Origin of the sequence: Sphingomonas sp. 10B4, assembly GCF_035019905.1 — a bacterium.
Lineage (GTDB): Bacteria > Pseudomonadota > Alphaproteobacteria > Sphingomonadales > Sphingomonadaceae > Sphingomonas > Sphingomonas glacialis.
Genome location: NZ_JASJVC010000020.1, coordinates 1 through 55,158, shown reverse-complemented (window position 1 = coordinate 55,158; position 55,158 = coordinate 1). Strand labels below are relative to the sequence as shown.

Annotated in this window: 58 protein-coding genes and 1 tRNA gene; 35 read left to right on the top strand and 24 right to left on the bottom strand. The window is 67.7% G+C overall.

Annotated features, from left to right (window positions below; translation table 11 throughout):
- Positions 1-23: 23 nt before the first annotated feature.
- Positions 24-683 carry a murein L,D-transpeptidase catalytic domain family protein gene (locus QN347_RS08440; RefSeq protein WP_322161367.1) on the top strand — a complete coding sequence of 220 codons (660 nt, stop codon included), beginning with the start codon at positions 24-26 and terminating at the stop codon, positions 681-683.
- A 14-nt stretch (positions 684-697) separates the two neighbouring features.
- On the opposite strand, the gene QN347_RS08435 is transcribed toward QN347_RS08440, so the two are convergent.
- Both QN347_RS08435 and QN347_RS08430 read right to left on the bottom strand, forming a co-directional pair.
- Positions 698-1,567, bottom strand: coding sequence for a D-alanyl-D-alanine carboxypeptidase family protein (locus QN347_RS08435; protein WP_322161369.1), 870 nt, complete (start codon positions 1,565-1,567; stop codon positions 698-700).
- Positions 1,568-1,768: 201 nt separating this feature from the next.
- Positions 1,769-2,614: a flagellin gene (locus QN347_RS08430; RefSeq protein ID WP_322161371.1), complete on the bottom strand. Its 846-nt coding sequence runs from the start codon at positions 2,612-2,614 to the stop codon at positions 1,769-1,771.
- A 247-nt stretch (positions 2,615-2,861) separates the two neighbouring features.
- Between QN347_RS08430 and QN347_RS08425 the strand changes: the two genes are divergently transcribed.
- The 18 genes from QN347_RS08425 to QN347_RS08340 all read left to right on the top strand — a co-directional run bounded on the left by QN347_RS08425 (position 2,862) and on the right by QN347_RS08340 (position 18,610).
- On the top strand, positions 2,862-4,166 hold the full coding sequence (locus QN347_RS08425) for a sigma-54 interaction domain-containing protein (protein WP_322161373.1): 1,305 nt from the start codon (positions 2,862-2,864) through the stop codon (positions 4,164-4,166).
- The gene (gene fliE, locus QN347_RS08420) at positions 4,163-4,522 is read left to right on the top strand and encodes a flagellar hook-basal body complex protein FliE (RefSeq protein WP_189676607.1); all 360 of its coding nucleotides are present in this window, start codon (positions 4,163-4,165) and stop codon (positions 4,520-4,522) included. Before QN347_RS08425 ends, fliE begins: the two co-directional genes overlap by 4 nt.
- A 3-nt stretch (positions 4,523-4,525) precedes the next feature.
- The gene (gene fliF, locus QN347_RS08415; RefSeq protein ID WP_322161376.1) at positions 4,526-6,277 is read left to right on the top strand and encodes a flagellar basal-body MS-ring/collar protein FliF; all 1,752 of its coding nucleotides are present in this window, start codon (positions 4,526-4,528) and stop codon (positions 6,275-6,277) included.
- Positions 6,274-7,281: a flagellar motor switch protein FliG gene (gene fliG, locus QN347_RS08410; protein WP_189676605.1), complete on the top strand. Its 1,008-nt coding sequence runs from the start codon at positions 6,274-6,276 to the stop codon at positions 7,279-7,281. The genes fliF and fliG overlap by 4 nt, the downstream gene beginning before the upstream one ends.
- A complete protein-coding gene (locus QN347_RS08405) occupies positions 7,274-8,011 on the top strand; it encodes a FliH/SctL family protein (RefSeq protein WP_322161378.1) in 738 nt (245 codons plus the stop codon). Before fliG ends, QN347_RS08405 begins: the two co-directional genes overlap by 8 nt.
- A 136-nt stretch (positions 8,012-8,147) precedes the next feature.
- On the top strand, positions 8,148-9,476 hold the full coding sequence (locus QN347_RS08400; RefSeq protein WP_133190994.1) for a FliI/YscN family ATPase: 1,329 nt from the start codon (positions 8,148-8,150) through the stop codon (positions 9,474-9,476).
- A 1-nt stretch (position 9,477) separates the two neighbouring features.
- Positions 9,478-9,897 (top strand): hypothetical protein, encoded by a 420-nt coding sequence (locus tag QN347_RS08395; RefSeq protein WP_322161380.1) that lies wholly within the window; start codon positions 9,478-9,480, stop codon positions 9,895-9,897.
- Positions 9,898-9,937: 40 nt separating this feature from the next.
- Positions 9,938-11,263, top strand: coding sequence for a flagellar hook-length control protein FliK (locus QN347_RS08390; RefSeq protein WP_322161382.1), 1,326 nt, complete (start codon positions 9,938-9,940; stop codon positions 11,261-11,263).
- 19 nt (positions 11,264-11,282) lie between these two features.
- A complete protein-coding gene (locus QN347_RS08385) occupies positions 11,283-11,876 on the top strand; it encodes a flagellar basal body-associated FliL family protein (protein ID WP_322161383.1) in 594 nt (197 codons plus the stop codon).
- A 3-nt stretch (positions 11,877-11,879) separates the two neighbouring features.
- The gene (locus tag QN347_RS08380) at positions 11,880-12,848 is read left to right on the top strand and encodes a flagellar motor switch protein FliM (RefSeq protein ID WP_322161384.1); all 969 of its coding nucleotides are present in this window, start codon (positions 11,880-11,882) and stop codon (positions 12,846-12,848) included.
- On the top strand, positions 12,845-13,135 hold the full coding sequence (gene fliN, locus QN347_RS08375; protein ID WP_133191004.1) for a flagellar motor switch protein FliN: 291 nt from the start codon (positions 12,845-12,847) through the stop codon (positions 13,133-13,135). Before QN347_RS08380 ends, fliN begins: the two co-directional genes overlap by 4 nt.
- A gap of 4 nt (positions 13,136-13,139) precedes the next feature.
- Positions 13,140-13,397, top strand: coding sequence for a flagellar biosynthetic protein FliO (locus QN347_RS08370; RefSeq protein WP_133191006.1), 258 nt, complete (start codon positions 13,140-13,142; stop codon positions 13,395-13,397).
- Positions 13,394-14,251 (top strand): flagellar type III secretion system pore protein FliP, encoded by an 858-nt coding sequence (gene fliP, locus QN347_RS08365; protein WP_133191008.1) that lies wholly within the window; start codon positions 13,394-13,396, stop codon positions 14,249-14,251. The genes QN347_RS08370 and fliP overlap by 4 nt, the downstream gene beginning before the upstream one ends.
- A 4-nt stretch (positions 14,252-14,255) precedes the next feature.
- Positions 14,256-14,525: a flagellar biosynthesis protein FliQ gene (gene fliQ / locus QN347_RS08360; protein WP_133191010.1), complete on the top strand. Its 270-nt coding sequence runs from the start codon at positions 14,256-14,258 to the stop codon at positions 14,523-14,525.
- 190 nt (positions 14,526-14,715) lie between these two features.
- Complete coding sequence (fliR, locus tag QN347_RS08355) at positions 14,716-15,495, top strand: flagellar biosynthetic protein FliR (protein WP_189676601.1); 780 nt, start codon at positions 14,716-14,718, stop codon at positions 15,493-15,495.
- Positions 15,495-16,628 (top strand): flagellar type III secretion system protein FlhB, encoded by a 1,134-nt coding sequence (locus tag QN347_RS08350; protein ID WP_322161388.1) that lies wholly within the window; start codon positions 15,495-15,497, stop codon positions 16,626-16,628. Before fliR ends, QN347_RS08350 begins: the two co-directional genes overlap by 1 nt.
- Before the next feature lie 54 nt (positions 16,629-16,682).
- On the top strand, positions 16,683-18,209 hold the full coding sequence (gene fliD, locus QN347_RS08345) for a flagellar filament capping protein FliD (protein WP_322161389.1): 1,527 nt from the start codon (positions 16,683-16,685) through the stop codon (positions 18,207-18,209).
- Positions 18,206-18,610 (top strand): flagellar protein FliS, encoded by a 405-nt coding sequence (locus QN347_RS08340; RefSeq protein WP_133191018.1) that lies wholly within the window; start codon positions 18,206-18,208, stop codon positions 18,608-18,610. Before fliD ends, QN347_RS08340 begins: the two co-directional genes overlap by 4 nt.
- A 4-nt stretch (positions 18,611-18,614) precedes the next feature.
- On the opposite strand, the gene QN347_RS08335 is transcribed toward QN347_RS08340, so the two are convergent.
- Genes QN347_RS08335 through argH form a run of 5 tightly spaced genes read right to left on the bottom strand, consistent with a single transcriptional unit; the run spans position 18,615 to position 23,214 of the window.
- Positions 18,615-19,565: a zinc transporter ZntB gene (locus QN347_RS08335; protein ID WP_322161391.1), complete on the bottom strand. Its 951-nt coding sequence runs from the start codon at positions 19,563-19,565 to the stop codon at positions 18,615-18,617.
- Positions 19,562-20,329 (bottom strand): precorrin-2 dehydrogenase/sirohydrochlorin ferrochelatase family protein, encoded by a 768-nt coding sequence (locus QN347_RS08330; protein WP_322161393.1) that lies wholly within the window; start codon positions 20,327-20,329, stop codon positions 19,562-19,564. Before QN347_RS08330 ends, QN347_RS08335 begins: the two co-directional genes overlap by 4 nt.
- Positions 20,326-21,588, bottom strand: coding sequence for a diaminopimelate decarboxylase (gene lysA / locus QN347_RS08325; RefSeq protein WP_189676597.1), 1,263 nt, complete (start codon positions 21,586-21,588; stop codon positions 20,326-20,328). The genes QN347_RS08330 and lysA overlap by 4 nt, the downstream gene beginning before the upstream one ends.
- Positions 21,589-21,601: 13 nt before the next feature.
- Entirely contained in the window at positions 21,602-21,847 is a 246-nt protein-coding gene (locus tag QN347_RS08320; protein ID WP_133191024.1) for a hypothetical protein, read from the bottom strand.
- Positions 21,844-23,214 carry an argininosuccinate lyase gene (gene argH, locus QN347_RS08315; RefSeq protein ID WP_322164146.1) on the bottom strand — a complete coding sequence of 457 codons (1,371 nt, stop codon included), beginning with the start codon at positions 23,212-23,214 and terminating at the stop codon, positions 21,844-21,846. The genes QN347_RS08320 and argH overlap by 4 nt, the downstream gene beginning before the upstream one ends.
- A gap of 16 nt (positions 23,215-23,230) precedes the next feature.
- Here argH and QN347_RS08310 point away from each other — a divergent pair, with 16 nt between their 5' ends.
- Entirely contained in the window at positions 23,231-23,791 is a 561-nt protein-coding gene (locus QN347_RS08310) for a TlpA disulfide reductase family protein (protein ID WP_322161395.1), read from the top strand.
- Between the two features lie 170 nt (positions 23,792-23,961).
- Here the strand turns inward: QN347_RS08310 and QN347_RS08305 are convergent, their stop codons facing one another.
- From QN347_RS08305 to QN347_RS08290, 4 genes are all read right to left on the bottom strand, one after another.
- The gene (locus tag QN347_RS08305; RefSeq protein WP_133191028.1) at positions 23,962-24,336 is read right to left on the bottom strand and encodes a YdbL family protein; all 375 of its coding nucleotides are present in this window, start codon (positions 24,334-24,336) and stop codon (positions 23,962-23,964) included.
- A complete protein-coding gene (locus QN347_RS08300; RefSeq protein ID WP_322161398.1) occupies positions 24,336-24,572 on the bottom strand; it encodes a YnbE family lipoprotein in 237 nt (78 codons plus the stop codon). Before QN347_RS08300 ends, QN347_RS08305 begins: the two co-directional genes overlap by 1 nt.
- The gene (locus QN347_RS08295; RefSeq protein WP_323494013.1) at positions 24,569-27,658 is read right to left on the bottom strand and encodes a YdbH domain-containing protein; all 3,090 of its coding nucleotides are present in this window, start codon (positions 27,656-27,658) and stop codon (positions 24,569-24,571) included. Before QN347_RS08295 ends, QN347_RS08300 begins: the two co-directional genes overlap by 4 nt.
- A gap of 154 nt (positions 27,659-27,812) precedes the next feature.
- Positions 27,813-27,886 (bottom strand) — tRNA-Gln (locus QN347_RS08290).
- Between the two features lie 172 nt (positions 27,887-28,058).
- On the opposite strand from QN347_RS08290, the gene QN347_RS08285 reads away from it, so the two are divergent.
- The 3 genes from QN347_RS08285 (at position 28,059) to QN347_RS08275 (ending at position 31,292) form a co-directional block, all read left to right on the top strand.
- Entirely contained in the window at positions 28,059-29,174 is a 1,116-nt protein-coding gene (locus QN347_RS08285) for a Ppx/GppA phosphatase family protein (RefSeq protein WP_189676590.1), read from the top strand.
- Positions 29,171-29,842, top strand: coding sequence for an RlmE family RNA methyltransferase (locus tag QN347_RS08280; protein ID WP_133191036.1), 672 nt, complete (start codon positions 29,171-29,173; stop codon positions 29,840-29,842). Before QN347_RS08285 ends, QN347_RS08280 begins: the two co-directional genes overlap by 4 nt.
- 511 nt (positions 29,843-30,353) lie before the next feature.
- On the top strand, positions 30,354-31,292 hold the full coding sequence (locus tag QN347_RS08275; RefSeq protein WP_323494012.1) for a hypothetical protein: 939 nt from the start codon (positions 30,354-30,356) through the stop codon (positions 31,290-31,292).
- A gap of 105 nt (positions 31,293-31,397) precedes the next feature.
- On the opposite strand, the gene rpoZ is transcribed toward QN347_RS08275, so the two are convergent.
- Complete coding sequence (rpoZ, locus tag QN347_RS08270) at positions 31,398-31,742, bottom strand: DNA-directed RNA polymerase subunit omega (protein ID WP_133191040.1); 345 nt, start codon at positions 31,740-31,742, stop codon at positions 31,398-31,400.
- A gap of 59 nt (positions 31,743-31,801) precedes the next feature.
- Complete coding sequence (locus QN347_RS08265) at positions 31,802-32,335, bottom strand: hypothetical protein (protein ID WP_323494011.1); 534 nt, start codon at positions 32,333-32,335, stop codon at positions 31,802-31,804.
- A gap of 93 nt (positions 32,336-32,428) precedes the next feature.
- On the opposite strand from QN347_RS08265, the gene QN347_RS08260 reads away from it, so the two are divergent.
- Positions 32,429-33,601: a phosphatidylserine/phosphatidylglycerophosphate/cardiolipin synthase family protein gene (locus QN347_RS08260; protein WP_322161407.1), complete on the top strand. Its 1,173-nt coding sequence runs from the start codon at positions 32,429-32,431 to the stop codon at positions 33,599-33,601.
- Entirely contained in the window at positions 33,598-34,899 is a 1,302-nt protein-coding gene (locus tag QN347_RS08255) for an MFS transporter (protein WP_133191046.1), read from the top strand. Before QN347_RS08260 ends, QN347_RS08255 begins: the two co-directional genes overlap by 4 nt.
- Positions 34,900-34,934: 35 nt before the next feature.
- On the opposite strand, the gene QN347_RS08250 is transcribed toward QN347_RS08255, so the two are convergent.
- The gene (locus QN347_RS08250) at positions 34,935-37,211 is read right to left on the bottom strand and encodes a CDC48 family AAA ATPase (RefSeq protein ID WP_133191048.1); all 2,277 of its coding nucleotides are present in this window, start codon (positions 37,209-37,211) and stop codon (positions 34,935-34,937) included.
- Between the two features lie 332 nt (positions 37,212-37,543).
- Here QN347_RS08250 and QN347_RS08245 point away from each other — a divergent pair, with 332 nt between their 5' ends.
- On the top strand, positions 37,544-38,434 hold the full coding sequence (locus QN347_RS08245; protein WP_189676586.1) for a LysR substrate-binding domain-containing protein: 891 nt from the start codon (positions 37,544-37,546) through the stop codon (positions 38,432-38,434).
- Between the two features lie 177 nt (positions 38,435-38,611).
- On the opposite strand, the gene QN347_RS08240 is transcribed toward QN347_RS08245, so the two are convergent.
- On the bottom strand, positions 38,612-39,073 hold the full coding sequence (locus QN347_RS08240; protein ID WP_133191052.1) for a peptidylprolyl isomerase: 462 nt from the start codon (positions 39,071-39,073) through the stop codon (positions 38,612-38,614).
- Between the two features lie 148 nt (positions 39,074-39,221).
- On the opposite strand from QN347_RS08240, the gene mgtE reads away from it, so the two are divergent.
- From mgtE to QN347_RS08225, 3 genes are read left to right on the top strand one after another with little or no spacing between them, the layout of a single operon-like run.
- A complete protein-coding gene (gene mgtE, locus QN347_RS08235; protein ID WP_322161409.1) occupies positions 39,222-40,625 on the top strand; it encodes a magnesium transporter in 1,404 nt (467 codons plus the stop codon).
- A gap of 4 nt (positions 40,626-40,629) precedes the next feature.
- A complete protein-coding gene (locus QN347_RS08230; protein ID WP_322161411.1) occupies positions 40,630-40,953 on the top strand; it encodes a hypothetical protein in 324 nt (107 codons plus the stop codon).
- Positions 40,954-40,999: 46 nt separating this feature from the next.
- Entirely contained in the window at positions 41,000-41,410 is a 411-nt protein-coding gene (locus QN347_RS08225) for a DUF1489 family protein (protein ID WP_133191058.1), read from the top strand.
- A 6-nt stretch (positions 41,411-41,416) separates the two neighbouring features.
- Here the strand turns inward: QN347_RS08225 and QN347_RS08220 are convergent, their stop codons facing one another.
- The 6 genes from QN347_RS08220 to QN347_RS08195 form a co-directional block, all read right to left on the bottom strand.
- Complete coding sequence (locus QN347_RS08220) at positions 41,417-42,112, bottom strand: head GIN domain-containing protein (RefSeq protein ID WP_322161412.1); 696 nt, start codon at positions 42,110-42,112, stop codon at positions 41,417-41,419.
- Positions 42,113-42,182: 70 nt separating this feature from the next.
- Positions 42,183-42,908, bottom strand: a complete 726-nt coding sequence (locus QN347_RS08215) for a head GIN domain-containing protein (protein WP_322161414.1) — start codon at positions 42,906-42,908, stop codon at positions 42,183-42,185.
- A gap of 111 nt (positions 42,909-43,019) precedes the next feature.
- Complete coding sequence (locus tag QN347_RS08210; protein ID WP_133191064.1) at positions 43,020-43,553, bottom strand: CarD family transcriptional regulator; 534 nt, start codon at positions 43,551-43,553, stop codon at positions 43,020-43,022.
- Between the two features lie 253 nt (positions 43,554-43,806).
- Positions 43,807-44,145, bottom strand: coding sequence for a ferredoxin FdxA (fdxA, locus tag QN347_RS08205; RefSeq protein ID WP_010184201.1), 339 nt, complete (start codon positions 44,143-44,145; stop codon positions 43,807-43,809).
- Positions 44,146-44,178: 33 nt separating this feature from the next.
- On the bottom strand, positions 44,179-44,502 hold the full coding sequence (locus tag QN347_RS08200) for an RNA-binding S4 domain-containing protein (RefSeq protein WP_416194475.1): 324 nt from the start codon (positions 44,500-44,502) through the stop codon (positions 44,179-44,181).
- Between the two features lie 3 nt (positions 44,503-44,505).
- Positions 44,506-47,046, bottom strand: coding sequence for a helicase-related protein (locus QN347_RS08195; protein WP_322161416.1), 2,541 nt, complete (start codon positions 47,044-47,046; stop codon positions 44,506-44,508).
- A gap of 262 nt (positions 47,047-47,308) precedes the next feature.
- On the opposite strand from QN347_RS08195, the gene QN347_RS08190 reads away from it, so the two are divergent.
- The gene (locus QN347_RS08190; protein WP_322161418.1) at positions 47,309-48,775 is read left to right on the top strand and encodes a M23 family metallopeptidase; all 1,467 of its coding nucleotides are present in this window, start codon (positions 47,309-47,311) and stop codon (positions 48,773-48,775) included.
- A gap of 107 nt (positions 48,776-48,882) precedes the next feature.
- Here the strand turns inward: QN347_RS08190 and QN347_RS08185 are convergent, their stop codons facing one another.
- Positions 48,883-50,529 (bottom strand): ATP-binding protein, encoded by a 1,647-nt coding sequence (locus QN347_RS08185; protein ID WP_322161420.1) that lies wholly within the window; start codon positions 50,527-50,529, stop codon positions 48,883-48,885.
- A 106-nt stretch (positions 50,530-50,635) separates the two neighbouring features.
- On the bottom strand, positions 50,636-51,073 hold the full coding sequence (locus QN347_RS08180) for an MAPEG family protein (RefSeq protein WP_322161423.1): 438 nt from the start codon (positions 51,071-51,073) through the stop codon (positions 50,636-50,638).
- Between the two features lie 210 nt (positions 51,074-51,283).
- Here QN347_RS08180 and rpmF point away from each other — a divergent pair, with 210 nt between their 5' ends.
- The 5 genes from rpmF to QN347_RS08155 all read left to right on the top strand — a co-directional run bounded on the left by rpmF (position 51,284) and on the right by QN347_RS08155 (position 54,336).
- Positions 51,284-51,463: a 50S ribosomal protein L32 gene (gene rpmF / locus QN347_RS08175; RefSeq protein ID WP_010184208.1), complete on the top strand. Its 180-nt coding sequence runs from the start codon at positions 51,284-51,286 to the stop codon at positions 51,461-51,463.
- Positions 51,464-51,504: 41 nt separating this feature from the next.
- Complete coding sequence (gene plsX, locus QN347_RS08170) at positions 51,505-52,536, top strand: phosphate acyltransferase PlsX (protein ID WP_133191072.1); 1,032 nt, start codon at positions 51,505-51,507, stop codon at positions 52,534-52,536.
- Between the two features lie 8 nt (positions 52,537-52,544).
- A complete protein-coding gene (locus tag QN347_RS08165) occupies positions 52,545-53,522 on the top strand; it encodes a beta-ketoacyl-ACP synthase III (protein ID WP_189676671.1) in 978 nt (325 codons plus the stop codon).
- Positions 53,523-53,611: 89 nt separating this feature from the next.
- Positions 53,612-53,911, top strand: a complete 300-nt coding sequence (locus QN347_RS08160; protein WP_133191076.1) for an integration host factor subunit alpha — start codon at positions 53,612-53,614, stop codon at positions 53,909-53,911.
- Between the two features lie 8 nt (positions 53,912-53,919).
- Positions 53,920-54,336, top strand: coding sequence for a MerR family transcriptional regulator (locus tag QN347_RS08155; RefSeq protein WP_322161426.1), 417 nt, complete (start codon positions 53,920-53,922; stop codon positions 54,334-54,336).
- Here the strand turns inward: QN347_RS08155 and QN347_RS08150 are convergent.
- A complete protein-coding gene (locus QN347_RS08150) occupies positions 54,333-54,965 on the bottom strand; it encodes a TetR/AcrR family transcriptional regulator (protein ID WP_322161427.1) in 633 nt (210 codons plus the stop codon). The two genes, QN347_RS08155 and QN347_RS08150, sit on opposite strands and share 4 nt — an antisense overlap.
- Between the last annotated feature and the right edge of the window lie 193 nt (positions 54,966-55,158).

Here is a 55,158-nt window from a genome sequence, read left to right as displayed (position 1 = left end):
CTCCTCCACTGTTTCCGAGGGACATGTCGCAAATCGTGCAACACTCAGTACCTACCCTGTCGCGTCGCAACCTCGGCAAAGCCGGGCTCGCCCTCCTTGGCGCAGCCGCGCTCCCGCGCATCGCCACCGCCGCGCAAGTGCCCGCCACCGTCCAACCGCTCGCCTCGACGCGCGTCGTTCGCCCCGAACTGCTTCGCCGCGCGATGAGCGCGTTCCATCGCCATGGCGCGCAGATCGCACGCCGCGATCGAATCGCAATCGCCGATTTCTCCCAGCCGTCGTCGCAACCGCGCTTCTACCTCATCGACATGGCGAGCGGGATGACGACGACGCTGCTCGTCGCACATGGCAGCGGGAGCGATCCGGCGCATACCGGATTCCTCCAGCGCTTTTCGAACGCCGAGGGCTCGAACGCGTCGAGCGAAGGCGCCTTCGTTGCCTCGGATTATTATGTCGGCAAGCACGGTCTGTCGCAGCGGCTGATCGGGCTCGATCCGACCAATTCGAATGCGCTGTCGCGCGCGCTCGTCGTCCATGCCGCGTGGTACGCCAATCCCGACATGCTGCGCACGCACGGCCAGCTCGGCCGCAGCCAGGGATGCTTTGCGGTCAGCGAAGGCGATCTCCAGCAAGTCTTCGCACGACTCGGCGAAGGCCGGATGATCTATTCCGCCAAAGTGTGACAGCCAGCCCGGCGCTAGAAGGCGCCGCGCCGATGACGCGCCGGCGGCGTGAAGCCGAGCTCGACGAGATTCGCGACGCGCACGTCGCGCGCCTGGACTGATTTTTCCCCGAGCACGACCGCGATGACGCGCACGCCACCGCGCTTGGCCGAGGTCGCGATGTTATACCCCGCGTCGAGCGTGTAGCCGGTCTTGATCCCGTCGACCCCGCCGACCTTGCCGAGCAGATGGTCATGATTCGCATAGCGCCGCGATCGCCACGTGATCGAGCGCGTTGCGAACACGCGATATTCGCGCGCGTGATCGCGCAGCAACGCCCGCGCGAGCGTCGCCATGTCACGTGCCGTCGTCTGGTTGCCCGTGTTGGTCAGCCCGGTCGCGTTGGCAAAGCTGGTCCGCGTCATGCCAAGCTCGCGCGCCTTGGCGTTCATCAGGCCAGCGAAATCGCGTTCGCTACCGGCGAGCCGCTCGGCGATCGCGACGCTCACATCATTGGCGGAATGGACCGCCATCGCCTGGATCGCGGTGCGCAGCGGCAATGATGTGCCGGCGGTCAGGCCGAGTCGCGACGCCGGCTGGCGCGCGGCCCGATGCGATACGGGAATCGATTCGCTGATCCGCACCAGCCCCGAATCGAGCGCATCGAACAGCAAGTAGAGCGTCATCATCTTGGTCAACGACGCCGGACGACGCGGCGCGTCGGGCAGATTGGCGAAGATCACCCGGCCGCTCGACGCGGTGACGAGCACCTCCGCAACAGGTCGTCGCGACACACCGCGCGCCTGCGACGGCTGAGCCACCAGGCCCGAAACGAGCGCCAGGCTCCCCAGCACGATGGGCATCGACCAGTCGGGTCCGCTTACTCTTACAGTTTCCAAAGCCATCGGCAGGTCTTGGAGCGGTGTCGCTTAACAAGAGATTGCACACGCGGGCGTTTTGAGACGCGCTGCGCACTACGCCGAAAAACCCCGGCGCCCATGACGGGAGCCGGGGTCTTCGCAGGCCGTCCACATAGATCGCCAAGCGAACGACCCGGTCGGCCCCGACACCCTTTATGGGGGGTCGGGCACCAGGGCCGAGGCCGCTTAGCCGAGCAGCTTGAGCACGCCCTGCTGGCTCTGGTTCGCCTGCGCGAGCAGCGCGGTCGATGCCTGGCTGAGGATCTGCGCCTTGGCGAGGCTGGTCGTTTCGGTCGAGAAATCGACGTCTTCGATCCGGCTCTTCGCGTCGGTCAGGTTGGCGGTGTTCGAGGTCAGCGTGTTGACCGCCGAGGAGAGTCGGCTCTGGCCAGCACCGATCGAAGCGCGCGTGCTGTTGATCGACTTCAGCGCCGCATCGACATTGTCGAGCGTAGTGCCCGCATTGGTGACGCTGGTGACGTCGAGTGCCGTCGCGCTGACCTTGGTGCCATCGATCGCCGCAATGTTGAGGTTCACAGTGTTGGCGGTCGCGTCGGATCCGGAGCCGGTCTGGATCTTGATCTTGATGTCGTCGGCAGCGACGGGCGCTGCGGCGGTCACCTTGAACAGGCTGACGCCGTTGAACTTGGCGCCGAGCGTCGTCGAGAGCTGCGAGGTCAATTCGGTAACTTCAGTCTGCATGTTTGCGCGATCGTCTGCGCCATAGGTGCCCGACGCCGACTGGACGGCGAGTTCGCGGACGCGCTGCAGGATGTTGGTCGCTTCGCCGAGCGCGCTGTCGGCGGTCTGCGACAGCGCGATGCCGTCGTTCGCATTGCGGATCGCCTGGTTCTGGCCCTTGATCTGCGAGGTCAGCGACGAGGCGATCGCGAGACCGGCGGCATCGTCCTTGGCCGAGTTGATGCGCTTGCCGGTCGACAGGCGCTCGATGCTGGTGGCGAGCGCCATGCTCGCCGAGTTCGATGCATTGGTCGCCTTGAGTGCGGCGACGTTGGTTCCGATAACGGTCATGGTGAAAATCTCCATTGGGTCCGGCAATCCCGCCGTCCCCCATCGGAGAGCCGAGCCGCCAACAGTGCTAACGACCGCATCCGCCGCGGATTAAGCACTTTTGCAAACCCGCTGCGCTTTTGCCGATTTTGCCTGAATTTACCGGCAAAATCGCGGCAAACGGTCAGACTTTGCCGCCCCGGCAACATCCTTAACCATTCATTTACCAGAACTGCAGCATTGCAAGGCTCGTTCAAGGGGGCCCGTCATGCGATCCATCGTTCCGTCAGCCGCGATTCTTCGCCAGCAGTACGCGCTGGTTTCCGCGCTCCGCGCGCAAGGCTTCGGGATCGCCGCCTGCGAAGACGGCAAGGCGCCGCGCGACGCGCTGTTCCTCATTGCCAAGGGCGAGACCCCGCCCGCCGCCGCACGCACCGTCGTGCTCGCCAGCGAGGGACGCTACGTCATTCCGTCGCACAACGGTGGCCCGGCGCGGGTCGCCTTCGAAAGCGCCGATGCCGCAGTCGGTGTGGGCTTCGTCCGCGCCTTGCTCGCCGAACCCGAAATGCCGACCGCCGCCGACCCCGAGAGCCTCGCGCTCCACGCGCTCGCCGATCGCGTCGCCGCCGCCGACATCACCGTGCTGATCAACGGCCCGACCGGCACCGGCAAGGAAGTGCTCGCGCGCTCGATCCATCTGAAGTCGGCGCGCGCCGACGGCCCGTTCATCGCGATCAACTGTGCCGCGCTGCCCGAGACGATGCTCGAAGCGCTGCTGTTCGGCCACCAGAAGGGCGCCTTCACCGGTGCCTCGTCGGGCGGCGAAGGCTTCTTCCGTGCAGCACATGGCGGCACGTTGCTGCTCGACGAAGTTGCCGAACTGCCGCTCCAGCTCCAGGCCAAGCTGCTCCGCGCGCTCCAGGAGCGCGAGATCGTGCCGATCGGCGCGACCACGCCGCAGTCGATCGACGTGCGGGTCATCGCCTGCGCCAACCGCGACCTGCAGGACGAGGTCGCCGCGGGCCGCTTCCGCGCCGATCTGTATTACCGCCTCTCGGTCTTCCCGCTGACGACCAAGCTGCTCGCCGAGCGGCCGCAGGATATCCCTGCGCTCGCCGCGACGCTGATCTTGCGCCACGCCGGCAACCGCCAGACCGTTCCCTGGCCCGATATGTCGGCAATCGACCTGCTGCTGCGCCACGACTGGCCGGGCAATGTCCGCGAGCTCGAAAACGTCGTCCAGCGCGCGCTGCTCTTTGCCGGCGGTGACACGATCTCGGCCGAGCACATCGTCTTCGACCGCCCGAGCGCACGCGCCGCCGGCGCCGCCAACGACGAGCCCGCGCAACCCGCGACGCTCCCTGTGACTTTGGGCAACATCGTCCAGATGCACGAATTCCAGGCGATCCGCGAAACGCTCGCCGCGTGCAACGGCAGCCGGATCGAGACCGCGCGGCGGCTCGGCATTTCGGAGCGCACCTTGCGCTACCGTCTCGCCAAGGCGCGTGAACAGGGTGACGACATCGTCTCTGCCGTCGGCCGGGTGGCCCAGTACGCCATGGGTGTCGCATGAGCATCGACGCGATCGGTGGCGGCGCGATGGGCGTCGACCGAGTGATGGCGCTGCGCGCGCAGATCCTCGAACGCAACCAGGCGCTCGCGCGCGCCGGGACGTCGGGGCCAGCTGCTCCGGCGACCGAAGCCAAGCCGACGAGCTTTGCCTCGACGATGGAAGACGCGCTGAAAAGCGTGAACCAGGGTCAAGTCGAGGCGAGCAAGCTCTCCGAAAGCTATGAGCGCGGCGAAACGATCGACATCGCCAAGGTGATGCTGGCGCGCCAGCAGGCGTCGGTCGGCTTCGAGGCGACGCTGCAAGTCCGCAACAAACTCCTGTCCGCTTACAAGGACATTATGAGCATGCCGGTATAATCGATGAGCAACGCTCTCACCCCCGCTCCGCAAGGGTCGTCTGGCTCCGGGCTCGCCGCCATGGTGCCCGAACGCTTCGCCAACCCGCTCAGCCAGCTCCAGGGGCTTTTCGCGCAGCCCGCGGTGCGCCGCAGCCTGCCGATGGCGCTTCTGATCGGCCTGATCGGTGCCGCCGCGCTCGCCTGGATGATGCTCGCCAGCCCCAACCAGAAGGTGTTGTTCGCCGGCCTCGCCGATGCCGACAAGGCCTCGGTCACCGCCGCGCTGCAGGCCGCCAACATCACGTCCAAGATCGACGCGGCGACCGGATCGCTGACCGTCAATGAAGACGATTATTCGCGCGCGCGCATCCTGCTCGCCGGCCAGGGGCTGCCCAAGGCGGCACCCGGCGGCTACGCGATCCTCGACAACCTCCCGATGGGCGTGTCGCGCGCGGTCGAGGGCGAACGCCTGCGCCAGGCGCGCGAGACCGAACTCGCGCGGTCCATCCAGGAGATCGACGCGGTCGCCGAAGCGCGCGTCCATCTCGCGACCCCCGAACAATCGGTGTTCGTGCGCGATTCCGCCGCACCGTCGGCCTCGGTCATCGTCAAATTGCAGCCGGGCCGCTCGCTCGGCGACGCGCAGGTGTCGTCGATCATCAATCTCGTCGCCTCGTCGGTCCCGGGGATGAAACCCGAAGGCGTGACGATCGTCGACCAGATGGGTGGCTTGCTGACCAAGGGCGCGAACCAGAGCGCGCTGGGTGCGGCAAGCGACGAACGCGTCGCCTTCCAGCGCCGCATCGAGGAGAAATATCGCGCGCAGGTCGTGCAGATGCTCACGCCGCTGATCGGCGCGGGCAATTTCACCACCGAAGTCCAGGCCGATGTCGATCTCAACGAGACGCAGGCGACCAAGGAAAGCTATGACAAGCAAGGCGTGCTCCGCGTCGAGCAGGGCCAGTGGACCGGCAACGGCAAGGACGGGCAAGCGCCCGGCGGAATCCCCGGCGCGCTGTCGAACACCCCGCCGCCGGCCTCGACGCTGAGCGCGCCACAGCCGACCCCAGCGCCGACCCCTGCCCCGGGCGCGACTCCCGTCGCATCGACGCCGGGTGCCACCGGCCCGGTCGTCGCGGCCGCCGCCGGCGCGGTCAGCGATGCGCTGAAAGCGAGCGACCAATATTCGCGCGCTTACGATCTCGGCAAGGAAGTCTCGGTCAGCCGCACGGCGCCCGGCACGATCACGCGCCTGTCGGTTGCGGTGCTGCTGCGCGACCCGGAAACAGGCAAGCCGCGCAGCCAGCTCGAGATCCAGCAGATCACCCAGCTCGTCCAGACCGCGGTCGGCTACAGCCAGCCGCGCGGCGACCAGGTCACGGTTATCAGTCGCAAGTTCGCCGGCGCCACCGCGCTCGACGACAAGCAGCCATGGTACGAGGCCGGCTGGCTCCCGGTGGTGGCGCGCAACGTGACGGCACTCATCATTGCGCTGCTCGTGCTGTTCCTCGGTGTCCGTCCGCTCGCGACGGCGCTGCTCAAGAAGCGCGACGACAGCGCCGCGCAGCCGCGCGCCGCGCTCGGCCGCGAGATCGGCGCGCCCGCCGGCTATGAAGGCGGCCAGATCCCGCCGCCGCGGACCGACCAGCCGGTCAGCATCGATGCGCTCGAGAATGCGCGCAACTATGACGACCGGATCGGCATGGTGCGCGGCTTCACCCGCGACAATCCGGCGCGCGCCGCGCTCGCCGTACGGGACATGATCAAGTCATGAACGCTCCCACCCGCATTTATACCGGCGTCGAACGCGCCGCCGTGCTGATGATGCTCGTCGGCGAGGAGGAAGCCGCCGCGATCCTGCAGAAGCTCGATCCCGAGGAAGTCCGCCAGCTCGGCAAGGCGATGTTCGCGGTCGCCGATGTCAGCGAGATCGAGGTCGAGGGCGTGCTCGACGATTTCGTCGGCAAGGCGCGCGAACGCACCGCGATCGGCTTCGACCCGCGCCCGCGGATCGAGGCGGTGATGACGCGTGCGCTCGGCCAGGAGAAGGCCGACAGCGTGCTCGCCCGCATCGTGCCCGCCCAGGAATCGTGCCAGCTCGACTTGCTCGACTGGCTCGACGCGGGCGAGATCGCCGCGATGATCGAGAAGGAGCATCCGCAGATCGCCGCGGTCCTGATCGCCAATCTCGATCCGACGGTCGGCGCGCAGGTGCTCGAGCTGATGCCCGATGCGGTCCAGCCGGATATCCTCCACCGCCTCGCGCGGCTTGGGCCGATCACGCCCGAAGCGGTCGAGACGCTCAAAACGATGCTTGCGAACCGCACTGGTACATCACAAGCCTCGGCCGGCGTGACGCTCGGCGGGACCAAGGACGCCGCCAAGATCCTGTCGAGCGGGCGCAAGGCGACCGAACTGCGCGTCATGCCCAAATTGTTCAAGATCGACCGCGACGTGGCGAAGGCGATCGAGGAAGCGATGTTCGTGTTCGACAATCTGCTCGAGCTCGACGACAAGAACCTCGGCACGCTGATCCGCAACATCGACAGCGACATCCTCACGCGTGCCTTGAAGGGTGTCGACGAGAGCATCCGCGCCCGCTTCCTCGGCTGCATGTCGAGCCGCGCCGCCGATGGCATTCGCGACGAGATGGAAGCGCGCGGGCCGATGAAGCTCTCCGAAGTGCTCGAGGCGCAAAAGGTGATCATCCAGATCGCGCGCAACCTCGCCAAGGACGGCACGATCCAAATGGGTGCAGGCGAAGACGATTATGTCTGAGTTCACCGCAGGTTTTTCCGCGCGCGGCCAGGGCGTGGCCGAGGCACTCAAGGCAGCGTTCGCGCCGCGCGTCGCGGGCTTTGCGCCCGCCGATCTGCGCGATCGCGTTGCGCGCGGCCCCGTCTCGTTCGCGCCGCAAGCGGCAGGCGAGGCCGGCCCGCGCCACTTCACCCCCGCCGATCCCGACACCAACCCGACCGAGGGGTGGGACCCGTTCGAGGCGGCCGCCGCCGCGACGTCGTTCGTCGATCCGATCGAGGCGGCGCATTCCGCGGGCTACGCCGAAGGCGTCGCCGCGGCGCAGGCCGAGATGGCGGTTACCGGCGAGCGTGACCGGACGCTGCTCGCCTCGCTCGCACAAGCGCTCAAGTCGGATGATCGCATCGATCGCGACGCGGTGGCGCAGCGGCTGCGCCAGACGGTCTTGTTTCTTGTCACCCGCCTCGTCGGCGAAATCGGCGTCGAGCCCGACTTGCTCGCGCGCCGCATCGAGGCCGCGGTCGACCTGCTGAGCGATGCCGCCGAATCGGCGATCCTCCATGTCCATCCCGACGATGTCGCGTTGCTCGAGGGCAAATTGCCGCGCCAGATCTTCGCGGTCGGCGACGCGAGCCTGGCGCGCGGATCGTTCCAGCTCGAAAGCGCGTCGACGATCGTCGAGGACGGACCCGAGCTGTGGCTCGAACAGCTGGCGCACGCGATCGACCGCGTCGCGGTGCCGGCGGCATGATGCCCCCTTTCCCCGATACGCATCCGTCACCCCGGCCCTGTGCCGGGGTCCGCCGTGATTCACAGCCATCGGTCGCAGCACGCGCGTCCCGGTGGGCCCCGGCAGAAGGCCGGGGTGACGAAGGAGCAAGGCTCCCATGCTGAACCGCTTCACCGACTCGTATCTCGAATCGCTCGGCATCGCCGACTTCGCGCCTGCGCCCAAGGTCGCCGGCCGGCTCGCCTCGTTCGATGGGCTGCTGATGGAGGCGGTCGGCCTCACCGTCCCGGTCGGCACCGTCTGCCAAGTCGGTGATCGCCACTCGGGGGTCGAGGCCGAGGTGATCGGCTTCCGCAACGGCCGCACGCTGCTGATGAACCTCGGCGGCCCCGCCGCTTTGCTCCCGCAAGCCCCGGTCCGCCCGGCCGGCGCACCCGGCGAGGCCGAAGTCGGCGCAGCCCTGCTCGGCCGCGTCGTCGATGGTGCGGGAAAGCCGATCGACGGGCTCGGCCCGATCCGCGGCGCAGGCCGCTGGCCGCTTGCGGGCAAATTGCAATCGCCGCTCGATCGCGGCCGCGTACTCGCGCCGCTCGACGTCGGCGTTCGCGCGATCAACGGCTTGCTCACCGTCGGTCAAGGCCAGCGTATCGGCATCATGGCGGGCTCTGGCGTCGGCAAATCGGTGCTGCTCGGCATGATCGTGCGCGCGGCGGAAGCCGACGTCATCGTCATCGGCCTGATCGGCGAGCGCAGCCGCGAAGTCGCCGACTTCCTCGAAACCAAGGTCGCAGGCGACGCGCGCAAGCGCGCCGTCGTCGTCGCTGTGCCCGCCAACCATTCCCCCGTGCTGCGCATCCGCGGCGCGCTGCGCGTCCATGCGATCGCGGAAGCCTTCCGTGCAGAGGGCAAGAAGGTCCTGCTGATCATGGATTCGCTCACCCGCGTCGCGCACGCCGGGCGCGAGATCGGCCTGGCGCTCGGCGAACCCGCGAGCGCCCGCGGCTATCCGCCCTCGGCCATCGCGATGCTCCCCAATCTGATCGAACGCGCCGGGACCGACGTCCATTCGGGCGGATCGATCACCGCAATCTACACCGTGCTCGCCGATGGCGACGACGGGAACGACCCCGTCGTCGACTCGGCGCGCTCGATCCTCGACGGGCATATCGTGCTGTCGCGCCAGCTCGCCGAGCGCGGCGTCTATCCGGCGATCGACATCGGCCCGTCGGTCAGCCGCGTGATGACCGACATCGTCGACAAGCCGCACCTGAAAGCCGCGCGCACGCTGCGCCGCCACCTCGCGACGTATGAGGAAAATCGCGATCTCGTGCTGATGGGCGCGTATCGCGCGGGCGCCGATCCGGCGATCGACACCGCGATCGCGTGCCACCCGGCGGTGATGGAATATATCAAGCAGGACCCCGACGAGCAGGTTTCGTTGCCCGATGCGGCGGCCGAACTGATCGGCGTGTTCGGCGCCGACTGAGATGGCCAAGCCGACCAAGCTCGAGCGCATCCTGCGCGTCCGCACGCTCCAGCTGGGCCTCGTCCAGGCCGAGGAAGCGCGCGCGCATGATCGCACCGCGAGCGAAACGGCGCTAAAGGGCCGCATTGCGCAGCTTGTTGCCGGTGTCGCCCCCACACCCCAGCCCGTTGCGGGCTTCTCGCTCGTCGCCGCAGCGCATTTTCGCGAGCGCCTCCATCAATCGGCGCACGCCGCCGAGGGCCGCTTGCGCGCAGCGCAAGCCACCGCCGAGCGCGCAGTCGAAGCAACGCGCGAGGCGCGTCGCGATCAGAGCGCGGTCGAAAAGCTGATCGCGCGCGCCGATGCGCTCGAAGTGCTCCGCGAAATCCGCGCACTCGAAGCCGCGCCGGCCGGCCGCAAGAACCGGCACGATCCTTGCTGATCACCGGGTAACGGCCGTTTGCGGCCTGCCCGGAGTTCCGATGATCGATCCTCTGCCCGCTTTGCCCTCCCCCGTTGCCATCGGCCCGACCGCCAGTGCGGCCAAGGCGGCAGCGCGCGCGCATCCAGCACGATTCGGGCAAACGCTCGCGTCCTTCCTCGATTCGCGAGCCGCCACGCACGATCGCGGTGCCGGCACACCGCGCGAGGACGACCGGCACGACACTGCCGCCGACGGCAACGCCTTGCCGAGCAAGACCGCTTCAGCCGACGTCACGCCTCCGATCTGGATGGCGCCGCCGTCCCCGCTTTCCGCGCCCGTCGTGATAGCCGAGCTCGCGCCACCTGCTGACGGCCAGCTCGTCGGCGGCATAAGCTCGCCGGCGCCGACGCCGACCCCAGTCCCGCCATCTGCAGCCGCGGGACAACCCGCGCAGACAATCGCCGACAGTACCGGCGCGATCGTCGCGCTGACGCCGCCAGCCTCCACGCCGCACACCACCGCTGCGTGGTCTAGCCCGCGGACCGACAGCCAGCCTCGCCCCCTGCCGGCGCTGGCGGATATGCCCGAGCTATCCGGCACGCTCGCGGCAACCGGCGCACCCACCAACCAAGACGCGCGTCTCGTTCTGCCACCGCTCGATCCGGCGATCACCGCCGCGCTCGACACTGCGCTGACGCGCGCGGCGGTGGCGCGACAGAACGCGGCGTCGCCCGCTCCCGCCACCGCCGACGCCCCGCAACCGCTCGCACTCGCTTCGTCGGGGCCGGCCGACGCGGCGGTCATCGCGAGCGCCGTGCCACAACCCGCCGGGCGCGTGTTCGCCGCCGCGCTCGCCACCGCCTGGCGCGATCGCGCCCAGCGCAGTGGCGATCCCGAGGCATCCCCCGGTACGATGGTGCCAGGCGTCGGCGCGCCGACGCACGCGGGCGACGCGGCGAGCGTACCGGCTGCGGGAAATGCCGGCCAGTCCGGGCTCGATCTCACCCGCGACACCGGGCTGCAGCGCATGATCGAGCATATCGAGACGCTGCGCGACGATGCCGACGCGCGCGACACGCGGATACGGCTCGTCCCCGATGCCCTGGGCAGCGTCGATGTCGCGGTGCGACAGGTCGGCGACCGCGTCCATGTGCACTTCACCGCCGCGCAGGAGGCGACGCGTGCGCTGATCGCCGACGCGCAGCCGCGACTGAGCGAACTCGCCGCCGCGCGCGGCGTGCGGATCGGCGACACCAGCGTGTCGGCCGATTCGGGCAGCGGCACCGGCGCCGCGCCACAGCCGCGCCCCGCCCCATCCATCACGCCAGCACCGCGCGCGCTGGCTGAAGAGACCCAAACCCCATCCGACGCTCGCGTCGCATAAGCTTTGAAGGAGTCAGATCATGAGTGAGACCGTCACGGAAACCCCCAAGAAGGAGAAGGGCGGGATGATGAAGATCATCCTGCTCGTGGTCGGCGCGCTCGTGCTCGTCGGCGGCGGCGTCGGCGGCGCGCTGTACGCGATGAACGCCGGACTGATCGGCGGTGGCAAGGGCGCGGCCGAACCGAGCGGCCCGCGGCTCGTCCCCAAGACCGAGCAGAAGCGTGCCGGATCGGGCGAAGGCGGGGAGGCCAAGGAAGGCGGCCACAAGCCCCCCACGGGCGCCGGCGGCGACAAATATGCCTCCAATTATTACGCGATGGACAAGGAGTTCACCTCGAACCTCCAGGACAGCGTGCACTTCGTCCAGGTCGGCATCGCGGTGTCGACTCCGTACGACGATACCGTCGTCGAAAACATCAAGACCAACGAAATCGCCGTTCGCTCGGCGATCCTGATGGCGCTTGGCGACACCACAGAGGAGCAGGTTTTTTCGAGCACTGGCAAGCAGTTGCTCCAGCGTCGCATCGCCAAGGCGATCAACGACACGCTCAAGCAGAAGGAAGGTTTCGGAGGCGTTGGTAACGTTTACTTTACCAATTTTGTTGTTCAGTGAGGCATGGTTAACGAAGGCCTTCAGCACGCATCAAGCGACCGGCGCGAACGTCCGCGCCGCGAGGCCGCGCATGCGACGCTCGGAGCCGCCAATCTCAACCCGTTCGGCGATCTGCATACGGTGCAGCATCTCTCGGCGCGGCTCGCGCGCGGGGTGCGCGCGGTGTTCGAGCCGCTGCTGCGCCGCGAATGCCGCACCTGGGCCGAGCCGCTCGTCGTCCAGCGGCTCGCCGATTACCGCGCGGAACGCCCCGACGGGCTGACCGCGTGGCTCCCGCTGACGATGAGCGCGGCGGGCGCCTTGCCCTCGGGCCAGGCGCTCGCGGTGCTCGACGGACGCTTCGTGCTCGAACTGCTCGATCTGTTCTTCGGCGGCACCGGCGCGGTGGCCGGCGATATCGGCAGCGAGTTCACGCCCGCCGCCGAGGCGATGATGACCCGGCTCGGCGCGATGCTCGCGCTGCCGATGCAGGCGGCGTGGGAGCCGCTCGCGCGGATCGAGTTCACCCCCGGCCGCGTCGAGGCGAACCCGTCGCTGATCCCCGAACTCGATGTCGAGGATGCCGTGGTGATCACGCGCTTCGGGATCGCGGTCGGGACGGCCAAGCCGGTGTTCCTCGACCTGCTCTATCCGGTCGCGGCGTTGAAGCCGCACGGCCCGTCGCTCACCGGCAAGGTCCACAAGACCGCCGAGCCCGATCCCGCGTGGCGCAACAGTCTCACCCGCGCGGTGATGGACGTGCGCTTCGAGGTCCGCTCGGTGCTCGCCGAGCCGATGGTCTCGCTCCAGCTGCTGATGGACCTCAAGGCCGGCGACGTGATCCCGATCACCGTCGGCCAGGACGTGCCGGTGATGATCGGCGGCGACCGGCTCGGGGCGGGGACGGTCGGGACGTCGAACGGCAAGGCCGCGATCCGGCTGACGACAATTTCGAACGATTTAGAACGTGATCTCAGGGGTGGACTGCAATGAGCGAGATGAGCGGCGGTTTCCCCGTCGATACCAGCCTGGCGGCCAATTTCCGACTGCTGCAGGATGTCGACGTCAAATTGACCGTCGAGATCGGCTCGACCTCGCTTACGCTGCGCGAATTGCTCGCTTTGGGCGAGACGAGCGTGATCGAGCTCGACCGCCAGGCCAACGAACTGCTCGACGTGCTGGTCAACGGTACGCTGATCGGGCGCGGCGAAGTGGTGATGGTCGGCGACCATTTCGGTGTGCGCATGACCGAGCTGGTCAGCCCAGAAAAGCGCGGGTGACGCCATGATGTGGTCGTACATCCTCAAGCTTGTCGTGCTGCTGCCGCTCGTCTGCGGGCTGATGATCGGGTGCCTCTATGCGTGGCGCAAGCTCGAGGCGCGCATGCCGGGCCAGCCGTCCAACCGGATGCTGAAAGTCGTCGAGACGATGATGATCTCGCCGAGCGTGCGCGTCGCGGTGCTCGATTTCGAGGGGCGCAAGCTGCTCGTCTCGGTCAGCCGCACCGGCGTTGCGCTGCTCGATCGCGGCGACGGCAAATGAGCGTGCGCGTCGTCCGCAAGGGCTCGGGCCCGGCGCTCATTCGCACGCCTGCGCCGCGCGTCGCACCGTGGGGCAAGATCGCGCTCGTCGTGCTCGGCATCCTCTTCGCGCTGATCGTCGCGCATCCTGCCTTCGCGCAAGCCGCACCGCTCGCCACGCCGCCCGCGCCCGGCGCAGGTGACGCGGCGGACCGCGCGCTGAAGGATCTCGGCGGCGGCAATGCGCCGCTCGCTTTATCGCTGCAGCTGCTCATCGTCATGGGGCTGCTGACGATCCTGCCCGGCATCTTGTTGATGATGACGAGCTTCACACGGATCATCATCGTGCTGTCGATAGTCCGCCAGGCGATGGGGCTGCAGCAGACCCCGCCCAACCAAGTGCTGATCGGGCTCGCATTGTTCCTGTCGTTCTTCGTGATGGCCCCGACGATCAACCAGATCAACGCAAGCGCGATCCAGCCCTATGCCGCGAACAAGATCGGCGCGACCGACATGATCAAGGCGGCGGGCGTGCCGCTCCACGCCTTCATGACCAAGCAGACGCGCAAGAAGGACATCACGATGTTCGCCGGCATCGCCAAGAGCGGACCGTACCAGAATGCCGAGCAGATCCCGTTCTCGGTGCTGCTCCCCGCCTTCGTTACGAGCGAGCTCAAGACCGCGTTCCAGATCGGGTTTCTCGTCTTCCTGCCCTTCATCGTGATCGATCTCGTCGTCGCGACGGTGCTGATGTCGCTCGGCATGATGATGCTGTCGCCGACGATCATCTCGATGCCGTTCAAGCTGCTCCTGTTCGTGCTGGTCGATGGCTGGGCGCTGACGATGGGCTCGCTTGCCAACAGTTTTGTGAACTAGCGCGATGGACGCGGACTATTTCCTGACGATCGCCAACCAGACGATGTGGGTGCTCGCGCTCGCCTCGGCACCGATCCTCATTCCCGCTTTGTTGGCTGGGCTGATCACCGGCATGATCCAGGCGGCGACCTCGATCAACGAGCAGACCTTGTCGTTTGTGCCCAAGCTGCTTGTGGTGGCGGTTTCGCTGCTGGTGTTCGGGAGCTTGATCATCGGGCTGCTGTGCGATTTCACGCTGGGGATCTTCGAGCGGATCCCGGATCTAGTGCGATGATCACCGTGGGGGGGCGCTCTTCTGCTCCCCTCCCGCTTGCGGGAGGGGCTGGGGGAGGGCCTGTCACAAGCGCTTCGCACGCTTCCAGGTCATTCCCTCCCCTAACCCAGTTCGAGGTGAACGATGCCCCGCATCGTTCAGGTCATACCGGGGGCATGACCGACCTCGAACTCGCAAGCGGGAGGGGGATTTGAGTCCCTTAGGCTTCGGCCTGTCGATCGAACCGCAGCTCTGGGCGTTGATCTTCGTGATGGTCCGCGTCGGTGCTGCCTTCGTCGCCGCGCCCGTGTTCAGCGCCGTCGCGATCCCGCTCGTCGTGCGCGTCACGCTGTCGGGCGCGATCGGCGTGCTGGTGCTGAGCGTCCACCCGATCACCCCGCCCGAACACGTCTTTGCGCTCGCCACGATCCTCTCGGTCGCCGCCGAAGCACTGGTCGGGCTAGCGCTCGGCTTCGTGCTGCAGATTGCGTTTGCCGCGCCGATGATCGCGAGCGAGCTGATCGGCACGTCGATGGGGATCGGCTTCGCCTCCGCCATCGACCCGCAGAACGGCAAGTCGACCCCGGCGCTCGGCCAGTTCTTCTCGATGATGCTCACGCTGCTCTTCCTCAGCGTCAACGGCCACCTGATCCTCGTTGAGATGATCGTGAAAAGCTATGTCGCGCTCCCGCCCGGCGGCGCCTGGCTGAAACCGCAGCAGCTCGAGAACATCGCCTTTTTCGGCGGCTATACCTTCCTCGCCGGGCTCCTGCTCGCACTCCCGGTCGGCTTCCTGCTGCTCTGCCTCAACCTCGTCGTCGGAATGATCTCGCGTTCGGCACCGTCGCTCAACCTGTTCGCGGTCGGGCTGCCGGCGAGCCTTGCGGTCGGCGTCGTCGCGCTCGCGCTCGGCTTTCCGGCGATGGGCGACTATCTGCTCGTCATCATCGATGAAGGCCTGGCGGCGACACAATCGCTGGTGCTCGGCTGATGGCAGACGAATTCGGCGAAAAGACAGAAGCACCAACCGCCAAGCGCAAACGCGACGCGGCCGAAAAGGGCGATGTCCTCAAATCCCGCGAACTCGCGACCGCGCTGATGATGCTCGCCGGCTGCGGCTGGCTCGCCTTCATGGGCCCGTCGCTGGTCGGCGCGTGCAAGGACGTGATGACCGCGAGCTTCGCGTTCGATCACCGCGACATCGAGGATTTCTCGCCCTTCCGCCCGCTCGTCCAGAGCGGCTGGAAGCTCGCGCCGTCGCTCATCTCGCTGCTCGCGATGACGATCGTCGCGGCGATCGTCAGCCAGGCGGGGCTCGGACATCTCAGCTTCAACGGATCGCTGCTCGCCCCCAAGGCGTCGCGGATCAACCCCGCCTCGGGTCTCAAGCGCATCTTTGGGCCGCAGGGGTGGATCGAGCTCGGCAAGTCGCTGCTCAAGGTCGTGCTGCTCGGCGCGATCGGCTGGCACATGCTCGATCAAGTCGCGCATGCGACGATCGGGCTCGCCTCGACCAATATCGGCACCGCGGTCGGCGTGCTTGGCAGCACCTTTACCGGCGTGCTGTTCGCGATGGCGGGCGGGCTCGTCGTCATCGCCGGGATCGACGTGCCGCTGCAGATCTTCCAGCTGCTGCGCAAATTGCGGATGTCGAAACAGGATCTGCGCGACGAGCATAAGGAGAGCGAAGGCTCGCCCGAGGCGAAGGGCGCGATGCGCCAGCGCCAGCGCGAGATGTCGAAACGCTCGATGCGCAGCGCGGTGAGCGAAGCGCACGTCATCCTCACCAACCCGACGCATTTCGCGGTCGCGCTGCGCTACAATCGCGAGACCGACCAAGTCCCCGTCGTCGTCGCCAAGGGCCGCGGCGTGATCGCGCTCGCGATCCGCGAGCTCGGTGCCGAGGCGCGCGTGCCCGTGCTCGAATATCCCTCGCTCGCTCGCGCGGTCTATTACACCAGCCGCGAGGGCCAGGAGGTCCGCGACGATCTCTACGTCGCGCTGGCCACGATCCTCGCCTTCGTCTTCGGGCTCAACAGCCAGGCGGGCGCCGCGGCAGTGCCGCCGTCGGTCCAGGTTCCGCCAAGCGCGCGCTTCGACGAGAATGGCGTGAAACAAAGCTAAATTTTCGAGGCGTTTCGTCGTTCTTCCAACTGAGCGCTTTTCCGGGACGATGATATGGTGACGACCACCGCGACCACTCCGACGACCTCGACCGCCACGGTGTCGGGCTCGTCGATCCTGACCTCGCTCGGTGCCGGGTCGGGGGTCGATACGGCGAGTCTGATCAAGTCGCTGGTGAGCGCACAATTCGCCGCGAAGAACGCCTCGCTCAGCGCGCAGGACACTGCGCTCACCGCACAGATTTCCTCGGTCGCCAAGGTACAGAGCGCGATCACCAGCTTCGCCTCGGCGTTGACCTCGCTCGTCACCGGCGGATCGCTCGCATCGCAGCCGACCAGCTCGGACGCGTCGGTGCTGACGGCAACCGCGCTGCCCGGCGCAAAGCTGTCGGGTCTGTCGACGCAGGTGACCGTCAACGCGCTCGCCACCGCCCAGACCGCGATCGCGGGTTTTCCAAGCGGCGCGCCGACCTTCGACGCGGGCACGCTGACGCTCACCTTCGGCACGGCGGCCGACAGCGCGGTCTCCTCGCTCACCACCCCATCCGCTCCGATCCAGATTGCGATCGCCCAGGGCGCCAAGCTCACCGACGTCGCTGCGGCGATCAATACGAGCGGCAAGGGTCTCACCGCGAGCGTGGTGACCGACGTCAACGGCGCGGCGTATCTGTCGATGAAGGGGCCGACCGGAACCGCACAGGCCTTCACGTTGAGCGGCACTGGCAACCTGTCGCAGTTGAACGTTGGCGGCGGCAGCGGCACCGCCGCCGCGAGCATCAACAGCAATGCCGGCAATGCCAATCTGACCGTCGACGGCGTGAGCGTCGAGCGCACGAGCAACACGATCAGCGACCTTGTCGCCGGGGTGAAATTGACGCTCACCGGCGTCTCCCCCCGGACCAGCACGACGACGTCCAGCGGTACCACTTCGGTCGCCAAGTCCGTCTCGCTCGGCAGCACGACGCCGCGCGACGGGATCGCGCAAGCGGTCACCGATTTCGTCACGACCTACAACCAAGTGCTCGCCGAGCTGAAGACCGAAACCGACCCGGCGACGGGCCCGTTGCGCAGCGATTATAACGCGACCAACTTGCTGCGCTCGCTGCGGGGCCTTACCGTGACGCCGCTGTCGAGCGGGGGCGCGGCGGGCGATCCGGTCAATCTCGCCTCGATTGGTGTCGCGACCAACAAGGACGGCACGCTCAGCGTCGATTCGACCAAGCTCAACACCGCCTTGCTCAAGACCCCGGCCGCGGTCGAGGCGCTGTTCGCCAACGGCACCGGCGCGACCGGCGGCGGCCTCGCCGCCGCGCTCAACGCGATCACCAGCGCGGCGACCAACAACAAGGTCATCGTCAACGGCCAGGCCCAGAGCACCGGCCTCGTCGGCAGCACTGCGCTCTACACCGCCAAGCTCGCCAAGGTGAACGACGCAGAAGCACAGGTGACGACCGATACCGCCGCGTATCAGGACCGCCTGACCAAGCAATATGCCGCTTCCGACGCGATGGTCGCAGCCTATAAGGCCAGTGCCAAGGCGCTGCAGTCCCAGATCGACCAGTGGAACAAGACCGGCGGATGAGCGTCGCTTATGCCACGGCCTTCGGCCGCAATCCCGAAGCGACGTATCGCCAGATCGAGCTCGCCGGGCAAACCGCCGAGGCCGATGGGCCGGCGTTGGTCCAATTGCTCTATGACGAAGCGATTCGGGCCTTGCGCGGCGCCGCCTGGGCGGCCGAGCACGGCAATTACGCGATGAAGAGCGACAAGGTGACGCGCGCCACCGCAATCCTCTTCGCGCTCGAGGCCGGGCTCGATTTCACCGCGGGTGGCACCGTCGCCCCGGCGCTCGCCAAATTGTACGGCGGGGCGCGGCACACCGTCGTCACCGCCGCGATCGGCCAGGATCCGCGGCCGTTCCGCGATGTTGCCGACACGCTCGACGAAATCGGCCAGGCGTGGCGCGCGGTGCGCGCGGCCTGATCCGTCAGCCGAACCAGCGTTTTACCGAAAAATAGCCGATGATGCCGACGGTGATCGCGATGCAGATCCCGCCGATCACATCGAACGCCCAAGGCTCCTTGGCGAAGGGCAGTCCCTCGACATTCATCCCGTACAGGCCGGTGAGGAAGGTCAGCGGGAGGAAGATCAACGCGACGATCGAGATCAACAGCGAGCGCGAATCGATCTGTTCGGCGCGCAAATCGGTCAGCGCCTCGTGCATCAGCGCCGAGCGCTCGCGGATCGATTCGAGTTCCTCGGCCATACGCGCGGCGCGATCGGCGGCGGAGGCGAGATGCAGCCGGTCGTCATCCTGCAGCCAATCGCACGGCAGCGATGCCAGCTTCTCGAGCGCGGCGCGCTGCGGCGTGAGGAAGCGGCGATAGCCGATCGCGGCGACGCGCACCTTGGTGACGTTGCGGCGCAGGACGAACACCTTGTCGGCGTCGAGATCGGCCTCGCAATCATCGAGGCTGTCGCCGAGATCGGCGACTTCGAGGTCGAGCTCCTCGGTAATCGCCACCGCGAATTCGGCGATGAGGTCGCCCGGGTCGCGGATCGTGCCGCCTTCGATCTGCTTGGTCACGTCGTCGACGGCAGTCAAAGAGCGCCGCGTCACCGAGATCACTCGCCCCGCCGTCGCCCAGATGCGCAGCGAGGCGAGCGGGTCCGATGTCGTCATCGCCTCGTTCGAGCGGCCGCGCAAATTGAGGATCGCGCCATCGTCGAGCGCTTCGCAGCGCGGCCGCGATTCGCTCGTGGTCAACGCCTCGACGACATAGTCGGGAAGCTTGGCGACGTCGCCCAGCCATGCCTTAGCTTGCTCGTTATTGCTGGTGAGATGCACCCAGACCAGATCGCTCGGCGTCTCGAGCGCGTTCTGGATATCGATGCGTTCGGCCTTGCCGTCGGCCACCCGGTACGCAAACCCGCTCATTCCATCTCCACCCACAGCGTCAGTCCTGGTTCGCGCGTAACGGGCGGCGTGTCCGAAACGATCCGCACGGCGTCGGCGCGCGATCGATCGAGGATCGCCGCGGGCGCGTGGGGCGGCGCGTAAATCCGGTCGGCGAGCGCGAGCGCGCGCGCTTCGCCGAGCGTCAGATCGTCGGGGTCGGCCGAGCGCAGCCGCAGCGTGACGAGCCGATCGGTCGGCGCGGCAGGCGCCGTCAGCCACGTCTCGACGGCATCGGGCCCCGCCGCGAGCGGATCGAGCGCACCGCCTTGCGCAAACGCCGCGCCGAGCGCGCGCCGTCGTGTGTCGAGCGCGGGCAACGCCAGCCGGATCGCGGCGCGCAAGGCATAGAGCCGGTCGGCGAGCGGCCCGAGCGTCGCCGGGAGCAACGCCTCGAGCCGCTGCCGCAGCGCCGCCGCGAGGCCAGCCGATGCACCGCCGGTGCCGATCGCGATCAGCACCGGGCTGCGATCGATGATCGCGGGCAGCGTGAAATCGCATTGGTCGGGCCGGTCGACCGCGTTGACGAGCACACCGCGCGCTTGAAGCCGCGCGATCGCCGCCTGCGCTTGCGCTTCGTCCTCGATCGCGACGATCGCCAGGGCAGCGCTCGCCTCCTCGCCGACGATCACCGCGCCCGCGCGTTCGAGCAGCCGCCGTTTCGCATCGGCCGGCTCGCCCTCGCCGAGCAGCATCACCGGGCGGCCCGCCAGCCGCACGAACAGCGGCAGGCTGTGCAGGCTCACGCCTTCAACCAGTCCGGAATGCGCTCGGCGGCGAGGATCGTCTCGGGCAGGATGCGATCTGCAACGACCGCGAAGCGATCGCCATCGACGAGCACTTCGGGCACCAGCGCGCGGCTGTTATAGGTCGACGCCATCGTCGCGCCGTACGCGCCGGCGGTGCGGAAGATCGCGAGATCGCCGCTCTTCACCGTGTCGATGTCGCGCGCCATCGCGAAGGTGTCGCCGCTTTCGCACACCGGGCCGGCAATATTGGCGGTCATCCGCGCGCCGCTCGGCGACACCGCCTCGAAATCATGCCACGCATCGTACATCGCCGGGCGCGCGAGATCGTTCATCGCGGCGTCGACGATGACATAGGGGTTGATCGCGCCGGGCTTGACCCAGATCACCTTGGTCAGCAGCACGCCGGCATTGCCCGCAATCACGCGGCCGGGCTCGAACATCAGCCGGACGCCCCACCCCTTGGTGACGCGCGCGACCATCGCGCCATATTCGGCCGGGCTCGGGAACACCTCGCCCGCGCGGTACGGCACGCCGAGCCCACCGCCGAGATCGACGCGCTCGATCGGATGGCCAGCCGCGCGCAGCTCGGCGACGAGCGCGCCGATCCGCGCATAGGCCGCCTCGAGCGGGGCGAGCTCGCTCAGCTGGCTGCCGATATGGATCGCCACGCCGCGCAGCGCGAGCCCCGGCAATCCGGCGAGCCGCGCGAAGATCGCCGGGGCCTGGTCGATCGGCACGCCGAACTTGTTCTCGCGCTTGCCGGTCGAGATCTTGGCGTGCGTCCCGGCATCGACGTCGGGATTGACGCGCAGCGTCGCATCGGCGCGCATCCCACGCGCGGCGGCGAGCCCAGCGAGCACGACGCCTTCCTCTTCAAGCTCGAGATTGAACTGGCCGAGCCCGACATCGAGCGCGGTCGACAATTCGCCGACGGTCTTGCCGACTCCCGAAAACACCACGTCCTTCGCCGGGATCCCCGCCGCGAGCGCGCGTGCCAGCTCGCCGCCCGACACGACATCGGCGCCATAGCCCTCGCGCGCGAGCACGCGGAGCACGGCAAGGTTGGGATTGGCCTTGATCGCGTAGGCGAGGTGGACATCCCCCGCCGGCGCCAGCCCTTCGCGAAACACGCGCGCATGGCGTTCGAAGGTCGCGGTCGAATAGACATAGACGGGTGTGCCGACCGCTTCGGCGATCGCCGCGAGCGGCACGCCCTCGCAGTGCAGCGCGCCGTCGACGAGCGAAAAATGATCCATCGAATGAAGCCTGTCAGTTGGGAGGCGGAAGGCTGAACTCGTCGCTCCGGCGTTCCGCGGAATTGGTGAGCACCTCGTCGCTGCGCATCGGCCGTTCCTGATTGGTCGGTTTGAGCAGCTCGGCGGGGGTCGGCGTCTCTTTCGCGCCATAGGGCGCGACGGGGAGCGATCTCCCCTCGGCCGGTTTCAACCCGGACGCAGCGCCACACCCGGCGAGCAGCAGCGCCGCGCAGAACCCCAGAGCCAGACCATGCTTCATGCCGTCTCTCCCGATCGTGCGGCGGCGATCGCTGCGCGGACGCGGACCGGCGCGGTGCCGCCGAAACTCACGCGGCTGGCGACCGAGGCATCGACCGACAGCACGTCGTAGACGCGCTCGTCGATTCGGCCGTCGATGGCCTGCAATGCGGTCAGCGGGAGCGCATCGAGCTTGAGCCCGAGCGCCTCGGCGCGCGCGACCGCCTGACCGGTGATGTGATGCGCCTCGCGGAACGGCACGCCCGCTTCGCGGACGAGCCAGTCGGCGAGATCGGTCGCGGTGGCGAAACCGGCTTCTGCGACGTCGCGCATCCGTGGCGTGCGGAAGCTCGCGCTCTCGACCATCCCGGTCATCGCCGCGATCGACAGGCCGAGCAGATCGTGCGCCTCGAACACCGGCGGCTTGTCGTCCTGCATGTCCTTCGAATACGCGAGCGGCAGGCCCTTCATCGTTACCATCAGCGCCGTCATGCAGCCAAGGATGCGACCCGCATGGCCGCGCACCAGTTCGGCGGCATCGGGATTGCGCTTCTGCGGCATGATCGAGCTGCCCGTCGACCATTGATCCGACAGCGCGACGAAGCCGAACGGCTGCGACGCCCACAGCACGAACTCCTCGGCGAGCCGCGAGAGGTGGAGCGAGCATTGCGTCGCGCAGGTCAGATATTCGATCGCGAAATCGCGGTCGGACACGCCGTCGAGCGAATTGCGCGTAGGGCCATCGAAGCCGAGCGCCGCCGCGGTCATCGCGCGGTCGATCGGGAAGCCTGTGCCCGCGAGCGCCGCCGAGCCGAGCGGTGACAGGTTCATCCGCTTGCGCGCATCGCCGAAGCGGCTGCGGTCGCGCGCGATCATCTCGTGATACGCCATCAAATGATGGCCGAGCGTCACCGGCTGCGCGCTCTGCAGATGCGTGAAGCCCGGCATCACGCTGTCGGCATGTTCCTCGGCGCGCGTCAGCAGCGCGTCCTGGAACGCGGCGAGTGCTGCCTCGACCTCGTCGATCGCGTCACGCACCCACAGCTTGAAATCGGTCGCGACCTGATCGTTGCGCGAGCGTGCGGTGTGCAGCCGCCCGGCGACCGGCCCGATCGCCGCGGCGAGCCGCGACTCGCTCTGCATGTGAATATCTTCGAGCGCCATGTCCTCGGCGACGCCGTGCGCCTCGTAATGCGCCGCAACCACGTCGAGACCCTCGGAAATCTTGGATGCATCGGCAGGCGAAACGATTCCTGTCGCACCCAGCATCGCGACATGCGCCTTCGACCCGGCGATGTCCTGCCGCCAGAGCCGCTTGTCGAACGGGATCGAGGCATTTATCGACCGCATGACCGCGGCCGGACCCTCGGCGAAGCGCCCACCCCACATCGCATTGGACGTGCCCATGTTGTTTCGCTCGGTGATCGCTTCGGTCCTGCTGCTCGTTCTAGCCGGGTGCGATAAGCAAGTCTCGTCCAACGGGCAAGCAGAGGTCGCCGCGAACAGCACCGCAACCGCCGCCGCTACGGCCCCCGCCGAGACCAGCAAGATCGACCGCAGCCACAAGGGCGAAGCCGCGCCGACGCTTAGCTTCGAGGATCCGGCGGGCAAGAAGACGACGCTCGCCGCGTTCAAGGGCAAGCCCGTGCTCGTCAACCTGTGGGCGACGTGGTGCGGCCCGTGCGTCAAGGAAATGCCGACGCTCGACCAGGCCGCCGCAAGCATCGCCGTCGCGACGATCAGCCAGGACAAGGACCGCCCGACCGTCGCCGCCTTCTTCGCCAAGGAAAAGTTCACCCGGCTCCAGCCATATCTCGACAAGGATTTGGGCTTCAGCCTGGCCTATAACGCCAGCCTGCCGATGAGCATCCTGTTCGATTCGACCGGCAAGGAAGTGTGGCGCAGCACCGGCGGCATGGATTGGACCAGCGCTGTCGCCAAGGCCGCGCTCGCCGAGGCGAAATAAGCGGCGCTACGACCCACTCCGCCTCGGCGTGATCACCTACGCCGTTCGGGTTCCGCATGTCGAAGCCCTGCTCGCAATAGGCAGGGCGCCCCCTGGCGGGAGCAGCCCTTCGACAGGCCCAGGGCGAACGGGGTGATGGTCGGGCGCGCCTGAAACCCTGTCGTCGCGCCTCAGATGCAGCGCGAATCGCGCTCGGGGGCAGCGGCGCCGCGCGTCTTCCACTGGCCATCAGGACCCTTGTACTTCTCGCCCGGCGCGGTCTGGCCGATCAGATTGCAGCCGCTGGTAAAGGCGAACTGCTCGACCGTCGCGCCCGAGCTCGCGCTCTGCTGCGTGTACGCCGCCTTGCGCTGGATATTGATGCTGTTGACCATCGCGCGCACTTCGGCGCTGACGCTGCCGACCACGCCGAGATAGCCGTCGGGCTGCTCGCCGACCTCACCTGCGGCGCGCGCCGCCTGATAGGCCGGGCTGCGCTGCGCCAGCGCCGCGGTCGCGGTGCCGATCAGGGCGATAGCGGCAAGGCTGGTGAAAATGCGTGTCATCAGAAAATCCCCGGTTGTGCCTGGATCAAACTCTTGGCCTGACCGTCGAGACGGTAGACGACTTCCTGCGTGACGCTGATGTTGAGGTTGATCACGATCGGCTTGTCGGGCGCGCTCACGGTTACGCACGCGCTCTGCGCCAAAGCGGCCACCACTATCGCGGCCATCGTCATCGTCCTCGTCATCATGCGCGTGGTCGGTCGATCCTTGGTCTTCGTCAATGCTGTTTCGTTCATGGCACGATCCTGCTGTCGGAAGGCTGAATGGGGGTAGGCGGCTTGGCCCGCTTGGTCTGCTCCTCGAGCAGCGTCGGCAGGTTGCGTTCGATCAGGCGGCGCGGGTCGTAGAAGCTCTGCGCCGAATCGATCAGTTGGCGGAAGGGCGCGCTGATCCGCACGTTGAAGATCAGCGGCAATTTCTGCAGCCGGTCGAACAGGAAATTGCGCTTGGCGCCCGCCCCCTGCCCGATCCCGGCAAAGCGCACCTCGGTGATCATCTCGCCGGCGAGCGGCCCGTTCATCACGATCTCGAGGCTGCGATAGCGCAGCGATTTGAGCGCCTGGAACGCGAAATTGCCCCAGAAGCCGACATCCTTCTGCGTCACCTCGCCGACATAGGCGACCGTGCCGCCACCGGGCCGCACGGTGAGCCTGCCCTGCGCGATCCGCCCGCCGGTCGAATCGAACACCATCGGCAGCGCGCCGTCGAAGATGCCGGTGGCGTTGAGGTTCTTGAAGTCGAATTGCTGGAGGAACTGGTCGGCGCGCATTCCGTCGACGCGGAAGGTCATCCGCCGCTCCTGCGCCTTGTCGAAATCGAGCAAGGTCGGCTCGAGCGTCAGCGTGCCCCCCGCAAACGGCCAGCGCCCCTGCTCGACCGCGATCCGCGTGCCGCGCAGCAATTGATAGCGCACCACGCCGTCATTGACCGCGATCCCCGGGTTGAGCGTCTTGATCGTCGCGACTTGGCCCGGCGCGCTTTCGAGCGCGAGCAGATCGGTGAAACGGACTTCGCCCTTGATCCCCGTCGCCGGGCCGAACGCCGCGGCGAGATCGGTGCCGGGGGTGCGGAACACGCCGTCGCTCGTCACGCCCTGCGGCGTCCAGCGGATATGCCCCTCGCCATTCACCGACCCGACGACGTTGGCGATCACGCCATAGGTCAGCCGCGTCAGCGCATCGGGCTGGAATTGCGGACCGAAGACGATGCCGGGGACGGCGAGATCGGCATGCCCTGCCCCGGCGCCCAGATCGTGGGCGATCGTGACATCGGCGACCTTGACGCTCTTGCTCGGCTCGAACAGCGTGCCGCTCGCCGCGATCCGGTTGTCGGCGAGCGTCAGCGCGACACTGCGCGCGGCGAGCGGCTTGAAGCGCGGATCGGCCGCGCTGTCAGCGACCATCAGGCCCCCATCGAGCGCCAGCACGTTCGCGGCAAAGCGCCAGCGCCCGGCCGCCGACGAAAGCAGCAACGGCACCGCGCCGATCTGTCCGCTCGCCCCATCGAACGTCCCCGCAAGGGACCCAGTCGCGAGGCTCCCCCCGAGCGTCGTGACGTCGAGCCGGGTCACCCGTTCGGGCGCCCCCAACCGGACGCCGAGCCCCATCGCCGCAAAGCGCCGTGCGCCGAACAGCCATTCGCCGTGCTGCAGCGTCACGTCGATCGGCGCGGAACCGAGCCGCCCGGCGAGGCGGATCGGACCGATCGAACCGCCGCCGCGCACCGCGTCCTGCTCGAGCCGCAGCAGCGCGCCGTCGCGCGGGCACAGCGTCACGCTCGAGCGCGGCAGATCGAGCCCGCCGAGCGCGAGCCGCTCGAACGCCAGCGGCGCGCAGGCCGGATTGAGCGTCAGCCCGGCGCGCCCGTCCCAGCGCGCGTCGAGCGGGAGGCTGAGCGCGGTGACCTGGCCAGTGCCGAGCGGCCCGCTGAGCGCGGCACGAGTCGTGATATGCGTCGCACCGCTGGTGGTCGCGCTAAAGTCGATCGGCGTCAGCGCGAGCCGCGCAGCACCGGCGGCATATGGCGCGACGATCGCTCGCCCAACCAGCGGCGCGCCGAACCCCGCCTGGCGCACGCGGACGCTGGCGTCGGGCAAGCCACCGCCGCCGAGCGTAACGGTGCTGTCGATCCGCACGCCGCCGGGCCAACGATAGAGCAGGCCGTTCCCGCCAGCGAGCGTTGCCCGCGCACCCGACGACGCCGCAAAGGCGAGCCGCGAGACGATCACTTGCCCGCGCCCGGCATCGAGGATCGTCGAGACGCGCGCATCGACATCGCCCGATCGGCCCGCGGCCTGCAGCGCAGCGACCGCTTGCGCGACGATCGGCCCGACCGGGGTTCCGGCGCCTGCGCCACGAGCCGGGTCGAGCCGCGCGCGCCACGCTGCTGGCAGCCGCGCGCGCGTCGCCTGCGCGCGCCCATCGAACGCGAAACCGCCGTCGGCGTAGCGATAGCGCCCGGCGAGCGCGGTCCGTAGCGCCGCGACGCCCGCCGCCGCGGCAGGCCCCGAGCGCAGATCGAGATCGCCCGAAACATCACGCGCCGAGCCGACGAAATCGACCGACCCCGCCAGCGACCGCAGCTCAGCGCCGCCACCATCGAGCGCGGCGATCGCCAGCCGCGCCGATCCGCGCCCGCTGTCGAGCTTGGCGGCAAGCGTCGCCGTCAGATCGGCGCGCGCCGTGGTGATTCGGGCGCCGCCGCAGTCACCGCGCGCGAGCGTGACGGGGCCGGTTAAGCTCGGTTGCGCCGCGCGCACCTGGATTTGCAGCACCGCATCGAGCGTAGCGAGACGGCAGTCGCCCAGCTCGAACGCCGCCGCTTTCGCACCGAGCGTTCCGGCAAAACCGTCGTCGAGACGCCCCGCCCCGACCACGTGCAGCGCGACCGGGCCGTACGGGGTCGCAAGCGCGATGCGGCCATCGGCGATCTCGGCCTTGATCGCTGGAAGCGCGAACGGCTTGCCCGACGGCGCGGGCAGCAGGCGATCGATCGTCCCGAACGACACCTTCCCGTCGGCAAGCGTTGCGCGCATCGTCACACGCCCGACGCGGATCGCAGTGACGCTCGCGCCCGAAACCCACAGGCTGGTGTCGACCTCGACCCAATCGGCCAGCAGATCGGGATGGCGTGGATCGCCGATGCGGACATTGGTCAGCCGCTGCGTGCGAAACCCGATCTGCGCGATCTCATAGCGCGCCGGAATGCCGCGCGCGGCGAGCGCATCGTCGATGAAATGCTCCGCCACGGGTTTGCGCGCGAGCCACGCTGCGCCGAGCAATGCGACGATCAGCAGCAGCAGCCCTCCGACCGCAACTGGCAAACGCCCCCAGCGGCGACGCGGCGGGGAAGCGTCTGGGACCGCGGCTGCGTTAGGGACACCCTCACTCACGCCGTCACCCCTATTGCGCGGCGCGATCAGCCGCAAGCCGCGGTGCCGGCCGCGGCGAAAGGTGGAGATATAAGGAGATGATGGCTGGATGCCCCGTGAGGATTCGAACCTCAATAGGCGGTATCAGAAACCGCAGTCTTACCATTAGACGACGGGGCAACGCCGAACCGCGATCTACGGGGGTGTGCGGTGGCTGTCAACCGATCGCGTGAACATCCCCCGCGCATCGCTTGCCGCATCTCGGGGCTTGAGCTAGGATCGCCGTCAAGCACCGAACGGCGCGCCATCCGGCGAGCCGCGACGGCAGAACAGAATAAGCGAGTATCACGGCATGGCGGATCGATCGCCGGATGTGCCGTACCGGCAGGCGAAACCTGCCCGTTCGGCGCCGTCCAACGGAAAGCCCCCCGGCAGGCCGCCGCCCGCCAAGCCGCAGGTCGCCAGGACTCCCCCGGCGCGGGGCGGCGCGACGCGTGGTCGCGAACCGCGGCATTTTGCAGCGCTCGACCTCGGCACCAACAATTGCCGCCTGCTCATCGCGCGGCCGCAGGGCGACGGGTTCGCTGTGGTCGATGCCTTTTCGCGAATCGTCCGGCTCGGCGAAGGGCTCGCCGGATCGGGACGGCTGAGCGATGCCGCGATCGAGCGGACGATCGCCGCGCTGAAGATCTGCGCCGACAAATTGCGCCGCCGCAACGTCACGCTGTCGCGCGCGGTCGCGACCGAGGCGTGCCGCCGCGCGAGCAACGGCGCCGATTTCATCGCGCGCGCTTATGCCGAGACGGGGATCCTGCTCGATATCATCACCGCCGAGGAAGAGGCGCGTCTCGCCGTGCTCGGCTGCCATGCGCTGATCGAGCCGGGCGAGGACCCGGCTTTGGTGTTCGACATCGGCGGCGGATCGACCGAGTTGGTGCTCGTCGACACGCGCGCCGAGACGCCGCGCGTGCTCGACTGGCACAGCGCGCCATGGGGCGTCGTGTCGCTGACCGAGAGCGCCGGACACGGTCCGCCGGGGCAGGATGGCGGCGCCGAAGGCCGCGCCGCCGCTTATGCCAAGATGCGCAGCCTCGTCGCCGAGAGCATGGCGCCGTTCGCCGCGCGGCTGCCGCGCGGGATTGCGGTACCGCGGCTGCTCGGCACGTCGGGCACGGTGACGACGCTTGCGAGCGTCCATCTCGAGCTGACGCATTACGACCGCGCGCAAGTCGACGGGCTGATCGTGCCCGCGACCGCGATGCGGCGAATCAGCCGCGATCTCGCCGGCATGGACTTGCGCCAGCGCGCGCAATTGCCGTGCATCGGCACCGAGCGCGCCGATCTCGTCGTCGCGGGGTGCGCGATCCTCGAGACGATCATGGATTTATGGCCGGCCGAACGGCTCGGCATCGCCGATCGCGGAATCCGCGAAGGCATTCTCCGGCGATTGATGGGAAGTACGGCATGAGCAACGACGGCGGCGGACTGCGCGTCCGCGTCAAGACCGCGCGCAAGCGCACCGCGCAATCGACGCGCTGGCTCGAACGCCAGCTCAACGACCCCTATGTGAAACGTGCCAAGGCCGACGGCTTCCGCAGCCGCGCGGCGTACAAGCTGACCGAGCTCGACGAGCGGTTCGGCTTCTTGAAGGGCAAGCGCCGCGTCGTCGATCTCGGGCTCGCGCCGGGTGGCTGGGCGCAGGTCGTCCGCCGCCAAGTGCCCAAGGCGGCGATCGTCGGGATCGATCTCCTCCCGGTCGATCCGATCGAGGGGGTGACGATCCTCCAGCTCGATTTCATGGACGATGTCGCGCCCGAGCGGCTGATGGCGGGGCTTGGCGGCACGCCCGATCTGGTGCTGTCGGACATGGCGGCCAACACCGTCGGGCATCCGCAGACCGACGCCTTGCGCACGATGGGGCTCGTCGAGGCGGCGCTGGCGTTCGCGATCGACGTGCTCGCGCCCGGCGGGGCGTTCGTCGGCAAGGTGTTTGCGGGCGGCGCGGATACCGCGCTGGTGGCGGAGATGAAGCGCAACTTCACGACCGTGAAGCACGCCAAGCCGCCCGCCAGCCGCAAGGCGTCGAGCGAATGGTACGTCGTCGCTCAGGGCTTCAAGGGTCGCGCAGCGGATTAGCGGTTGCTAATCCGCGGTGCAGGACGGATGCTCACGCCACATCCGCTTCGGCCCGAGAGGCACAATGCCGGCATCCCCGAAAGCCGCCCTGGCGGTACTGCTTCTCTGCCTTGCGCTGCCATCGTGTGTCTCGACCAGCCGCCTCACCCCAGATGCCGGAGCGCCGATCGCACTAGATCTCGCCAGTCAGCCCGATGAGACCGTCGTCGCAACGTATCGCATGACGGCCGCGACTAAAGCGCTGCATTTCGCGCAGGCATTGGGCGGGTATCGGCCGGAGGATTGGCATCCGCAATCGGCCGGTTTCCGCTGGATGCAGGACGGCACTGGCGAGCGGATCGAGCGCTTTGACGGTGGCCCTTTCCGCGTCGTGCGCTTCACCATTCCCGCGCGCTACCGCGCTTTGCCAAAGAGCTACGCGCCCTTCTCACCGTTCAGCGACGGCGGTGTCCTGATCCATTCGGGCCAGTTTCATGCCTGCCTGCGGATCCCGTGCGCCGGCACCGACGCTTTGCCGATCACGATTGCCGCCCCCGGAAAGACAATTGGCGTCGAAGGGCGGCGCGTTGCCGATCAGACCCGCTTCGTCAGCCGCGACGACGGCACCAACATTTTTGTCGGAAACCTGATGCCGGAAGAGGCGGACGGCTTTATCGCGATCATCGATCCCGGCCTGCCCACCACCGCGCGCGACCATTTGCGACAGTCGCTGCCCCGCGCGATGAACGCGTTTGCGCGCATCTACGGCGCGCTGTCCTTCCGTCCCGAGCTCTATGTTTCCATGGACGCCCGCCCCCGCAAAGACGGCCATGCCTCGACCCAGGGCGGAACACTACCAGGTCAGATCTTCATGCATTTCGACGGCGCCAACGCGCGCGAACGGGTAACGGCCCAGGCACCTTTCTGGCTCGACTGGTTCTTCGCACATGAAGCGGCGCACCTCTTCCAACAGGACAGGGTCGGCAAGCTCGCGGGTGATGAAACCGCGGCGTGGATCCACGAAGGTGGCGCCGATGCGATGGCCGCGCTCGTTCTGACGCAGCGCGGGAAGGCGGAGCGCGGATATGTCGCAAGCCGGGTGCGCAGTGCCGAGACCGCTTGCGCGACAGGGCTGGCGAGCGCTCCGCTCGATCGCGCCACGGCGAACGGCAATTTCGACCTGCAGTTTCAGTGCGGAATGCTGATCTGGCTGGCGCTGGACGAGTCGCTGCGGGCTAGAAAAGGCGACGGGTTGCACGCCGTCAACAAGACGCTGTTCGCGCGCGTCAAGGCAGGCGCGCCATGGGACGAAAATGCCTTTACCGCAGCGGCGCGAAGCAGCGGCGCGCCGCTACCGCTGCTGCAGCGCGTCGCACGACTGGTGCATGGCGGGTATCGCGATCCGCATGACGACGTCGCCGCGCTGGGAAAGGCGGCGCTGGCGACGGTCTTGCGGGAACAGGCGAACTAGGGGGCCGCACAGCGCGTGGCAACGCCACGTCGCCGGTCGGCACCGAGGCCCTTCGGTCCGGGATTCGGCGATCCGCAGCTAACGCTTTCGCGTCAGCCGTGGGCCTCAGCCTTCGTAATCAGCGCCGAGGTTCTGGTTGCGCGGCGGGGCAGCAGCCGTCAGGCGCAGCGCCTCGGCCGAGGCCGCGAGCGAGCCGACCGCATCGGCGACGTCGTCTTCGTCGACCTGGACGCGTTGCAGGCTCTGGATCACCGATTCCTTGAGCGTCGGCGGATGCACCATTTCCTCGGCGATCTCGCGCAGCGCGACGACCGGGTTCTTGTCGCGATCGCGATCGATCGTGATCTCGGCACCGCCCGAAATCTGCCGCGCGCGCTGGGCGGCGAACAGGACGAGATCGAAGCGGTTGGGAATCTTGTCGACGCAATCTTCGACAGTGACGCGCGCCATGAACGGCTTCCTTACTTGTACGACGAGGGTTGGAAAGGCGTTGCCCTAAGAGGAAAGCCCTACGGAGTCAAGAAAACGCGGGGGGCCGGGCCCGGCGGCACCGGCGACCAGCACCGCGCGAGTGCCGCAAGGCTGTGATCGACCCAGGCGGCCAGCGGCGTATCGCGATTGCTGCCGATATCGATCCAGGCCGGACGTCCGTGCGCATATCCCGCCTCCGCGCGCAGCCGATATTCGGTCCCGTTGAGGACCATCGCGCCCGGTGGGTCGATCCCCAGCACATAAGGATGCGGCGTAGCGACGGCGCGCATCGCCATCAGCGCCGGACGGACCGCCGGACACGTACGGCTTTCCGCCCAGACGATCGTCGCGGGATGCGACGGCTCGCGCCGCGTGAGCCGCAGGGCATAGCCGATCGGAGCATCCGGGCGCGGCTCGGTCGAGAACGCCGCATCGACGCTCTCGCTGACGTGCGACGCGACGGGCTCGCGCGAGAAATGCGCGAAGGCGCGCTCCCCGAACGAATCGGCCTCGAGTGGCGGCCCGGGCGGGGTCACAGCGACAGCGGCCTGGAGAGCAAAAGCGAGCAGCATCGGCGACCTTTGTGTTAGGCGATCAGCCTAGGCTGCACCGCGATATGGGGTCAACGACTTGCGCAAATCCCGCATTGCCATCACCAAGCAACCATGTCCGAGCCCGCCCCGCAACCCAGTTTCACCGTCGCCGGCAATCGTCTGACGATGCTCGACACCGGCCCGCGCCGGCTCGACACGTTGATCGCGCTGATCGACGCCGCGAAGGCGACGCTGCGCATCATCTACTACATCTATGTCGACGACGATGCCGGTGCGCAGGTGCGGGCCGCGATGATCCGCGCCGCCGAGCGCGGGGTGAAGGTCGCGCTGGTCGTCGACGGGCTCGGCAGCGAAGTCGCCGAGAGCCACCATTTCTTCGAGCCGTTGCGCGACGCGAACGTCGAAGTGTGCCGTTTCGTCCCGCGCTGGGGCCGGCGCTATCTGCTGCGCAACCACCAGAAGCTCGCGCTTGCCGATGGCGAAAGCAGCGAGGCGCGCGCGATCATCGGCGGGTTCAATGTCGAGGATGCCTATTTCGGCACCCCCGCCGAACAAGCCTGGCGCGATCTCGGACTGCTCATCGAAGGGCCAGCGGCGCAGCGGATCACCGGCTATTTTGACGCGCTGTCCAACTGGTCGAAGCAGCCCAAGCCACCGCTGCGCGCGCTGCGCCGCGCGCTGAAGGCGTGGAGCGAGCCCGACGGCCAAGTGCGCTGGCTGTTTGGCGGGCCGACGCGGCGGCTGTCGCCGTGGGCGCGGGCGGTAAAGCGCGATCTCGAGCGCGCCGCCAAGGTCGATTTGATCTCGGCCTATTTCGCGCCCAATCCGGGGATGCTGCGCCGGCTCGACCGCGCTGGCTTGCGCGGGACGGTGCGGATCGTGCTGGCATCGAAGAACGATCACGGCGCGGCGATCTGGGCGTCGCGCTTCACCTATGCGGGCCTCTTGCGCAAACGCGTGCAAATCTACGAATATCAGCCGACCAAGCTCCACACCAAGCTCTTCCTGATCGACGACGTCGTCTATATCGGCTCGGCCAATTACGACATTCGCAGCCTGTTCCTCAATCTCGAGATGATGCTGCGGATCGACGATCCGGCGTTCGCGGTGCATGTCCGCGGCTATGTCGATGGCGAGGTCGGCCAATCGGAGCGGATCACCGCGCAAGCCTATCGCGAAAACACCGACTGGTGGACGCGCACGCGCCAGTTCGCGGCGTTCTTCGTGATGACGGTGCTCGACTATAACATCACCAAGCAGCTCAATTTCGGACGCGAGAAGTGAAGTCCGCCGCTCGGATCGATCGCGACTTCGCCCTGCTGTTCACGGTGATGCTGACGATCGCTGCGGGCAATACCGCGATGCAGTCGGTGCTCCCGGCGCTTGGCCGATCGTTGAAAGTCCCCGACAGCGCGGTCGCCGCGGCCTTTTCGGTCTCGGCGCTGCTCTGGGTGATCGCCGCGCCGTTCTGGGCGAAGCGCTCCGACGTCCACGGCCGACGCGCGATGATCCTGCTCGGCATGGGCGGCTTTTCGGTGTCGCTGGTGACGTGCGGCGTGTTTCTCGCCGCCGGGATCAACGGCTGGATCAGCGGAACCGCGGCGTTCCTGTGCTTCATCGCCGGGCGGCTGATCTACGGCACGTTCGGATCGGCGGCGCCGCCCGCGGTGCAGGCACTCGTCGCGGGCAACACGACGCGGGCCGAGCGCACCAAGGCTCTGACGCTGCTCGGTTCGGCGTTCGGGCTCGGCACGATCCTCGGGCCCACGCTCGCGCCGTTCCTCGTGCTCGGATCGCTCGGCGGGGTCGAGATCGGGCTCGCCGGCCCAGCGTTCCTGTTCGCGCTGTTCGGGCTCGGCGTGTCGTTTGCGGTGCACCGCATGCTCGCCGACGATCGCCCGACGCAGAGCGACGACCCGGGTGCTTTCCACGGCGCCGCCAACGCCTATCCCTCGATCGGCGGGCAAAGTTCGGGCGCGAGCATTACCGCCGCGACCGAACCGCACAGCGAACCGGTCGGCTATGCCGATCCGCGGATCCGCGGCTGGATGATCGCCGGCCTCGTTTCGGGCCACGGCCAGGCGATGACCGGGCAAGCGATCGGCTTTCTCGTGATCGACCGCCTGCACCTCGCCCCAGCGCAAGCGCTGCAACCGACCGGGATCGTGCTGATGATCGGCGCGGGCGCGGCGTTGCTCGTCCAGTGGGGAATCATCCCCAACCTCAATCTGCGCCCGCGGCGGATGATGCTGGCCGGGCTGGTGATCGCGGCGCTGGGGTGTGCGCTGACCGGGGTCGCGACCTCGCTCTATACGATCGCCTGCGCCTATGCGCTGGCGAGCGTCGGCTTCGGTTTTACCCGCCCGGCGTTCACCGCGGGCGCGTCGCTTGCGGTCGATCATGCCGCGCAAGGTGCGGTCGCGGGGAAGGTCACTTCGGTCAACGGCGCGGCGTTCGTGCTCGGCCCGTCGATCGGGGTGGGGCTTTACGAGCTCCAGCACTCGCTGCCGTATCTGGTCGCGGGCGCGGCGATGATGGCGTTGTTCGGCTATGCCTGGGCGAAGTTGCGCGAGGCGCGCTAACCTTCCCCCTCCCTCGAAGGGAGGGGGGCGGCAGGTCAGCCTTCCTTCGCGCGCGGCGGGAAGGCGAAGCCGATCGGTTGGAGCGAGGTCGCGTCCTGCTTCAACCGCGCTTTCATCGTCTCATACTCACGCTCGAGCTCAGGCGTGACCGAAGCGCGCGAATCGCCGAGCGCGGTCTCGAAATGCGCCATCGTCACTTCGCGAACCTCGAGTGATTCGCGCAGCGCGGTGAGCCCCGCACGCCGCACCAGATCCTCGAGATCGGCGCCGGTGAAGCGATCGGTCCGGCCCGCCAGCACGTCGAGATCGACATCCTCGGCGATCGGCATCTTGGCGGTCTGGATCGCGAGGATCCGCGCGCGCCCGTCGCGGCTCGGCACGCCGACATAGATCAGCTCGTCGAACCGGCCCGGACGCAACAGCGCCGGGTCGATCAGATTGGGCCGGTTGGTCGCGCCGATCACGACGACCGACTGCAGCTCCTCGAGCCCGTCCATCTCGGCGAGGATCGTGTTGACCACGCGCTCGGTGACTTGCGGCTCGCCCATCCCGCTGCCGCGCGTCGGCACCAGTGAATCGAGCTCGTCGATGAAGATCACGCACGGCGCGACCTGGCGGGCACGCGCGAACAGTTTGGCGATCTGCTGCTCGCTCTCGCCATACCATTTGCTGAGCAGGTCGCTCGACTTGGTCGCGATGAAGTTCGCCTGCGCCTCGCGCGCCACCGCCTTCGCCAGCAAGGTCTTGCCGGTGCCGGGTGGGCCATAGAGCAGGAAGCCCTTGGCCGGACGGATGCCGAGCCGGCGGAACGCATCGGGGTCCTTCAACGGAAGCTCGACGCCCTCCTTCAACCGCATCTGCGCATCGTCGAGCCCGCCAACATCGTCCCAGCGGACGCGCGGCGCCTCGACCATCACCTCGCGCATCGCGCTCGGCTGGACGCGCTTGAGCGCATCGACGAAATCCTCGCGCGTGACGGCGAGCGTGTCGAGGATCTCGGGCGGGATCGTCCCTTCCGAGAGGTTGAGCCGCGGCATCAGCTTGCGCACCGCCTCGATCGCCGCCTCGCGCGCGAGCGCGGCGAGATCGGCCCCGACGAACCCGTAGGTCGTGCGCGACAGCTCATCGAGGTCCACCCGGTCGCCGAGCGGCATGCCGCGCGTGTGGATGCCAAGAATCTCGCGGCGCCCGCGCTCGTCGGGGACACCGACGACGATCTCGCGATCGAACCGGCCCGGCCGGCGCAGCGCCTCGTCGATCGCCTCGGGGCGGTTGGTCGCGGCGATCACCACGACATTGGCGCGCGCTTCCAAGCCGTCCATCAGCGTCAGCAGCTGCGCGACGAGCCGCTTCTCGGCCTCGCCCGACACTTGCCCGCGCTTGGGCGCGATCGAATCGATCTCGTCGATGAAGACGATCGAGGGCGCGGCCTTGGCGGCTTCCTCGAACACCTGGCGCAGCTTGCTCTCCGATTCGCCGTACGCCGAGCCCATGATCTCGGGCCCGTTGATCAGGAAGAACTCGGCCGCCGATTCGTTGGCGACGGCGCGCGCGAGCCGCGTCTTGCCGGTGCCGGGCGGCCCATGCAGCAACACGCCCTTGGGCGGATCGACGCCCAGCCGCTGGAACAGCTCGGGGTAACGCAGCGGCAGCTCGACCATCTCGCGCAGTTGGTCGATCGTCGGGCCCATCCCGCCGATATCGTCATAGGTGACGTCGGCGCGGCGTGCTTCCTTGGGCTCCTCATATTCGGGGCGCAGCTCGATCTCGGTCGTCTCGTCGACATGCACCACGCCCTTCGGCACGGTCGAGATCACCGCAAGGCGGATCTCCTGCAGCGCGTAGGCCGGCGCGCGCAGCATGTTCTGGACACCCGGCGGCATATTGTCGACGCGCTGCTGGCCGGCGGTCGCGACGACGTCGCCCTGCGTCAGCGGCCGCCCGAAAAAGGTGCGCTTCAGCGCGTTCGACGAGCCCTGCAGCCGCAAATTCTGCTGCGCCGGCGCAAAGATCACGCGCGTCGCCGCCTTCGATTCGACCGCACGGATCTCGACGAAATCGCCCGAGCCGACGCCCGCATTGGCGCGCTGCAGACCATCGATGCGGATGATGTCGAGCCCTTCGTCCTCGGCATACGGCGCGACTGCGCGTGCCGGCGTCGACGATTTGCCGACGATCTCGATGACATCGCCCTCGCCCAGCCCGAGCGCGGCAAGCATCGCGCGCGGCACATGCGCGAGCCCGCGCCCGCTATCCTCGGGCCGCGCATTGGCGACCTGCAATTTCCGAATCGGCGTCTCGACGTCCGCCATGCTATCTGTTCCTCGCGTAAACCCGGTGAGCGCGCGAGATAGGCATGCGGTTCCGCGAATACGAGGGCGGCACTGCGGCGTGCGCTGGACAAAAAAAGGGCCGACCCCCGGAGGGATCGGCCTTGAAAGTTTTAGGAGAGGATGCCTGAAAGGCACCGTCTAAATGCAGCACGACCGATTATGTTGCAAGTGCGAAAGAACTGATTGCGATTGTCGTTTCTGCAATCGTTGCAATCTTCCCCGCCACGGGGAATGGTGGGGTTAGAGCGAACGGCATCTTGGTGCGTCGCACAAGATAGCGATGTCATAGGTCACGGAGGAACGAGCCGACGATGCGCAGACTGCCGCCCCTTACCGCGATCGAAGCGTTCGTGCAGGTCGCCCGCACCGGTTCGATCAAGGCGGCGTCGCAGGAGCTTGCCTTGTCGCCGCCCGCGCTCAGTCGGCGGATCCAGGCGCTCGAGCGCTTTATCGGCCGCCCGCTGTTCGAGCGCCGCCACCAGGCGGTCGTGCTCAACGCCGATGGCGACCGGCTGCTGCAACAGATCGCGCCCGCGCTCGACCAATTGTCGGACGCGGTCGAAGTGATGACGAGTAATACCGACGTGTTGCGGCTGCGACTCGGGCTGCTCCCGCTTTGGGCGTCGCAGAAGCTGTTCCCGCGGCTCGGCGAACTGCGCACGCAACACCCCGAACTGCATCTCGACATCGATACCGCGGCGCACCTGCTGTCGCGATTGGGCGAGGGCCTCGACGCGGTCATCGCACTCGCGCGCGACATCGACCCGGCGCTCTATGCCAAGCGGCTCGATCGCAACCAGGTCTATGTCATCGGCGCGCGGGCGCTGATCGAGGGGCAGAACCCGATCACCAGCCCCGACCAGCTCGCCGGACTGACCGCGTTGGTCCACCGTGACATGCCCGATACGTTCAGCGCGTGGCGCGCGGCGGCGGGGCTGACCGACCTCGAGCCGCTCGCGATCGACCATTTCGATTCGGGCGCGCTGATGCTCGAGGCGGCGGCGCAGGGGCTCGGCATCGCCTTCATGCACGCCAGCCATTTCGAAGAAGCGCGCGACGATCGGATCGTCCGGCTGTTCGATATCCCGGTCGAAAGCCCGTACAGCTATTGGTTCGCGTGCCGCCCGCGCGCGCTGACGCAGAAGCCGGTGCGGCTGTTCCACGACTGGCTGATCGCGACGATCGCCGATCCGGGGGTTTGACAGGTGACGCAGGCCCTCTCCCGCGCGCGGGAGAGGCTACGCAGACTTGGGTCGCGTTCTTCACGCGGCCCTAGTCGTAGTCGGTGAGGGTGTGCTGCTTTTCGGGCGTCGATTAGAAGAAGGCCCTCACCCAACCCTCTCCCGCAAAGGCGGGAGAGGGCTTTGCTGGTGCGTTCGTTACTCGGCGTGCGCCTTTACGATCTTGCCCGGGCTACGCGGCGGCTCGCCCTTCGGCAGCGCGTCGACATGCTCCATGCCCGACGTGACCTGACCCCAGACGGTGTACTGGTTGTCGAGGAAGCGCGCATCGTCGAAGCAGATGAAGAACTGGCTGTTCGCCGAGTTCGGATCCTGCGCACGCGCCATCGACGCGGTGCCGCGCACATGTGGCTCCTTCGAGAATTCGGCGGGCAGGTTCGGGTGGTTCTTCGAGCCGTGCATGCCGGTGCCCGTGGGATCGCCGCCCTGCGCCATGAAACCGGGGATCACGCGGTGGAACACGACGCCGTCGTAGAAGCCGGCATTGGCGAGCTCGGCGATCCGCGCAACGTGCTGCGGCGCGAGATCGCCGCGCAGCTTGATCACGACGTCGCCGCCGCTGTCGAGGGTCAGCGTGAGGGTTTCGGGAAGATCGGCCATCGGAGGACTCCTGGAAATGGGGGATGCGCCGCCCTAGCGAGGCTGCGCACGGCTGGCAAATCGCCCGCCGCCGCACAGCCCAACGAAGCGGCGTTGGCTTTGTTGCCGCACGCCGCTAGACCGCCAGGATCACAGGCCAAGGAGGTCCATGGTGAGCGAGACCGACCTGACCGAGCCCGAGCTCGATACAGCCCAACTCGACGAAGACGACCGATTGAAGCCCGCCTTTGTCAGCGCAGTGCGCGATGCAGTCGAGTCGGGCGACGCCGCGGCGGCGCGCGCGCTGGTCGAGCCGCTCCACCCCGCCGACATCGCCGATCTGTTCGAACTGACGCCGCACGAGGACCGTGCCGCGCTCGCGACCGCGATCACCGACTTGCTCGACGGCGACGTCTTCGCCGAGATGAACGATTATGTCCGCGAGGATCTGATCGACGCGCTGTCGGCGACGCAGGTGGCCGACATCGCCTCCGAACTCGATACCGACGACGCGGTCGCGATCATCGAGGACATGGAGCCCGCCGACCAGCGCGAAGTGCTCCGCGCGCTCGACCCCGACGATCGCGCCGCGATCGAAGAGGCGCTGAGTTACGACGAGGAGACCGCCGGTCGCTTGATGCAGCGCGAGCTGATCGCGGTGCCCGAGCATTGGTCGGTCGGCGATGTGCTCGACTATCTGCGCCAGCATGACGAGCTGACCACCGACTTCTGGGAAATCTTCGTCGTCGACCCCGCGCACAAGCCCGTCGGTACCGTCGCGCTGTCGTGGATCCTGCGCACGCCGCGCAGCATCGCGATCGGCGACGTGATGCAGCGCGAACAGACGCTGATCCCGGTCGACATGGACCAGGAAGAAGTCGCGCTGCGCTTCCAGAAATACGCGCTGATCTCGGCCGCGGTGGTCGATCCGGTCGGGCGGCTGGTCGGGATGATCACCGTCGACGACATCGTCCACATCATTTCCGAAGAAGCCGGCGAGGATATCCTCCGCCTGTCGGGCGCGGGCGACGGCGACATCAACGAGCCGATCCATCTGACGGTGCGGACGCGAATCACCTGGCTGGTGGTCAATCTCGGCACCGCGATGCTCGCCGCCTCGGTGGTCGGGCTGTTCCAGGGCGAGATCGGGCGTTTTGCGCTGCTCGCCGTGCTGATGCCGATCGTCTCGGGGATGGGCGGCAATGCCGGCACGCAAACGCTCGCGGTGATGGTCCGCGCGCTCGCCACCAACCAGCTGACCAGTTCGAACACCGGCCGCATGATCTACCGCGAATTCCGCATCGCCGCCGCCAATGGCGCGATGCTCGGCACACTGATCGGGATCGGGACGTTCCTGATCTTCGGCAACATGCATTTGGCGATCGTCATTGCGATGGCGATGGTGATCAACAATCTGATCGCGGGCCTGTCGGGGGTGCTGATCCCGGTGACGCTCGACCGGCTCGATATCGATCCCGCCGTCTCGTCGGCGGTGTTCGTGACGATGATGACCGATGTGATGGGCTTCTTCTCGTTCCTCGGCCTTGCGACGCTGTTCGGGCTCGGCAGCTAGGCCCATGTGGAATCACCTGCCGGTATCGATCGGGGTTCAGCTCGTCTGCTGGGCGCTGGGCCGCTGGCTCGCGGTGCCGACCCGCGGCGCGATCTGGCTCGGCTGCTTTGCGGGGTCGGCGGTGTGCATCATGCGCGAGATCACGCAGCGCGAATATCAATGGATCGAGCAATTCGGCGCCGGGCGACGCGCCAACATGCCGGGCTATGCCGGGCTCGAAGTGTGGGACTGGAACGCCCACTCGCTCAGCGAAACCGCGGTGGCGATCGCCGGATCGGTGCTCGTCGCGCTCGTCGTGAGCCATTACGCCGCCGATCGCGAGAATTGAGCCTTTCGGGGTTGGCGCAGAGCGCGCGCTGCCCCATCTGCGACGGGTGCCGCTTCATCTCACCAAGGTCGCGTTCGGCGCGACCAGTCTCGATCATCTCGACGAACGCCTGCGCCAGCGCGGTGCCGAGGGGCCCGTGTTCCTGACGACGCGCTATCTGCCCAAACGGCATGAGGAGATCGTCGGAACGCCCGGCGGCTCGCTCTACTGGATCATCAAGCATACGCTCGTCGCGCGCTCGCCGATCCTCGGCTTCGGCGAGGCCGAGGGCGGGCGCGTCGCGATCCATATCGACCCCGCGCTGGTGCTGACCGAGGGCCGGCCGAAGCGCGCACACCAGGGCTGGCGCTATCTCGAGCCAGGCGATGCGCCCGCCGATCTCGGCGCGGGGATGGTCGCGGGCGATGTCATGCCGACCGCGTTGCTCGCCAAATTGTCGGCGCTGGGATTGGTCTAGCGCCGCTTACGGCGCGCTGCCGCCGCACGTCACCGGCGCACCGGCGGGCGCCTTGACCTTGCATTTCGGGCTGCCCGAAACCGTTACCGCACCGAGCCCGGTCGTCACGACATCGGCGACATAGCGCGCATTGGCTTGCGTCGCGCCCGATCCGTCGAGCCGCAACAGCGCTTCGTTGGCGAGCAACGCGCTCGCATCGATCGACCCCGCCCCGGTGCTGAGCACGCGCAACCGCGCGGTCCGCCCGCCCAGCGTCATTGCCCCCGCGCCGACGAGCGTCACCGAGACTTGATCGGCGGCGAGCTCGGGCGCGGTGATCGATCCGCTGCCGGAAATCTGCAGGTCGACGCGCGCCCCGCGCAGCGGCCCGGCAATGACGAGCTTGCCCCCGCCGATCACCGCCGCACCGCGGAGATCGGTCGTCCGCACATAGATCGTCGGCGGGTCGGCGGCGCCCGCCCGGGAAGAACCGTCCGAATCGCGCGCCGTCCCGCGGATCGTCAGCACCCGAGCATCGACATGCACGTCGAGCCCGTCGGTCGCGCCAGTCACGCGCGCGGCAGGCGTGCCGCGCGTCGCGAGCCGCACGTCGAACGGCCCCTCGACGCGGATCCGGTCGAAGTCCCCGATGAAATAGCTGCGCTCGGCGGCGTGCGCCGGCACGACCGCGACGAGCGCGGCAAGGGTCAGGAAACGCAACATCGCCGCGACCATCCGCGCAAGTGCCGCGCCACGCAAGCCTGATCGGCCGACCCCGATCAGCCGCCCCCGATCAGCCTCCGCAGCGCACCTCGCCCGAGCCGACCTTGGTCGTCGTGCAATGCGCCGCCGGCCCGAGATCGACATTGCCCGAGCCGACCATCGAAACCCGCGCCTCGCCGCTGACATCGGCGGTGACGTCGCCCGATCCGGCGATCGATACCGTCGCGCCGCGCGCCTTGAGCCCGCGCGCGGAGACATTGCCCGAGCCGGCGACATCGATCGCCAACCGCTCGACCGCACCCTTGGCGGTGATATTGCCCGATCCGGCGACCGCCAGCTTGGCCTGCGGCACGGCAAGCGCGCCGATCGAGAGATCGCCCGAGCCTGCGGCATCGGCGTCGAAGCGTGCGCCCGCGACGCGGTCGATCGCCATATTGCCCGACCCGGCAATCTGCGCCGCGACGATCCGCGCCATCGTCACGAAGATCTTCACGCGGTCTTGCTTGGAACCCCAGCTGAAGCCGCCGAGGTTTTTCTTGCGCCCGACGCGGAGCGTGTCGCCCTCGCGCACGATCTCGAGCTTGTCGAGCTCGCTGCGGGGCCCCTGTGCGCGCACCGAAAAGCCCGACCCGACGCGCACGTCGACATCGTCCGACCCACGCAGCGCGACGCCGGTGAAATCGGCGATCGCGAAGCTGCGCGTCGCACGCGGGCCCGAGTCACCCGGGGGCGATGCGTCGCTGTTGAACGAGCACGCTGCGAGCGGGACGGCGATGAGAAACGGAAGGACGCGCATGACGGAACTCCTGTGTGTTGCAACAACAATACACTGACGAACCGGCCGCGCAACAAAAAAGGGGCAGCCGTCGCCGGCCGCCCCCTGATGGCACGTCGATGGTGCGAAGGATCAGGCCGGAGCCTTGTCCTTGTTGTGGATCGCGGCCGCCTTGCGCAGGATCTCGAGGATCTTTTCCTGTGCGGTCGGCTCGTCGACCTGCTCCATCGCGGCGAGTTCGCGCGCGAGGCGGCTGGTCGCGCCTTCGAAGATCTGGCGCTCGGAATAGCTCTGCTCGGGCTGGTCGTCGGCGCGGAACAGATCGCGGACCACTTCGGCGATCGACACGAGGTCGCCCGAATTGATCTTGGCTTCATACTCCTGCGCGCGACGCGACCACATGGTGCGCTTGACGCGCGGCTTGCCGGTCAGCGTGTCGAGCGCTTCACGCAACGTCTTGTCGCTCGAGAGCTTACGCATCCCGACGCTTTCCGCCTTGTTGGTGGGCACGCGCAGCGTCATGCGCTCTTTTTCGAACCGCAGAACATAGAGTTCGAGCTGCATCCCGGCGATTTCCTGCCGTTGGAGCTCGATCACACGGCCGACACCGTGCTTGGGATAAACGACATAATCGCCGACGTCGAAGGACAGCGCCTTGGCAGCCATTCCGTAAGACCTTTCTGTGGACCGGGTATCCGGTGCAACGCATCCGCGGCAGAAAAGCTGCAGAGCACGTGCGGATGTGGGTGTTGTTGTACGTCTCCGTGCCGAAAGCGCGCGCGATGGCGCTTGCGTCCCTGTCCTTTTAACAGAGTCGTAATAAAATTACCAGCTAAACGTCGCACTCGCGACGTCATTGCGCATTGCTTTTGCGTGCAATCGCGGATCGAGGCCGAGTTCTGCCCCGATTCGCGACACTTCAGTCGCCCGCGCCCGGCTCGGGCGAGAAGAACTCCATCTTGCCCGGCTTGCCCTTCCACGCATCGGCATCGGCCGGCGTCTGGTTGGCGTTGCGCGTGACGTTGGGCCACTGGCCCGAGAAGGTCGTGTTGAGCTCGAGCCACTGCTCGAGACCCGATTCGGTGTCCGGGAGAATGGCCTCGGCGGGGCATTCGGGCTCGCACACGCCGCAATCGATGCACTCGCTGGGATTGATCACCAGCATGTTCTCGCCTTCGTAGAAGCAGTCGACCGGGCACACCTCGACGCAGTCCATGTACTTGCACTTGATGCAGGCATCGGTGACGACGTAGGTCATTAAAACACTCCCGGAGTACGAACGCTTGTGCTGCTATGCCCGAGCGTCACCGCCGTCAACGCTTGCGCGCGTCGGACGCGTATTTTCGAGCAACTCGTCGTAACACGCGCGGCCCTCCTCGGGCGGACCGCGGCGCTGCGGCAGCACGAGCAGGCGGAGCGCGCGGACCCGGCCGGCGGGGGTCGCAAAGGCGATGACGCTGCCGATCCGCACCAGCGTCGCGGGCTTGTCGACCGCGCGACCATCGACGCGGACATGACCGCTCGCCGCCATGGTCTGCGCGATCGCGCGGGTTTTGACGATCCGCGCGAACCATAGAAAGCGGTCGAGCCGCATCGTGTGCGTCGATTCGCCCAAGCGTTACTCCGCCTGTCCGCCGAGCGCGGCGAACGCGCCCGCCATCGCCCCTGCCATCGCCCCTGCCATCGCGGTGTCGCGCGGCGGCGGCGCGGGGCGCACCGGCGGGCGGCCGCGCCAGCTCCAGCGCAGCGTATCGTCGGCGCTCGGCGCAGGGCGGAAGCCGAAGCCCCCCATCAATTGCTCGAGCGTCGCGCGCGTCAGCCCCATCGAGAGCGCAAGCGCGGGATCGAGCACGAAGGGTTTGCGCCCCTGGCTACCACGCGCGTCGTGCGCGGCTCGCGCGATGCGTTCGATCAAGTCGATCCGCACCGCCTGCGCGCCGACCGGGCGATAGCCATGCGCCAGCGTCGCGCCGGGCGCGGCACGGTCGAGCACCGTCGCCCCCTCGCGCGGCCCTGCGCCCACCGGCTGCGTATTGCGTGCGGCGAGCAGCACGCGCCGCCAGCGCGCCGCGCCGGGCTTGAGCAACCGCGGATCGAACAGGTCGAGCGCACCGATCGTGAACCCCGCCCCGCGAAACGCCTTCCGCGCCACCGGATCGAGCCCGTCGACCGCCACCGCAATATCGGCGCGCGCGACGATCCCGCCATGCGCGACGAGTGCCGCCGCGACCGCGCGCGACGCCGGGCTGGCCGCCGGATCGCGCTGGACGCCGTCGAGCACGACGAGCCCCGGCACGCTGCGCTTCAACTGCCCGGCGAGCCACAGCTTCAGCCGCGTCTCGATCTTGCCGCGCGCCTCGACGCTCAGACAGTCGAGCGCGCGGTCGAGCAACACGCGCGGTCGCAACACCGTCGGCCCCGGCGCGAGCGTCGCGACCGCAAGCTCGCCCCACAACAAAGTCGGCACCGCGCCAACCTCGGCCGACAGCGCCAGCGCGTGATCCTCCGCCTCGGCGAGCGCCACACCGCGCCGCGCGCGTTCGTCGCCGAGCCGGCGTTCGGCAGCGGCGAGCAGCAGCCGTTTGTCGGTCGCACGCGCATCGGGCGCCACGACGAAGCGGAAGCCGTCGAGCCGGCCGATCGCATGATCCTCGACCATCACCTCGCCCTGCGCGCCGATCGTGACGGGCAGCGCGCGGGGATCGGCGCCGATCTGGCGCATCAGCAGCGTCGTGCGCTTGTCGACGAAGCGTTGCGTGAGACTCACATGGAGCGCATCCGAGAGCCGCTCCTCGACCGCCCCGGCGCGCGCCGACCAATGCGCCGGATCGGCGAGCCAGTCGGTGCGATTGGCGATATACGACCAGCTCCGAGCCGCCGCGATCCGCCCGGCGAGCGTCTCGACATCGCCCGCGACATTGTCGAGCCGCGCGATTTCCGCCGCGAACCATTCGTGCGGAATGTACCCGTTGCCCTCGCTCAGATAGCCGAACAGCCGCGCGACAAAGCGCGTGTGCGGATCGACCCCGAGCTTGCGGAAATCGGGCACCCCGCACGCCGCCCACAACCGCGCGACCATCGCCGGCGAGCGACACCGCCCGCGCACCCCGGGCTCCTCCGCCACCCGCTTCAACACCGCGAGGTCGGTCGATTGCGGCGCCGCCCACAGCACGCGGTGCGCAGGCCGCTGCTCGAGGCTTTCGATCAGCGCATCGACACTCGCATAATCGGGCTCGCCCTGCCGCCAATAGAGCTGCTCGAGCGGCGGGAAGCGATGCTCCTCGATCGCGAACACTTCCTCGGGCGTGAACGCCCCCGGCCCTTCCTCGACCAGCGCGCCGAAGGTGCCATCGCGCTGGTGCCGCCCGGCGCGTCCGGCGATCTGCGCCATCTCGGATACGCGCAGGCGGCGCTGGCGATGGCCGTCGAACTTGTTGAGGCTGGCAAAGGCGACATGCGCCACGTCCATGTTAAGCCCCATGCCGATCGCATCGGTCGCGACGAGATAATCGACCTCGCCCGCCTGGAACATCGCGACCTGTGCGTTGCGCGTGCGCGGGCTGAGCGCGCCCATCACCACCGCCGCTCCGCCACGCAAGCGCCGCAGCATCTCGGCGACGGCATACACTTCCTCGGCGCTGAACGCGACGATCGCCGAGCGCTTGGGCAGCCGGCTGATCTTCTTCGCGCCGGCATAGCTCAGCGTCGAGAAGCGCGGGCGATTGATGATCTCGATGCCCGGCACCAGCGCCTTGAGCATCGGCCGCAGCGACTCCGAGCCGAGCAGCATCGTCTCCTCACGCCCGCGTGCGCGCAAAATGCGGTCGGTAAAGACGTGGCCACGCTCGGGATCGGCGCCGAGCTGCGCCTCGTCGAGCGCGACGAACGCCAGATCCTTGTCGAGCGGCATCGATTCGGCGGTGCACAGGAACCAGCGCGCGTCCTTGGGGACGATCTTTTCCTCGCCGGTGATCAGCGCGACGCGGTTCTCGCCCTTGAGCTTGACGACGCGGTCATAGACCTCGCGCGCCAGCAGCCGCAGCGGGAAGCCGATCATCCCGCTCGAATGCCCGCACATCCGCTCGACCGCGAGATGGGTCTTGCCGGTATTGGTCGGTCCGAGCACCGCCGTGACGGCATGTTCTGCGGTACGCTGCATGACGCGTGCAACATCGCGTGCCGGGCACCTAAGTGCAACCACTAGGCAAAAATACGATCTGCAGCGGCCGCGTTAACCACGCTAAAGCGCTGCCGCACACAGCGTTTCTCCATCTCGTCGCAGCGCGGCAACGCATCGGCGTTCTGCGCGCTTTCCAAGGGCGGGGTTAATTTGACTTTAGGGTTTTGGCACCACAGTCATTTGGCTCCATGCTGCGGGGCGGAACGAGCAGCGTGTATCGATTTTTCGGGGGCGCGAATCCTTGTTCTTGCGTAACGATCATGGGCTCGACCAGGCTGGCGGCACCGCCGCCATCTCCTTCGGTCGCGCGCTCGTGCCCAATGCCGAGCTCACCCGCTTCGAAAAACTGCGCGCCGCCGCATTGCACATCGATTGGGTTCCCGATCTCGGATCGCGGATCGGATCGCTCGACTGGTGGCGCGGTGCGGCGACCTGTGCCGCTCTGTGCGCCACTGCGATCGCGATCGCCCCGCCGATCACCCGCCCGATCCTGGGCGCGATCCCCGCTCCGCTCAGCGGCGCCGACCGCGACGAAGCCCGCGCGCAAGCGATTCTGCCGCTCGCGCTCGGCGCGAACAGCGGGCGGCACATGGCGTCGAACGACTTGGTCGTCCCGCTTGCCGAAGCCCCCGAACGCCCGGTCGAGGACCGCACCGCGACCGTCGGCCAAGGTGACAGTTTCGGCGACATGCTCCAGCGCGCCGGCGTATCCGAACGCGATGCGCAAAACGCCGTCGCGCTGATCGCGAGCTCGGTCCCGCTCGGCGATCTGAAACCCGGCACGCAAGTCCCGATGACGCTCGGCCGCCGCCCCAATCGCAGCGTCGCGCGCCCGCTCGAGGCGCTCGCCTTGCGCGCCCGCTTCGACGAGCAGCTGACGCTCAAGCGCGTCGGCGACCAGCTCGTGCTGACCAAGCAATCGATCGCGATCGACACGACCCCGCTGCGCATCCAGGGCCCGGTCGGCAGCAGCCTGTACCGCTCGGCGCGCGCCGCCGGCGTTCCCGTCAAGCTGGTCGAGACGTACATCAAGGCGATCGCGAGCAAGTTCGCGATCGGCCGCGTCGGGCGCGACGATTCGTACGACCTGGTGATCGAGCGCAAACGCGCGGCGACGGGCGAAACGCAGCTCGGCAATCTGCTGTTCGCCGGGCTCGACCACGGCGCCGCCAAGACGCAGCTCGTACAATGGACCGACGGCACCTGGTACGAAGCGAGCGGCCAGTCCGAGCGGCAGGGCATGTTCACGATGCCGGTGTCGATGGCGCGGATCACCTCGAGCTTTGGCATGCGCTTCCACCCGCTGCTCGGCTTCACGCGGATGCACAAGGGCATCGACATCGGCACCGCGTGGGGCACGCCGATCCACGCCCCCGCCGACGGCACGATCACCTTCGCCGGGCGCAGCGGCGGGTATGGCAATTTCATCAAGCTGTCGCATGGCGGCGGGATCGAGACGCATTACGGCCATCTCAGCCGCTTCGCGACGCGCCCCGGGCAGCATGTGTCGCGCGGCGAGGTGATCGGCTATTCGGGCAATAGCGGCATGTCGACCGGCCCGCATCTCCACTGGGAAGTGCTGCGCGGCGGCGTCGCGGTCAATCCGCGCGGCTTCTCCTTCTCGAGCGTCGCGACGCTGTCGGGCGAGCAATTGCGCGCGTTCAAGGCGAAGGTCGCCAGCCTGCTCGCGGTCAAGCCGGGCGCGTAAGCCGCGTCACCCGGGTTCGATCCGGGGTCCGTACGAGCCGCCAGCCGCACCCTGTAACACCGATCGCACGCCGGGATGCCGGATCACGTCCGGCCTGACGCAGCCGCTTACCGCCCCTGCGCGCGCCAGCGCTTCAAGGTCCGCGCGATGATCTCGCCTTCGCCGCCGGTCTGGCGCCACAATTGCGAGAAGAGCGGATCGTCCGACGCCGGGCGCTTGTCGTCGGTGAGCGAATCGAACGAGACGCGGATCGGGATCGCGACGCCCTCGCCGCAGATGATGCACTCGCGGTTGCGCAAGGCCGGGATCGAATCGAGGAAGCCGCGCGCGCCCTCGGGCATCGCCGCGCGGACGAACGCCTGGTCGCGATCGTTGTTGAGCCGCATCGCGATGATCGTGCCGCATTGCGAGAGCACGCCCTCGGCCAGATCCGACGGCCGCTGCGTGATCAGCCCGAGCGACACGCCGTATTTGCGCCCCTCCTTGGCGATTCGCGAGAGGATCCGCCCGACGCTCGACCCGTCGCCGTTCCCCGCGGGGATGTAGCGATGTGCTTCCTCGCAGACGAGCAGGATCGGCCGCTGCGGCTCGCCGCGCGACCAGATCGCGAAATCGAACACCATCCGGCTGAGCACCGCGACCACCACCGAGGTGATCTCGCTCGGCACGCCCGACACGTCGATGATCGAAATCGGCTTGCCGTCGCCCGGCAAGCGGAACACGCGTTCGATGAAACCCGCCATCGTATCGGCGACGAGCATGCCGGAGAACATGAAGCCGTAGCGCGGATCGGCCTTGATCTCGTCGATCTTGGTGCGCAGCCGCAGATACGGCGCGGTATCGCCGGCGCGGTCCATCTTGCCCATTTCGAGCCCGATCAGATTGGTCAGGTCGCTCAGCAGATAGGGCACCGGGGCATCGACCGTCAGCTTGCCGATCTCCTGGCCCAGCCGCCCCTTGGCGCGCGCCATCAGCAGGCATTTGGCGAGGATGTCGGCGTCGATCTGCTTCTCCGACCCCGACGAGGTAACGAACACCTCGCAATGTTCCTCGAAGTTCATCAGCCAATACGGCATTTGCAGATTCGACACGTCGTAGATCGCGCCATTGCCCTTGAACGCCGCGGCATATTCGCCGTGCGGATCGATCATCACGATATGCCCCTGCGGGCTGAGCTCGCAGATGCGGTGGAGGATCAGCGCGGCGCTGGTCGACTTGCCCGTGCCGGTGCTGCCGAGCAGCGCGAAATGCTTGCCGAGCATCGCATCGACATAGAGCGCGGCGCGGATGTCCTTGGTCGGATAGACCGTGCCGATCTCGATATTCGCGCGGTCGTCGGCCGAATAGATCTGTCGCAGGTCGGTGGTCGAGACCGGGTATACCGCGCAGCCCGGAGTCGGATAGCGCGTCACGCCGCGGCGGAACTTGTAGAGCTTGCCGGTGAGCTTCTCCTCGTCGCCCTCGCCGAGGAAGTCGACCGTCGCGGCGATCCGGTCGTCATGCCCGTCGATCAGCTTGAGCGAGCGGATATTGGCGATCAGCCACGTCCCGCCGACGCGCATCTTGATCTGGCTGCCGACCGACCCGGCGGTGGCAATCACCGGATCGGCACTGCCCACCGTCGCGTCGAGCGCCAGCGCATCGAGCATCACCAGGCTGCTCGACCCGGCGATTTCGAACACCATGCCGATACAGGGCGCTGTCGCGGTTACGGCGTTGGGCGCGAAGGCATGTGCGCTCGGCATTTCGGTCATCGTGGTCGGATCCCCCCGGGTGAGGGCACCGCAATGCACGAACATCGGTAAACATCCGGTGAGGATGCTGCTGCGTACATCCCGTACCGCGACGCTAGGCCGCGGCTTACCCCGCTGGCACCGCGCTGACCGCCGGCACGCCGTGCATCGCAGGCGCCACGAAGGGCAGCGTCACGGCGTACCCGCCGAGCCCGAGCAGCAAGGCGAAGGTCACCAGCGTCCCCAGCTCGCGCCCGAGCCGCATCCCGTCCATGCCGAGCGCATGCGCCACGCGGGCGAGCACGAAAAGCACGCTTGCCACCCACAGCCACAGGCTCGTGCCGTTGGTGAATTCGATCAGCGCGATCAGAATGAGGATGAACGGCGCCGATTCGATGAAATTGGCGTGCGCGCGCATCCGGCGAATCAGCGCCTCGTTTCCGCCATCGCCGATGCTGACCTTGGACTGGCGGCGAATCGCCCCGGTGCGCATCGCCAGCCACAGGTTGAGAATCGCCGCGGCGCCGGCGCTTACCAGCGCGATCGGCAAAAGAATTGGTCCCATCGATACCCCCAAAAGTCACTAAACCATCTCGGCGGAGACCCTGGCACCCCATGCACAAGCTTGCAACGCCGTGGGGAATCGCTATAGGCCGCGATCTTCGCGATCTGTCTGGCATCGGTGCCGCTCGCGCGGCCAGCCTCAGGCGTTGGTTGCGTAAGAGCCCGGACCGGGCGTATCGCACCTGTCAGACACGTATAAGGTTTCGCCAAAATGGCCGTCCCCAAAAGAAAAACCACGCCGTCCAAGCGCGGCATGCGTCGCAGCCACGATTCGCTGACGGTTGCGTCGTTCCAGGAATGCCCGAACTGTGGCGAACTGAAGCGCCCGCACAATCTGTGCCCGTCGTGCGGACACTATAACGGCCGCGAGATTCTCTCGGTCGAAGGCTGATTCGACGCATCGCCCGTCTAGTTGAACAGGGAGCGACCAGCGTGACGAACAGCTCCCGGATCGCAATCGATGCGATGGGCGGCGATGAAGGCCTGGCGGTGATGCTCGCCGGCGTTGCGCGTGCGCGCCGCCGGTTCGAGGACATGCGCTTCATTCTCGTCGGTGACGAAAGCGCGATCGCGGCTGGGCTGAAGGATCACCCCAACCTCAGCGCGCATTCCGAGATCGTCCATGCATCCGACGTGATCGGCTCGGCTGAGAAGCCGAGCCAGGCGCTGCGCCGTGCCAAGACCACGTCGATGGGAATCGCGATCGACATGGTCAAGCAAGGCCGTGCCGCCGCGTGCGTGTCGAGTGGCAATACCGGCGCGCTGATGGCGATGTCGAAGCTGTCGCTGCGGATGATCCCCGGGATCGACCGCCCCGCGCTCGCCGGGCTGATGCCCTCGCTTGGTGCCAACGACACCGTCGTGCTCGATCTCGGCGCCAATACCGAGTGCGATTCGCGCAATCTCATCCAGTTCGCGGTGATGGGCGCGGCGTACGCGCGCACCACGCTCGACCTCGCACGCCCACGCGTCGCGCTGCTCAACATCGGCAGCGAGGACCAGAAGGGGACCGAGACGATTCGCGACGCCGCGACCGCCTTGCGCGCCGCGACTCACCTCCCGCTCGATTTCACCGGTTTTATCGAGGGCGACAAGCTCTCGCGCGGCGATGTCGACGTGATCGTGTGCGATGGCTTCTCGGGCAATATCGCGCTCAAGACCGCCGAGGGCACCGCGCGCTTCGTCGCCGATCTGCTCAAGCGCGCGTTCCGTTCGTCGACACGCTCGAAGATCGGTTTCCTGATCTCGCGCCCGGCGACCGAATTGCTGCGCCATCATCTCGACCCGAACAACCATAATGGTGCCGTGTTTCTCGGGCTCAATGGGTTGGTGGTAAAGAGCCATGGCGGCGCCAACGAGATCGGCGTGTGCACCGCGATCGCGGCGGCGGCGAAAATGGTACGCGACGATCTGACCCGGCGCATCGCCGAGGATCTGGGCGATTTCGAGAAAAAGGCAGCGTAATGCCCCCTATGTCAGTGCGTAGCGTCATCATCGGGACCGGATCGGCGCTGCCAGCGCGCCGCGTCTCCAATGCCGAACTGGCCGAAACCGTCGATACCTCGGACGAATGGATCGTCGAGCGCACCGGCATCCGCTTCCGCCATATCGCCGGGCCTGACGAGACGACGGCAACGCTCGCCGCCGATGCGTGCCGCGCGGCGCTCGGCGCGGCCGGGATCTCGGCACACGAGATCGACCTGATCGTGCTCGCGACCGCGACCCCCGACCAGACCTTCCCGTCGAGCGCCACCAAGGTGCAGGCGATGCTCGGCATCGACGATTGCGTCGCCTTCGACGTGGCGGCGGTCTGCTCGGGCTTCCTTTACGCGCTCCAGGTCGCCGACAGCATGCTGCGCAGCGGCGCCGCCAAGCGCGCGCTGGTGATCGGCGCGGAAACCTTCAGCCGGATTCTCGACTGGGAAGACCGCGCGACCTGCGTACTGTTCGGCGATGGCGCCGGCGCGGTCGTGCTCGAGGCGCAGGAAAATGGCGACACCGGGAACGAAGGGCGCGGCATCCTCGCGATGCGGCTGCACGCCGATGGCCGCCACAACGAGATGCTCTATGTCGATGGCGGCCCGTCGACGACCGGAACGGTCGGCAAGGTCCGGATGAAGGGCCGCGAGGTGTTCCGCCACGCCGTCGTCAACCTCGCCTCGGTCATGACCGAGACGCTCGAGCGCGCCGGGCTGACCGCCGCCGACGTCGATTGGGTCGTGCCGCATCAGGCCAATGCGCGCATCCTCGACGCTACGGCACGCAAGCTTCATCTCGCGCCGGAGAAGGTCATCGTGACGGTCGATCAGCATGCCAACACTTCGGCAGCGTCCGTACCGCTCGCGCTCGACACCGCAGTCAAGGACGGACGAATTACGCAAGGTGACGTGATCGTCCTCGAGGCGATGGGCGGCGGTTTTACCTGGGGGGCAGCGGTCGTTCGGTTCTGATAATTGTTAAACATCGGGGGCAAAGACCTTTTCCCACCTGCTTTGTTATGATAGCGTAAGGGTCTTAGTGTTTTTGTGGGAACGTTTCGATGGAAGCTGCGGGAACCTTGACGCGCGCCGATCTGGCCGAAGCACTGCATCACAATGTCGGCCTCTCGCGTACCGATTCATCGAAGATGGTCGAGCAGATCCTGCATCACATGTGCAGCGCGCTCGCTCAGGGCGACAACGTCAAGATTTCGGGCTTCGGCACCTTCGTGCTGCGCGACAAGGGTGAACGCATCGGCCGCAACCCCAAGACGGGCATCGAAGTGCCGATCGCGCCGCGCCGCGTGCTGACCTTCCGCGCCAGCCAGATGATGCGCGACCGCATCGTCGAAGCTGACTGATCCATCGCATGACGGTGCCGCCCGTGCGGGCCGGGGAACAGGCGACTGGAGAGAAAGCGTCGGGCGAAAAGGCGGCCGGCGATAAGGCCGCAGGTGCCTATCGGACGATCGGCGAGCTCGCGCGCGATACCGGGCTGCCGCAGCATATCTTGCGCTACTGGGAAACGCGCTTTCCGCAATTGCGCCCGCTCCAGCGCGCGGGCAACCGCCGCTATTATCGCCCGGAGGATGTCGCGCTCGTCGAGCGGATCGCGACGATGCTCAACCGCGACGGCTACACCATCCGCGGCGTGCAACAAGCGCTCGCAGGTGGCCGCAAGACCGCTGAAGCCGTACCCGTCAGCCCCGCGAGCGCAACGGGCGCTGCGGTCCGCGCGGTCCGCGATTCGCTTGCGGCAGCGCTCGTCGCGGATAGCGCGCGCTAGGGCGCGAGCCCGCGCGCGAGCATCTCGGCAACCGTATCGGCGATCGTGTCGAGCGTCAGATCCTCCTCCCACACGCCGTAGCGCAGGCCGAGGAACACGTTCATCCCCATGATCGCCCAGGCATGGACCTCGGACACATCGGCGCGGATCTCGCCGCGCTCGGCGCCCGCCTTGAGCCGTGCCGCGATCCGCTCGGCGGTCGTCGCATAATGCAGCTTGAACGACGCCGGATCGACGAACTCGGCCTCGTCGATGATCCGGTAGATTTCCTTGTGCCCGCGCACGAAGGCGACGAACTCGCGTAAGCCAGCGCGCTCGGCCGCAATCTGGTCGGGCGCGGCGCGAATCGCGGGCGCGACTCGGTCGCGCACTTGATCCGACATGTCGCGCACCAGCGCACGGAACACCGCGTCCTTCGAATCGAAATAGGTGTAGAAACTCCCGAGCGCGACGCCCGCGCGGCGCGTGATCCCGCTGACCGATGCGTCGTGAAACCCGCGCTCGCCGAATTCGACCGCGGCCGCGTCGAGGATCGCGCGCAGCGTCTTGCGCCCGCGTTCGGTACGCGGCGCCTTGCCTTCACTTGCGGCTGATGGGCTGGTCGCCGGAGCGACGGGTGCGTCCGCCATGGTGCCTGTCATTTCTCAAGTTGAAACCCGGTTCAGGTTTCAGTATAGCCTTCGTAACGCGCGCACAACCCGGACGATATCGGGCCATCTGGATGCGCCGCAGGAGGGGATGATTGATGACACGCCTGAAGTCCGTGCGCGCCTTGCTCTTTGCCGGCGCCGCCCTTGCGGGATCTGTCTCTTATACACATCT

Excerpts from the sequence above, each read along its gene's own strand:
- QN347_RS08320 (WP_133191024.1), bottom strand. The coding sequence starts at position 21,847 with ATGAAGCATGGTCTGGCTCTGGGGTTCTGCGCGGCGCTGCTGCTCGCC.
- lysA (WP_189676597.1), bottom strand. The coding sequence starts at position 21,588 with ATGGATCATTTTTCGCTCGTCGACGGCGCGCTGCACTGCGAGGGCGTG.
- QN347_RS08260 (WP_322161407.1), top strand. The coding sequence starts at position 32,429 with ATGTCCGAGCCCGCCCCGCAACCCAGTTTCACCGTCGCCGGCAATCGT.
- rpoZ (WP_133191040.1), bottom strand. The coding sequence starts at position 31,742 with ATGGCGCGCGTCACTGTCGAAGATTGCGTCGACAAGATTCCCAACCGC.
- QN347_RS08395 (WP_322161380.1), top strand. The coding sequence starts at position 9,478 with ATGGCCAAGCCGACCAAGCTCGAGCGCATCCTGCGCGTCCGCACGCTC.
- QN347_RS08165 (WP_189676671.1), top strand. The coding sequence starts at position 52,545 with ATGTCAGTGCGTAGCGTCATCATCGGGACCGGATCGGCGCTGCCAGCG.
- QN347_RS08430 (WP_322161371.1), bottom strand. The coding sequence starts at position 2,614 with ATGACCGTTATCGGAACCAACGTCGCCGCACTCAAGGCGACCAATGCA.
- rpmF (WP_010184208.1), top strand. The coding sequence starts at position 51,284 with ATGGCCGTCCCCAAAAGAAAAACCACGCCGTCCAAGCGCGGCATGCGT.
- QN347_RS08250 (WP_133191048.1), bottom strand. The coding sequence starts at position 37,211 with ATGGCGGACGTCGAGACGCCGATTCGGAAATTGCAGGTCGCCAATGCG.
- QN347_RS08180 (WP_322161423.1), bottom strand. The coding sequence starts at position 51,073 with ATGGGACCAATTCTTTTGCCGATCGCGCTGGTAAGCGCCGGCGCCGCG.
- QN347_RS08240 (WP_133191052.1), bottom strand. The coding sequence starts at position 39,073 with ATGGCCGATCTTCCCGAAACCCTCACGCTGACCCTCGACAGCGGCGGC.
- QN347_RS08245 (WP_189676586.1), top strand. The coding sequence starts at position 37,544 with ATGCGCAGACTGCCGCCCCTTACCGCGATCGAAGCGTTCGTGCAGGTC.
- QN347_RS08215 (WP_322161414.1), bottom strand. The coding sequence starts at position 42,908 with ATGCGCGTCCTTCCGTTTCTCATCGCCGTCCCGCTCGCAGCGTGCTCG.
- argH (WP_322164146.1), bottom strand. The coding sequence starts at position 23,214 with ATGTGGGGTGGGCGCTTCGCCGAGGGTCCGGCCGCGGTCATGCGGTCG.
- QN347_RS08380 (WP_322161384.1), top strand. The coding sequence starts at position 11,880 with ATGGTTAACGAAGGCCTTCAGCACGCATCAAGCGACCGGCGCGAACGT.
- QN347_RS08435 (WP_322161369.1), bottom strand. The coding sequence starts at position 1,567 with ATGGCTTTGGAAACTGTAAGAGTAAGCGGACCCGACTGGTCGATGCCC.
- QN347_RS08185 (WP_322161420.1), bottom strand. The coding sequence starts at position 50,529 with ATGACCGAAATGCCGAGCGCACATGCCTTCGCGCCCAACGCCGTAACC.
- fliP (WP_133191008.1), top strand. The coding sequence starts at position 13,394 with ATGAGCGTGCGCGTCGTCCGCAAGGGCTCGGGCCCGGCGCTCATTCGC.
- QN347_RS08300 (WP_322161398.1), bottom strand. The coding sequence starts at position 24,572 with ATGAACGAAACAGCATTGACGAAGACCAAGGATCGACCGACCACGCGC.
- QN347_RS08390 (WP_322161382.1), top strand. The coding sequence starts at position 9,938 with ATGATCGATCCTCTGCCCGCTTTGCCCTCCCCCGTTGCCATCGGCCCG.
- QN347_RS08335 (WP_322161391.1), bottom strand. The coding sequence starts at position 19,565 with ATGAGCGGGTTTGCGTACCGGGTGGCCGACGGCAAGGCCGAACGCATC.
- QN347_RS08340 (WP_133191018.1), top strand. The coding sequence starts at position 18,206 with ATGAGCGTCGCTTATGCCACGGCCTTCGGCCGCAATCCCGAAGCGACG.
- fliN (WP_133191004.1), top strand. The coding sequence starts at position 12,845 with ATGAGCGAGATGAGCGGCGGTTTCCCCGTCGATACCAGCCTGGCGGCC.
- QN347_RS08305 (WP_133191028.1), bottom strand. The coding sequence starts at position 24,336 with ATGACACGCATTTTCACCAGCCTTGCCGCTATCGCCCTGATCGGCACC.
- QN347_RS08285 (WP_189676590.1), top strand. The coding sequence starts at position 28,059 with ATGGCGGATCGATCGCCGGATGTGCCGTACCGGCAGGCGAAACCTGCC.
- QN347_RS08230 (WP_322161411.1), top strand. The coding sequence starts at position 40,630 with ATGTGGAATCACCTGCCGGTATCGATCGGGGTTCAGCTCGTCTGCTGG.
- fdxA (WP_010184201.1), bottom strand. The coding sequence starts at position 44,145 with ATGACCTACGTCGTCACCGATGCCTGCATCAAGTGCAAGTACATGGAC.
- QN347_RS08220 (WP_322161412.1), bottom strand. The coding sequence starts at position 42,112 with ATGTTGCGTTTCCTGACCCTTGCCGCGCTCGTCGCGGTCGTGCCGGCG.
- QN347_RS08370 (WP_133191006.1), top strand. The coding sequence starts at position 13,140 with ATGATGTGGTCGTACATCCTCAAGCTTGTCGTGCTGCTGCCGCTCGTC.
- QN347_RS08400 (WP_133190994.1), top strand. The coding sequence starts at position 8,148 with ATGCTGAACCGCTTCACCGACTCGTATCTCGAATCGCTCGGCATCGCC.
- fliF (WP_322161376.1), top strand. The coding sequence starts at position 4,526 with ATGAGCAACGCTCTCACCCCCGCTCCGCAAGGGTCGTCTGGCTCCGGG.
- fliE (WP_189676607.1), top strand. The coding sequence starts at position 4,163 with ATGAGCATCGACGCGATCGGTGGCGGCGCGATGGGCGTCGACCGAGTG.
- QN347_RS08160 (WP_133191076.1), top strand. The coding sequence starts at position 53,612 with ATGGAAGCTGCGGGAACCTTGACGCGCGCCGATCTGGCCGAAGCACTG.
- fliQ (WP_133191010.1), top strand. The coding sequence starts at position 14,256 with ATGGACGCGGACTATTTCCTGACGATCGCCAACCAGACGATGTGGGTG.
- QN347_RS08350 (WP_322161388.1), top strand. The coding sequence starts at position 15,495 with ATGGCAGACGAATTCGGCGAAAAGACAGAAGCACCAACCGCCAAGCGC.
- QN347_RS08210 (WP_133191064.1), bottom strand. The coding sequence starts at position 43,553 with ATGGCTGCCAAGGCGCTGTCCTTCGACGTCGGCGATTATGTCGTTTAT.
- QN347_RS08310 (WP_322161395.1), top strand. The coding sequence starts at position 23,231 with ATGTTGTTTCGCTCGGTGATCGCTTCGGTCCTGCTGCTCGTTCTAGCC.
- QN347_RS08405 (WP_322161378.1), top strand. The coding sequence starts at position 7,274 with ATGTCTGAGTTCACCGCAGGTTTTTCCGCGCGCGGCCAGGGCGTGGCC.
- fliD (WP_322161389.1), top strand. The coding sequence starts at position 16,683 with ATGGTGACGACCACCGCGACCACTCCGACGACCTCGACCGCCACGGTG.
- QN347_RS08425 (WP_322161373.1), top strand. The coding sequence starts at position 2,862 with ATGCGATCCATCGTTCCGTCAGCCGCGATTCTTCGCCAGCAGTACGCG.
- QN347_RS08385 (WP_322161383.1), top strand. The coding sequence starts at position 11,283 with ATGAGTGAGACCGTCACGGAAACCCCCAAGAAGGAGAAGGGCGGGATG.
- QN347_RS08265 (WP_323494011.1), bottom strand. The coding sequence starts at position 32,335 with ATGCTGCTCGCTTTTGCTCTCCAGGCCGCTGTCGCTGTGACCCCGCCC.
- fliG (WP_189676605.1), top strand. The coding sequence starts at position 6,274 with ATGAACGCTCCCACCCGCATTTATACCGGCGTCGAACGCGCCGCCGTG.
- QN347_RS08440 (WP_322161367.1), top strand. The coding sequence starts at position 24 with ATGTCGCAAATCGTGCAACACTCAGTACCTACCCTGTCGCGTCGCAAC.
- QN347_RS08155 (WP_322161426.1), top strand. The coding sequence starts at position 53,920 with ATGACGGTGCCGCCCGTGCGGGCCGGGGAACAGGCGACTGGAGAGAAA.
- QN347_RS08150 (WP_322161427.1), bottom strand. The coding sequence starts at position 54,965 with ATGGCGGACGCACCCGTCGCTCCGGCGACCAGCCCATCAGCCGCAAGT.
- QN347_RS08195 (WP_322161416.1), bottom strand. The coding sequence starts at position 47,046 with ATGCAGCGTACCGCAGAACATGCCGTCACGGCGGTGCTCGGACCGACC.
- mgtE (WP_322161409.1), top strand. The coding sequence starts at position 39,222 with ATGGTGAGCGAGACCGACCTGACCGAGCCCGAGCTCGATACAGCCCAA.
- QN347_RS08280 (WP_133191036.1), top strand. The coding sequence starts at position 29,171 with ATGAGCAACGACGGCGGCGGACTGCGCGTCCGCGTCAAGACCGCGCGC.